The organism is Geodermatophilus ruber, from assembly GCF_900114385.1.
GTDB lineage: Bacteria > Actinomycetota > Actinomycetes > Mycobacteriales > Geodermatophilaceae > Geodermatophilus > Geodermatophilus ruber.
The window spans coordinates 1-55,981 of record NZ_FOSW01000008.1; the positions used below are offsets into that span (position 1 = coordinate 1).

General features: G+C 74.1%; 55 protein-coding genes, 1 tRNA gene, 1 pseudogene and 1 riboswitch (1 of these 58 cut by a window edge). Of the genes and pseudogenes, 33 read left to right on the forward strand and 24 right to left on the reverse strand.

What is annotated here, in order from left to right; genetic code table 11:
- A pseudogene (locus tag BMZ50_RS13575) lies at positions 1-254 on the reverse strand (IS982 family transposase); the annotation flags it as partial.
- Between the two features lie 95 nt (positions 255-349).
- Between BMZ50_RS13575 and BMZ50_RS13580 the strand changes: the two are divergent.
- From BMZ50_RS13580 to BMZ50_RS13615, 8 genes are all read left to right on the forward strand, one after another.
- Positions 350-529, forward strand: a complete 180-nt coding sequence (locus BMZ50_RS13580; protein WP_143087173.1) for a LamG domain-containing protein — start codon at positions 350-352, stop codon at positions 527-529.
- A gap of 738 nt (positions 530-1,267) precedes the next feature.
- Positions 1,268-4,813: a transcription-repair coupling factor gene (gene mfd / locus BMZ50_RS13585; protein WP_091325481.1), complete on the forward strand. Its 3,546-nt coding sequence runs from the start codon at positions 1,268-1,270 to the stop codon at positions 4,811-4,813.
- 83 nt (positions 4,814-4,896) lie between these two features.
- On the forward strand, positions 4,897-5,880 hold the full coding sequence (locus BMZ50_RS13590) for a peptidyl-prolyl cis-trans isomerase (RefSeq protein ID WP_143087174.1): 984 nt from the start codon (positions 4,897-4,899) through the stop codon (positions 5,878-5,880).
- A gap of 4 nt (positions 5,881-5,884) precedes the next feature.
- Positions 5,885-6,799, forward strand: a complete 915-nt coding sequence (locus BMZ50_RS13595; protein ID WP_091325486.1) for a nucleoside triphosphate pyrophosphohydrolase — start codon at positions 5,885-5,887, stop codon at positions 6,797-6,799.
- Between the two features lie 32 nt (positions 6,800-6,831).
- Positions 6,832-8,124 (forward strand): phosphopyruvate hydratase, encoded by a 1,293-nt coding sequence (eno, locus tag BMZ50_RS13600; protein ID WP_091325488.1) that lies wholly within the window; start codon positions 6,832-6,834, stop codon positions 8,122-8,124.
- 13 nt (positions 8,125-8,137) lie between these two features.
- Positions 8,138-8,710, forward strand: a complete 573-nt coding sequence (locus tag BMZ50_RS13605) for a septum formation initiator family protein (protein ID WP_091325489.1) — start codon at positions 8,138-8,140, stop codon at positions 8,708-8,710.
- A complete protein-coding gene (locus tag BMZ50_RS13610; RefSeq protein WP_091325490.1) occupies positions 8,707-9,207 on the forward strand; it encodes a DUF501 domain-containing protein in 501 nt (166 codons plus the stop codon). The genes BMZ50_RS13605 and BMZ50_RS13610 overlap by 4 nt, the downstream gene beginning before the upstream one ends.
- Positions 9,204-10,154, forward strand: a complete 951-nt coding sequence (locus BMZ50_RS13615; protein WP_091325918.1) for a Ppx/GppA phosphatase family protein — start codon at positions 9,204-9,206, stop codon at positions 10,152-10,154. Before BMZ50_RS13610 ends, BMZ50_RS13615 begins: the two co-directional genes overlap by 4 nt.
- Before the next feature lie 18 nt (positions 10,155-10,172).
- On the opposite strand, the gene BMZ50_RS13620 is transcribed toward BMZ50_RS13615, so the two are convergent.
- Positions 10,173-10,481 carry a DUF4235 domain-containing protein gene (locus BMZ50_RS13620; RefSeq protein ID WP_091325921.1) on the reverse strand — a complete coding sequence of 103 codons (309 nt, stop codon included), beginning with the start codon at positions 10,479-10,481 and terminating at the stop codon, positions 10,173-10,175.
- Between the two features lie 63 nt (positions 10,482-10,544).
- On the opposite strand from BMZ50_RS13620, the gene BMZ50_RS13625 reads away from it, so the two are divergent.
- From BMZ50_RS13625 to BMZ50_RS13660, 7 genes are all read left to right on the forward strand, one after another.
- Positions 10,545-11,309 (forward strand): uracil-DNA glycosylase, encoded by a 765-nt coding sequence (locus tag BMZ50_RS13625; RefSeq protein WP_177212777.1) that lies wholly within the window; start codon positions 10,545-10,547, stop codon positions 11,307-11,309.
- A 27-nt stretch (positions 11,310-11,336) separates the two neighbouring features.
- Positions 11,337-12,686 carry an NAD(P)/FAD-dependent oxidoreductase gene (locus BMZ50_RS13630; RefSeq protein ID WP_091325493.1) on the forward strand — a complete coding sequence of 450 codons (1,350 nt, stop codon included), beginning with the start codon at positions 11,337-11,339 and terminating at the stop codon, positions 12,684-12,686.
- 45 nt (positions 12,687-12,731) lie between these two features.
- A tRNA-Leu gene (locus BMZ50_RS13635) sits at positions 12,732-12,805 on the forward strand.
- A gap of 231 nt (positions 12,806-13,036) precedes the next feature.
- Positions 13,037-13,345: a putative quinol monooxygenase gene (locus BMZ50_RS13640; protein WP_091325495.1), complete on the forward strand. Its 309-nt coding sequence runs from the start codon at positions 13,037-13,039 to the stop codon at positions 13,343-13,345.
- A 442-nt stretch (positions 13,346-13,787) separates the two neighbouring features.
- On the forward strand, positions 13,788-14,816 hold the full coding sequence (locus BMZ50_RS13650; RefSeq protein ID WP_091325496.1) for a helix-turn-helix transcriptional regulator: 1,029 nt from the start codon (positions 13,788-13,790) through the stop codon (positions 14,814-14,816).
- A 393-nt stretch (positions 14,817-15,209) separates the two neighbouring features.
- Positions 15,210-16,253: a helix-turn-helix transcriptional regulator gene (locus BMZ50_RS13655; protein WP_143087175.1), complete on the forward strand. Its 1,044-nt coding sequence runs from the start codon at positions 15,210-15,212 to the stop codon at positions 16,251-16,253.
- Between the two features lie 282 nt (positions 16,254-16,535).
- The gene (locus tag BMZ50_RS13660) at positions 16,536-17,378 is read left to right on the forward strand and encodes a Bax inhibitor-1/YccA family membrane protein (RefSeq protein ID WP_091325498.1); all 843 of its coding nucleotides are present in this window, start codon (positions 16,536-16,538) and stop codon (positions 17,376-17,378) included.
- Between the two features lie 134 nt (positions 17,379-17,512).
- Here BMZ50_RS13660 and BMZ50_RS13665 read toward each other — a convergent pair whose 3' ends face one another.
- Together BMZ50_RS13665 and BMZ50_RS13670 are read right to left on the reverse strand one after the other, a co-directional pair.
- The gene (locus BMZ50_RS13665; protein WP_091325500.1) at positions 17,513-18,733 is read right to left on the reverse strand and encodes an acetyl-CoA C-acetyltransferase; all 1,221 of its coding nucleotides are present in this window, start codon (positions 18,731-18,733) and stop codon (positions 17,513-17,515) included.
- Positions 18,734-18,894: 161 nt separating this feature from the next.
- Entirely contained in the window at positions 18,895-19,914 is a 1,020-nt protein-coding gene (locus tag BMZ50_RS13670; RefSeq protein WP_091325502.1) for an SGNH/GDSL hydrolase family protein, read from the reverse strand.
- Positions 19,915-19,978: 64 nt separating this feature from the next.
- Between BMZ50_RS13670 and BMZ50_RS13675 the strand changes: the two genes are divergently transcribed.
- Positions 19,979-21,343 carry a DUF2252 domain-containing protein gene (locus tag BMZ50_RS13675; protein WP_245753643.1) on the forward strand — a complete coding sequence of 455 codons (1,365 nt, stop codon included), beginning with the start codon at positions 19,979-19,981 and terminating at the stop codon, positions 21,341-21,343.
- Positions 21,344-21,358: 15 nt separating this feature from the next.
- Here BMZ50_RS13675 and BMZ50_RS13680 read toward each other — a convergent pair whose 3' ends face one another.
- Genes BMZ50_RS13680 through BMZ50_RS13690 form a run of 3 tightly spaced genes read right to left on the reverse strand, consistent with a single transcriptional unit; the run spans position 21,359 to position 25,276 of the window.
- Positions 21,359-21,811 carry a GNAT family N-acetyltransferase gene (locus BMZ50_RS13680; protein ID WP_245753644.1) on the reverse strand — a complete coding sequence of 151 codons (453 nt, stop codon included), beginning with the start codon at positions 21,809-21,811 and terminating at the stop codon, positions 21,359-21,361.
- A 14-nt stretch (positions 21,812-21,825) separates the two neighbouring features.
- Positions 21,826-23,811, reverse strand: coding sequence for a VWA domain-containing protein (locus BMZ50_RS13685; protein WP_091325504.1), 1,986 nt, complete (start codon positions 23,809-23,811; stop codon positions 21,826-21,828).
- Between the two features lies 1 nt (position 23,812).
- Positions 23,813-25,276, reverse strand: coding sequence for a sigma 54-interacting transcriptional regulator (locus BMZ50_RS13690; RefSeq protein ID WP_245753645.1), 1,464 nt, complete (start codon positions 25,274-25,276; stop codon positions 23,813-23,815).
- A gap of 96 nt (positions 25,277-25,372) precedes the next feature.
- Between BMZ50_RS13690 and ilvA the strand changes: the two genes are divergently transcribed.
- The 4 genes from ilvA (at position 25,373) to BMZ50_RS13710 (ending at position 30,684) form a co-directional block, all read left to right on the forward strand.
- On the forward strand, positions 25,373-26,596 hold the full coding sequence (gene ilvA / locus BMZ50_RS13695; RefSeq protein ID WP_245753646.1) for a threonine ammonia-lyase: 1,224 nt from the start codon (positions 25,373-25,375) through the stop codon (positions 26,594-26,596).
- Positions 26,597-26,720: 124 nt separating this feature from the next.
- Positions 26,721-27,719, forward strand: a complete 999-nt coding sequence (locus BMZ50_RS13700) for an ATP-binding cassette domain-containing protein (RefSeq protein ID WP_091325511.1) — start codon at positions 26,721-26,723, stop codon at positions 27,717-27,719.
- A complete protein-coding gene (locus tag BMZ50_RS13705) occupies positions 27,716-28,522 on the forward strand; it encodes an ABC transporter permease (protein WP_091325514.1) in 807 nt (268 codons plus the stop codon). The genes BMZ50_RS13700 and BMZ50_RS13705 overlap by 4 nt, the downstream gene beginning before the upstream one ends.
- Before the next feature lie 56 nt (positions 28,523-28,578).
- Positions 28,579-30,684 carry a M3 family metallopeptidase gene (locus BMZ50_RS13710; RefSeq protein ID WP_091325516.1) on the forward strand — a complete coding sequence of 702 codons (2,106 nt, stop codon included), beginning with the start codon at positions 28,579-28,581 and terminating at the stop codon, positions 30,682-30,684.
- Positions 30,685-30,697: 13 nt separating this feature from the next.
- Here BMZ50_RS13710 and BMZ50_RS13715 read toward each other — a convergent pair whose 3' ends face one another.
- Positions 30,698-31,030, reverse strand: a complete 333-nt coding sequence (locus BMZ50_RS13715; RefSeq protein WP_245753647.1) for an RNHCP domain-containing protein — start codon at positions 31,028-31,030, stop codon at positions 30,698-30,700.
- An 8-nt stretch (positions 31,031-31,038) separates the two neighbouring features.
- Positions 31,039-31,542 carry a transcription elongation factor GreA gene (greA, locus tag BMZ50_RS13720; RefSeq protein ID WP_091325519.1) on the reverse strand — a complete coding sequence of 168 codons (504 nt, stop codon included), beginning with the start codon at positions 31,540-31,542 and terminating at the stop codon, positions 31,039-31,041.
- A gap of 216 nt (positions 31,543-31,758) precedes the next feature.
- Between greA and mca the strand changes: the two genes are divergently transcribed.
- Positions 31,759-32,646, forward strand: a complete 888-nt coding sequence (mca, locus tag BMZ50_RS13725) for a mycothiol conjugate amidase Mca (RefSeq protein ID WP_091325520.1) — start codon at positions 31,759-31,761, stop codon at positions 32,644-32,646.
- Complete coding sequence (locus BMZ50_RS13730) at positions 32,643-32,990, forward strand: hypothetical protein (protein WP_091325521.1); 348 nt, start codon at positions 32,643-32,645, stop codon at positions 32,988-32,990. The genes mca and BMZ50_RS13730 overlap by 4 nt, the downstream gene beginning before the upstream one ends.
- A 24-nt stretch (positions 32,991-33,014) precedes the next feature.
- Here the strand turns inward: BMZ50_RS13730 and BMZ50_RS13735 are convergent, their stop codons facing one another.
- Positions 33,015-33,563, reverse strand: a complete 549-nt coding sequence (locus BMZ50_RS13735) for an AMIN-like domain-containing (lipo)protein (RefSeq protein ID WP_091325523.1) — start codon at positions 33,561-33,563, stop codon at positions 33,015-33,017.
- A gap of 276 nt (positions 33,564-33,839) precedes the next feature.
- Between BMZ50_RS13735 and BMZ50_RS13740 the strand changes: the two genes are divergently transcribed.
- The 3 genes from BMZ50_RS13740 (at position 33,840) to BMZ50_RS13750 (ending at position 35,693) form a co-directional block, all read left to right on the forward strand.
- Entirely contained in the window at positions 33,840-34,331 is a 492-nt protein-coding gene (locus BMZ50_RS13740) for a phosphate-starvation-inducible PsiE family protein (protein ID WP_091325525.1), read from the forward strand.
- A gap of 51 nt (positions 34,332-34,382) precedes the next feature.
- The gene (locus BMZ50_RS13745; protein ID WP_091325526.1) at positions 34,383-34,790 is read left to right on the forward strand and encodes a four-helix bundle copper-binding protein; all 408 of its coding nucleotides are present in this window, start codon (positions 34,383-34,385) and stop codon (positions 34,788-34,790) included.
- Positions 34,791-34,921: 131 nt separating this feature from the next.
- Positions 34,922-35,016: riboswitch (Fluoride riboswitch) on the forward strand.
- A gap of 221 nt (positions 35,017-35,237) precedes the next feature.
- Complete coding sequence (locus BMZ50_RS13750; RefSeq protein ID WP_091325932.1) at positions 35,238-35,693, forward strand: DUF190 domain-containing protein; 456 nt, start codon at positions 35,238-35,240, stop codon at positions 35,691-35,693.
- Between the two features lie 22 nt (positions 35,694-35,715).
- Here BMZ50_RS13750 and crcB read toward each other — a convergent pair whose 3' ends face one another.
- The 3 genes from crcB to BMZ50_RS13765 are packed head-to-tail and all read right to left on the reverse strand — an operon-like array spanning position 35,716 to position 36,928.
- A complete protein-coding gene (crcB, locus tag BMZ50_RS13755) occupies positions 35,716-36,081 on the reverse strand; it encodes a fluoride efflux transporter CrcB (protein WP_091325527.1) in 366 nt (121 codons plus the stop codon).
- The gene (locus tag BMZ50_RS13760) at positions 36,078-36,425 is read right to left on the reverse strand and encodes a DUF190 domain-containing protein (protein WP_091325528.1); all 348 of its coding nucleotides are present in this window, start codon (positions 36,423-36,425) and stop codon (positions 36,078-36,080) included. Before BMZ50_RS13760 ends, crcB begins: the two co-directional genes overlap by 4 nt.
- Positions 36,422-36,928, reverse strand: coding sequence for a fluoride efflux transporter FluC (locus tag BMZ50_RS13765; protein ID WP_091325530.1), 507 nt, complete (start codon positions 36,926-36,928; stop codon positions 36,422-36,424). Before BMZ50_RS13765 ends, BMZ50_RS13760 begins: the two co-directional genes overlap by 4 nt.
- Positions 36,929-37,117: 189 nt before the next feature.
- On the opposite strand from BMZ50_RS13765, the gene BMZ50_RS13770 reads away from it, so the two are divergent.
- From BMZ50_RS13770 to BMZ50_RS13785, 4 genes are all read left to right on the forward strand, one after another.
- Entirely contained in the window at positions 37,118-37,906 is a 789-nt protein-coding gene (locus BMZ50_RS13770; RefSeq protein WP_143087176.1) for a hypothetical protein, read from the forward strand.
- Positions 37,907-38,243: 337 nt separating this feature from the next.
- A complete protein-coding gene (locus BMZ50_RS13775) occupies positions 38,244-40,253 on the forward strand; it encodes a thioredoxin domain-containing protein (RefSeq protein ID WP_091325534.1) in 2,010 nt (669 codons plus the stop codon).
- A 101-nt stretch (positions 40,254-40,354) separates the two neighbouring features.
- On the forward strand, positions 40,355-40,912 hold the full coding sequence (locus tag BMZ50_RS13780) for a hypothetical protein (protein ID WP_091325537.1): 558 nt from the start codon (positions 40,355-40,357) through the stop codon (positions 40,910-40,912).
- Between the two features lie 123 nt (positions 40,913-41,035).
- Positions 41,036-42,307, forward strand: coding sequence for a geranylgeranyl reductase family protein (locus BMZ50_RS13785; protein ID WP_091325542.1), 1,272 nt, complete (start codon positions 41,036-41,038; stop codon positions 42,305-42,307).
- A gap of 45 nt (positions 42,308-42,352) precedes the next feature.
- On the opposite strand, the gene trhA is transcribed toward BMZ50_RS13785, so the two are convergent.
- A complete protein-coding gene (gene trhA, locus BMZ50_RS13790) occupies positions 42,353-43,165 on the reverse strand; it encodes a PAQR family membrane homeostasis protein TrhA (protein ID WP_177212778.1) in 813 nt (270 codons plus the stop codon).
- A 133-nt stretch (positions 43,166-43,298) separates the two neighbouring features.
- Here trhA and BMZ50_RS13795 point away from each other — a divergent pair, with 133 nt between their 5' ends.
- The 4 genes from BMZ50_RS13795 to phoH2 all read left to right on the forward strand — a co-directional run bounded on the left by BMZ50_RS13795 (position 43,299) and on the right by phoH2 (position 47,019).
- Positions 43,299-44,078, forward strand: a complete 780-nt coding sequence (locus BMZ50_RS13795) for an isoprenyl transferase (RefSeq protein WP_091325543.1) — start codon at positions 43,299-43,301, stop codon at positions 44,076-44,078.
- A gap of 13 nt (positions 44,079-44,091) precedes the next feature.
- On the forward strand, positions 44,092-45,309 hold the full coding sequence (locus tag BMZ50_RS13800; RefSeq protein WP_091325544.1) for a DUF885 domain-containing protein: 1,218 nt from the start codon (positions 44,092-44,094) through the stop codon (positions 45,307-45,309).
- A gap of 4 nt (positions 45,310-45,313) precedes the next feature.
- A complete protein-coding gene (locus BMZ50_RS24205) occupies positions 45,314-45,490 on the forward strand; it encodes a hypothetical protein (RefSeq protein WP_177212779.1) in 177 nt (58 codons plus the stop codon).
- 230 nt (positions 45,491-45,720) lie between these two features.
- Positions 45,721-47,019 carry an RNA 5'-3' helicase PhoH2 gene (gene phoH2 / locus BMZ50_RS13805; RefSeq protein ID WP_091325546.1) on the forward strand — a complete coding sequence of 433 codons (1,299 nt, stop codon included), beginning with the start codon at positions 45,721-45,723 and terminating at the stop codon, positions 47,017-47,019.
- Positions 47,020-47,029: 10 nt separating this feature from the next.
- Here phoH2 and BMZ50_RS24210 read toward each other — a convergent pair whose 3' ends face one another.
- From BMZ50_RS24210 to fliN, 10 genes are all read right to left on the reverse strand, one after another.
- Entirely contained in the window at positions 47,030-47,965 is a 936-nt protein-coding gene (locus BMZ50_RS24210) for a type IV toxin-antitoxin system AbiEi family antitoxin domain-containing protein (RefSeq protein ID WP_177212780.1), read from the reverse strand.
- 157 nt (positions 47,966-48,122) lie between these two features.
- Positions 48,123-48,341, reverse strand: coding sequence for a hypothetical protein (locus BMZ50_RS13815; protein ID WP_091325549.1), 219 nt, complete (start codon positions 48,339-48,341; stop codon positions 48,123-48,125).
- Positions 48,338-50,386 carry a hypothetical protein gene (locus BMZ50_RS13820; RefSeq protein ID WP_091325550.1) on the reverse strand — a complete coding sequence of 683 codons (2,049 nt, stop codon included), beginning with the start codon at positions 50,384-50,386 and terminating at the stop codon, positions 48,338-48,340. The genes BMZ50_RS13815 and BMZ50_RS13820 overlap by 4 nt, the downstream gene beginning before the upstream one ends.
- Positions 50,367-52,409, reverse strand: a complete 2,043-nt coding sequence (gene flhA, locus BMZ50_RS13825) for a flagellar biosynthesis protein FlhA (protein WP_091325551.1) — start codon at positions 52,407-52,409, stop codon at positions 50,367-50,369. Before flhA ends, BMZ50_RS13820 begins: the two co-directional genes overlap by 20 nt.
- A 93-nt stretch (positions 52,410-52,502) precedes the next feature.
- Complete coding sequence (locus BMZ50_RS13830) at positions 52,503-53,636, reverse strand: EscU/YscU/HrcU family type III secretion system export apparatus switch protein (protein ID WP_091325553.1); 1,134 nt, start codon at positions 53,634-53,636, stop codon at positions 52,503-52,505.
- 4 nt (positions 53,637-53,640) lie between these two features.
- Entirely contained in the window at positions 53,641-54,405 is a 765-nt protein-coding gene (fliR, locus tag BMZ50_RS13835) for a flagellar biosynthetic protein FliR (RefSeq protein WP_091325554.1), read from the reverse strand.
- 4 nt (positions 54,406-54,409) lie between these two features.
- On the reverse strand, positions 54,410-54,685 hold the full coding sequence (gene fliQ, locus BMZ50_RS13840) for a flagellar biosynthesis protein FliQ (protein ID WP_091325556.1): 276 nt from the start codon (positions 54,683-54,685) through the stop codon (positions 54,410-54,412).
- A 6-nt stretch (positions 54,686-54,691) separates the two neighbouring features.
- Positions 54,692-55,528, reverse strand: coding sequence for a flagellar type III secretion system pore protein FliP (fliP, locus tag BMZ50_RS13845; protein ID WP_091325559.1), 837 nt, complete (start codon positions 55,526-55,528; stop codon positions 54,692-54,694).
- On the reverse strand, positions 55,528-55,920 hold the full coding sequence (locus tag BMZ50_RS13850; RefSeq protein ID WP_091325561.1) for a FliO/MopB family protein: 393 nt from the start codon (positions 55,918-55,920) through the stop codon (positions 55,528-55,530). The genes fliP and BMZ50_RS13850 overlap by 1 nt, the downstream gene beginning before the upstream one ends.
- Positions 55,917-55,981, reverse strand: the final stretch of a protein-coding gene (fliN, locus tag BMZ50_RS13855) for a flagellar motor switch protein FliN (RefSeq protein WP_091325564.1). The gene runs 682 nt beyond the window's last position; the window shows 65 of its 747 coding nt (coding positions 683-747); the start codon falls outside the window, past its right edge; its stop codon occupies positions 55,917-55,919. Before fliN ends, BMZ50_RS13850 begins: the two co-directional genes overlap by 4 nt.

The following is a 55,981-nucleotide window of genomic DNA, read 5'->3' on the forward strand; positions in this document are numbered from 1 at the left end:
GGCAGCGCCGCGCGCAGCCGCTTGTTGTAGCCCGACTGCCCGGGCAGGTAGGGAAACGCGCCGGGCAGCGCCTCGGGCACCAGCCGCAGCCAGCGGGCCTCGGAGTGAACGCCGAGCAGCACTTGCCCAACTGCCAGGGTGAGCAGCTCGGAGTCGGTCAGCCGCGGGCGGCGTCCGACGCGCACGCGAGCGGCGAGACGATCGTCGATCCAGACATACAGTGCGGTCAGGAGGGTGTTTAGGTCGGTCCTCACAACCCGAGCCTGGACACCCTCCGCCCGCACTCACAGCACCCTTCGGCCCTGCCCGCCAATAGGACTTACTCGTCTAGTCCCCGGACAACGTGACGGTGGACGACGGTGAGGCAGTCCTCACCATCCGCCCGGAGCCGAAGGAGGTCGAGGGGCAGGAGTACTCGCACTCGTCGGGCATCATCAGCAGCCAGAACTCGTTCGCGCTCCAGGACGTCGACTACGTCGAGGCCCGCGTCCGGGTTCCCAGCGGGGACGGGCTCTGGCCGGCCTTTTGAACTCATCCGCTGGATCGCTGGCCGCTGGAGATCGACATCTTCGAGTTCTTCGACACGTCGAAGTCCGAGCCGCCGATCTTCATCTACCACTTCCGGGCCCCATCGGCCGGAACGGCGACCTGCACATCTCGTCCTACGGCGATCCCACGCAGGACTACCGCGACTCCTGGCACACCTACGGGATGCCCCGATCCGAGGGCCGGATCGTCGTCTATCTGGACGGGGTCGCCTATGCGGAGGCCGGTGTGCAGGCCGCGGTCGACGATCTGCCCAGTTCATCATCCTGAACATGGCCATGTACGCGAACCGGTCCCCGGCTCCCGGCACAGCCATGCGGATCGACTACGTCAGGGTCTGGCGCCAGAACTGACCTGGTGCGGGGATCACGGCGCCCCCGACGGTTGGCGCCACACGGGCGGCGGCGGTCCTGCGGTGGTCCCGTCGACGGGGGGACGTCGGCTCCGGTGATCGGTCCCGACGGGCCGCTGGGGATCAGGACGCAGGCCCTCGTCCTTCCAGGCCACGAGGCCGCGGTGGCGTTGGCGTTGGCGTTGGCGTTGGCGTTGGCGTTGGCAGAGGATTCCGACACCCGGGAGCGGGCGGAACCAGCGGGTGACCCCCGAGCCGGTGGCGTCGAGGATGACGGCGGCGGGGCCGGAACTCCGGGACTAACCTGGAGGTACGGCCCCCCGCGCACCCGGCGCGACGTGCGTGGCCCCAGCCTCAGGAGAAGCTTTCGTGACCCTGCGCGGCGTACTCGACGTCGTTCTCACCGATCCCGGCATGGCCCGTGTGGTGGCCGCCGCCGGTCAGGCCGAGCTGGCCGTCACCGCCCCGCCGCCCGTGCAGCCGCTGGTCGCCGCCGCGCTCGCCGCCCGGGAGGGCGGGGCGGGCGTGCCGGTTCTCGTCGTCACGGCGGGGGAGCGGGACGCCGACGCCGTCGCCGACCAGCTGCGCTGTTTCCTCCCGGACCGGCGCACCGAGGTCTTCCCCGCCTGGGAGACCCTGCCGCACGAGCGGCTGTCCCCGCGCGCGGACACCGTCGGCCGCCGGCTCGCCGTCCTGCGCGACCTCACCCACCCCGGCGCCAACGGGACCATCGACGTGCTGGTCGCGCCGGTGCGCAGCGTCCTGCAGCCGCTGGCACCCGGCCTGGGCGACCTGGTCCCGGTGGAGCTGAAGCCGGGGGACAGCGCCGATCTCGACGACGTCGCCCGCGCCCTGGTCGACGCCGCCTACACCCGAGTCGAGCTGGTCGAGAAGCGCGGCGAGTTCGCCGTCCGCGGCGGCCTTCTCGACGTCTTCCCACCCACCGAGCCGCACCCGGTCCGGGTGGAATTCTGGGGCGACGAGGTCGACGAGCTGCGCTACTTCTCCGCGGCCGACCAGCGCTCCCTCGACGAGCGTCCCGAGCGGCTGTGGGCGCCGCCGTGCCGCGAGCTGCTGCTCACCCCGGAGGTGCGCGAGCGGGCGGCCGCGCTCGCCGTCGAGCACCCCGGCCTGGGCGAGATCCTCGGCCGGCTGGCCGAGGGCATCGCCGTCGAGGGCATGGAGTCGCTGACCCCCGCGCTGCTCGGGGACGCGCAGATGCAGCTGCTCACCGACCTGCTGCCGAAGGGCACCCACGTGCTCGTCGCCGACCCGGAGCGGGTGCGCAGCCGGGCGGCGGACCTGGTCCGCACCGCCGAGGAGTTCCTCGCCGCGTCCTGGGCGACCGCCGCCGAGGCGGGGGAGGCGCCGCTGGACCTCGGTGCGTCGTCCTTCCGCGACCTCGCCGACGTCGAGACCGCCGCCCGCGGCCGCGGCCTGCCGTGGTGGACGACCGGCGCCTTCACGCTGGCCACCGAGGACGACGACACGCACGTCGCCCTCGACGCGACCACCGTCGAGCGCTTCTCCGGTGACGTCCAGCGCGCCGTCGAGCAGGTGCGCACCTGGTCCCGGGACGGCTGGCGGGTCGTCGTCACCTTCGCCGGCCCGGGCCCCGCGCAGCGCGCTGCCGACCAGTTCACCGAGGCCGACCTCGGCACCCGGCTGGTGCCCGACGTCGCCACCGCGCCGGACCCGGAGCTGACCCACGTCACCCAGGGCACCCTCGATGCCGGCTTCGCCTTCCCCGGCGTCGGGCTGGCGGTGCTCACCGAGCACGACCTCACCGGGCAGCGCGGCACCTCGATGCGCGACGCGGTGAAGATGCCCGCCCGCCGGCGCAACGCCGTCGACCTGGTCCAGCTGCAGCCCGGCGACCTCGTCGTCCACGAGCAGCACGGCATCGGCCGCTACATCGAGATGATCAGCCGCACGGTCAACGGCGGGCAGCGCGACTACCTGATCGTCGAGTACGCGCCGTCGCGGCGGAACCAGCCGCCGGACCGGCTGTTCGTCCCCACCGACGCCCTCGACCAGCTCACCCGCTACGTCGGCGGGGAGCAGCCGGCGCTGTCCAAGCTCGGCGGCGCCGACTGGCAGAAGACCAAGGGCCAGGCGCGCAAGGCGGTCAAGCAGATCGCCGCCGAGCTGATCCGCCTCTACTCGGCGCGGATGGCCACCAAGGGGCACACCTTCGGCCCGGACACCGTCTGGCAGCGCGAGCTCGAGGACGCCTTCCCGTTCCAGGAGACCCCCGACCAGCTGGCCGCGATCGACGAGGTCAAGGCGGACATGCAGCAGCCGGTGCCGATGGACCGGATCATCTGCGGCGACGTCGGCTACGGCAAGACCGAGATCGCCGTCCGCGCGGCGTTCAAGGCGGTGCAGGACGGCAAGCAGGTCGCCGTCCTGGTGCCGACGACGCTGCTGGCCAACCAGCACTACAAGACCTTCTCCGAGCGGATCGCCCAGTTCCCGGTGAAGGTGCGGGTGCTCTCCCGCTTCCAGTCCGACGCGGAGACGCGGCAGATCCTCGAGGAGCTCGCCGCAGGCGAGATCGACATCCTGGTCGGCACCCACCGGCTCCTGCAGCCCACGACCCGGTTCAAGGACCTCGGCCTGGTCATCGTCGACGAGGAGCAGCGCTTCGGCGTCGAGCACAAGGAGTACCTGAAGACGATGCGGACGGCGGTCGACGTGCTGTCGATGTCCGCGACGCCGATCCCGCGCACCCTGGAGATGAGCCTGACCGGCATCCGGGAGATGTCGACGATCCTCACCCCGCCCGAGGAGCGGCACCCGGTGCTGACCTACGTCGGCGCCTGGGACGACAAGCAGATGGCCGCGGCGATCCGGCGCGAGCTGCTGCGCGACGGGCAGGTCTTCGTCATCCACAACCGGGTGCAGTCGATCGACAAGGCGGCGGCGAAGATCCGCAACCTGGTACCCGAGGCCCGGGTGGCGGTCGGCCACGGGCAGATGAAGGAGCACGAGCTCGAGCGGATCATGGTCGGCTTCTGGGAGAAGGAGTACGACGTCCTGGTCGCGACGACGATCATCGAGTCGGGCCTGGACATCCCGAACGCCAACACCCTGATCGTCGACCGCGCCGACACCTTCGGCCTCTCCCAGCTCCACCAGATCCGCGGCCGGGTGGGCCGCGGCCGGGAGCGGGCCTACGCCTACTTCACCTACGACCCCTCGCGGCCGCTCACCGAGACCTCGGTCGACCGGCTGACCACCATCGCGCACAACACCGACCTCGGCGCCGGCATGGCGGTGGCGATGAAGGACCTGGAGATCCGCGGCTCGGGCAACCTGCTCGGCGGGGAGCAGTCCGGGCACATCGCCGGGGTCGGGTTCGACCTCTACGTCCGGCTGGTCGGCGAGGCGGTGGCCGACTACCGGGCGCAGGTCAGCGGCGAGGAGGCGCCGGCCGAGCCGCTCGAGGTCCGGGTCGACCTGCCGGTCGACGCGCACCTGCCGCACGACTACGTGCCGGGCGAGCGACTGCGGATGGAGGCCTACCGGAAGGTGGCCTCGGTGCAGGACGACGAGCAGGCGCAGGCGGTGCTCGACGAGCTGACCGACCGCTACGGCGCCCCGCCCGCGCCGGTGCTCAACCTGCTCGCCGTGGCCCGCTTCCGCGCCGCGATGCGCCGGTTCGGCATCACCGAGGTGTCGCTGCAGGGCCGGTCGATCCGGATCAGCCCGGTGCCGCTGCGCGAGTCCCAGCAGATGCGGCTGGCCCGCCTCGCCGACGGCGTCACCTACAAGGCGACCGCCGACACGATCTCGCTGAAGATGCCGGTCGGTCCGGACCGCCGGACGCCGCTGCGGGACGTGGCGCTGCTCGAGCACCTGCACTCGCTGCTGACCGCCGTCCTGGAGCAGCCGGTCGCCGCGGCGTCCTGAGCGGAGTGGATTCGTGCGCGTCACGCGCACGAATCCACTCCGCCTGCGTCGTGGGTCACACCGGGTGTGGCACGCTCCGAGCCGTGCAGACGCGTCGCCTGACCGCATCGCTGGCCGTCGGCCTGGTCGCGCTGGCCGGGGTGGCCGGCTGCCGGACGTCGCCCAACGTGGCCGCCTACGTCGGTGACGGCCGGGTGACCGTCGCCGAGCTGGAGGCGGCGGTCGACGCGCGGCTGGCCGACCCCGACCTCGCGGCGGCCACCGAGGGGCGCGAGGACGAGTTCACCCGGCTGGTGCTGACCCGCCTGGTCCAGGCCGAGATCTACGCCGTAGCGGCCGAGGAGTACGACGTCGCGGCCGCCGACGACGACGTCCGGGCGCTGCTCGACGAGCTGATCGGCGACCAGGACCCCGAGGCGCTGTACGCGCAGGCGGCCGCCCAGGGCGTCGCGCGGGCCGACATCTTCGAGACCGTTCGCCAGCAGCTGGTGCGCCAGCGCATCGCCGTCGCCGAGGGGCTTGCCGAGGGCCTGACCGAGGAGGCGCTGCGGGCCGAGTACGAGGCGGCCCGGTCCGGCCTGGAGCAGGTCCGGCTCGGCTACGTGACCGTGCCCGACCAGGCCACCGCCGACGCCGCGCTGGCCGCCCTCCAGGCCGATCCGGCCGGCTACCCGGCGCTGGCCGCGCAGTACCCCGGCGGCACCACCCTGCCCGAGCTGCAGCCGCGCGCGGCCGAGGAGGTGCCGGCCGTGCTCGCCGAGCAGGTCGACGCCGCAGCGCCCAACACCGGCTTCACCACGACCGTCCCCGAGATCCCGGGCGTCCTGGTCGTGTTCGTCGGCGAGCCGGCCATCCCCTCGTTCGAGGAGGTGCGGCCCCAGCTGGAGGACACCGCGGAGGCCGAGGCCGACGACGCCGCGCAGCAGCTCGTGGCCGACGTCCGCGCCGGGCTCGATGTGACGGTCAACCCGCGCTTCGGCGTGATCGAGGAGGGCGCGATCGTCCCGGCCGACGGCGGGGTCGTCGACATCCTCGAGGGCACGGCGGGAGCGGTTCGGCAAGACTGAACGGGTGCCCGTCGCGCTCGCCGTCACCGTCAGCCCCCGCCTGCCCGGACTCCTCGGACCCGCCGCCTGGCGCGCGCTGGCCGGCGAGCGCCCGGTGGTCGCGCTGCCCGGCGCGGCCGCGGCCGCCGAGGCGCTGCGGGCCGCCGGCTGGGCCGTCACCGACGTCCCGGACGCCGCCACCGCGGCCGCCCGCCCCGACGAGGTCGTCGCCCTGGTCGCCGGCGAGGAGGTCGACGCCGCCGAGACCGTGGACGGCACCCCGGAGCCGCCCGGCGCCCGGCTGCTGGACGTCGTCGCGGTGATGGACCGGCTGCGCTCGCCCGGCGGCTGCCCGTGGGACGCCGAGCAGACCCACTCCTCGCTGCGCGGCTACCTCCTCGAGGAGGCGCACGAGGCCTACGACGCGATCGTCGACGACGACCCGGTCGCGATGCGCGAGGAGCTCGGCGACGTGCTCCTCCAGGTGGTGTTCCACGCCCGGGTGGCCGCCGAGGCCGCCCCGGAGCGTCGCTTCGACGTCGACGAGGTGGCCGGCGAGCTGGTGGACAAGCTGGTCCGCCGGCACCCGCACGTGTTCGGCGACGCCGGCCCGCGGGACGTGGCGCAGGTCGAGGCCGGGTGGGAGGAGATCAAGCAGGCCGAGAAGCAGCGCCGGTCGCCGACGGAGGGGGTCTCCCGGTCCCAGCCGGCGGCCTCCTGGGGCGCCGCGCTGGTGCGCCGGGCCGGCCGGGCGGGGCTGCCCGTCCCGGAGCCGGCGGAGCTGTCGGCCCGCAGCCCCGAGGAGCTGGGGGAGCGGCTGCTGGCCGTGGTGAGCGGCGCCGCCCAGCGCGGCTGGGACGTCGAGGACGCCCTGCGCGAGGCGGTCCGCCGGTACGCCGGCGAGCTCGACGCCGCAGCGCACCAGGCGGGCGGCCGGTGAGCACATCGGTGCGGGCTGGCTAGGCTGGCTGCGTGGCCAGCATCGACGCCGTAGGCGCGCGGGAGATCCTCGACTCGCGCGGAAACCCCACCGTGGAGGTCGAGGTCGCCCTCGACGACGGGACGATCAGCCGCGCCGCGGTCCCCAGCGGCGCCTCCACCGGTGCCTTCGAGGCGGTGGAGCTGCGCGACGGCGGCGAGCGGTACGGCGGCAAGGGCGTCACCAAGGCCGTCGACAACGTGCTCGACGTGATCGGCCCCGAGCTGGTCGGCTACGAGGCCAGCGAGCAGCGGCTGATCGACCAGCGGCTGATCGATCTCGACGGCACGCCGAACAAGGCCCGCCTGGGGGCCAACGCCATCCTGGGCGTGAGCCTGGCGGTGGCCCGGGCGGCCGCGGAGTCCACCGGGCTGCCGCTGTTCCGCTACGTGGGCGGCCCCTCGGCGCACCTGCTGCCGGTGCCGATGATGAACATCCTCAACGGCGGTGCCCACGCCGACAGCAACGTCGACGTGCAGGAGTTCATGATCGCCCCGATCGGGGCGGCGACCTTCGCCGAGGCGCTGCAGGTCGGTACCGAGACCTACCACGCGCTCAAGGCGGTGCTGAAGGGCCGCCGCCTGTCCACGGGCCTCGGCGACGAGGGCGGCTTCGCCCCCGACCTGCCCAGCAACCGCGACGCGCTCGACCTGATCGCCGAGGCGGTGGAGAAGGCGGGCTACGCCCTCGGCCGGGACGTCGCGCTCGCGCTCGACGTGGCGGCCACCGAGTTCTACGCCGAGGGCGGGTACGACTTCGAGGGCGAGACCCGGTCGGCGGAGTACCTCATCGACTACTACCGCGAGCTGGTCGACGCCTACCCGATCGTCTCGATCGAGGACCCGCTGGCGGAGGAGGACTGGGACGGCTGGGTGGCGCTCACCGCCGCGCTGGGCGACCGCGTGCAGCTGGTCGGCGACGACCTGTTCGTCACCAACCCGGAGCGGCTCGCCGACGGGATCGCCCGCGGTGCGGCCAACGCGCTGCTGGTCAAGGTCAACCAGATCGGCACCCTCACCGAGACCCTCGACGCGGTCAACCTCGCCCACCGCAGCGGCTACCGCAGCATGATGAGCCACCGCTCTGGCGAGACCGAGGACACCACGATCGCCGACCTCGCCGTCGCCACCGACTGCGGGCAGATCAAGACCGGTGCCCCGGCACGCGGTGAGCGGACGGCGAAGTACAACCAGCTGCTGCGCATCGAGGAGGAGCTGGACGACGCCGCCCGCTACGCCGGCGCGGCCGCCTTCCCGCGGCTGCGCGCAGCCGACACCGGCCGATGAGGTCCACCGACCGATGACGGGGGTCCGGGGCCGGGGCAGGGGGCCCCGGGCCGACGGCCGGCGGGCCACCGGGCGGCCGCTGTCGCACGCGGCCTCCCGGCCGATCCCGGCCGGCCGCACCGGAACCAGCCGCCCGGAGCGGCGCCGCCCGGGCCGGCGGACCCCGCGCGCCGGCGGGACGTCGACCGCGCCGCGCCGGCCGCTGTTCACCGGCCGCGCGGTGCTGCTGGGCGGCCTGGTCCTGCTGCTCGCGCTCACCCTCGCCGGACCGATCCGCCAGTTCCTCGCCGGCCGCGCCGAGCTCACCCGGCTGGCCGCCGAGGGGACGGCGCTCGACGAGCGCATCGAGGCCCTCGAGGAGCAGCTGGAGCGGCAGGGTGACCCGGCCTACACCGCCCGGGAGGCCCGGGAGCGGCTGGCCTACGTCCTTCCCGGTGACCGGCTGGTCGTCGTGGTCGACGGCGAGGCGGTCGAGGGCGACGCGGGCACGGTGCCCGAGGTCGAGGACGGCGACCCGCCCTGGTACGACGCGCTGCTGCAGTCGGTCGCGGTGGCCGACGGCGACGAGGAGGAACCGACCGAGTGAAGGAACCGGTCACGCCCGAGGAGCAGGAGATCATCGCCCGCCAGCTCGGCCGGCCGCCGCGTGCCCTGCGCGCCGTGGCGCACCGCTGTCCGTGCGGGCAGCCCGACGTCGTCCAGACCTCGCCGCGGCTGGAGGACGGCACCCCGTTCCCCACGCTGTACTACCTGACCTGCCCGCGGGCGAACGCCGCGGCCAGCCGGCTGGAGTCGACCGGCCGGATGCGCGAGTGGCAGGCCGAGCTGGCCGAGGACCCGGAGCTCGCCGCGCGGTACCGCGCCGCGCACGAGGCCTACCTCGCCGAGCGGGACGCCCTCGGCGAGCTGCCCACCCGCGCCACCGCCGGCGGCATGCCCGACCGGGTCAAGTGCCTGCACGCCCTGGCCGCGCACGCGCTGGCCGCCGGCCCCGGGGTCAACCCGATCGGCGACCGCGCCGTGGCGGAGATGGGGGAGTGGTGGGCCAGCGGCCCCTGCGCCCGGCCGGAGGGCGAGGCGTGACCCGCGTCGCCGCGATCGACTGCGGCACCAACTCCATCCGGCTGCTGGTCGCCGACGTGCCTCCCGAGGGCGCGCACACCGACCTGCTGCGCCGCATGGAGGTCGTCCGGCTCGGCCAGGGGGTCGACGCCACCGGTCGGCTCGCGCCGGAGGCGATCGAGCGCACCCGGGCGGTGCTGGCCGAGTACGCCGCCCAGGCCCGGGAGCTGGGCGCGACGAGGGTGCGGATGGTGGCCACCAGCGCCACCCGGGACGCCGCCAACCGCGCCGACTTCGAGGAGATGGTCCTGGCCACCCTCGGGCAGTTGCCCGACGTCGTCCCCGGCGACGAGGAGGCGCGGCTGTCCTTCCTCGGCGCCACCGCCTCGCTGGACGCCGCGGTCGCCGCGCACGGCCTGCCGGCCCCGTTCCCGCCGTACCTGGTCGTCGACATCGGCGGCGGCTCCACCGAGTTCGTCCTCGGCGACGCCGGCCGCGTGCGGGCCGCCCGCTCGGTCGACATCGGCTGCGTCCGGCTCACCGAGCGGCACCTGCACGACGACCCGCCGACCGCCGACCAGATCCAGCGCGCCGAGGCCGACATCCGGGCCGCGCTCGCCGAGGTCGCCGCCGCCGTGCCGGTGGGGGAGGCGGCCACGCTCGTGGGGCTCGCGGGTTCGGTGACCACGGTGGCCGCGCTGGCCCTGGCCCTGCCCGCCTACGACCCCGCGGCCATCCACGGCTCGCGCATCCCGGTCGGCGCGGTCCGCTCGGTCACCGCCGGGCTGCTGACCGCGACCCGCGCCCGCCGGGCCGTCGAGCCGGTCATGCACCCGGGCCGGGTCGACGTGATCGGCGCCGGCTCGTTGATCCTGCGGGTGATCATGGACGCCTTCGCCCTCGACGACGTCGTGGTCAGCGAGCACGACATCCTCGACGGCATCGCCCTGCAGCTGGCCCGCGGCTGACCCCGGCCCGCGGCCGGGTCAGATCCGGGGGCTCTCGGTGTTCACCCCGGGCGGCAGCTTGCCGGTCAGCTTCTCGTAGGTTGCCGCCGCGCCGCGGGCGGCCAGCAGGCGGCCCCCGGCGACGGCGACGCCGGACACCGCGGCCCAGGCCAGCGCCTCGGGCCAGGTCACGCCCGGCGCGGCGGGGTTCTTGGGCGGCGTGCTGCCGCGCGCCGCGTACCAGCCGGCATCGGCCAGCTTCCGGACGGCGATGCCCGCGCCCGTGGCGAACCCCGAGCCGAGCAGCTTCCAGACCAGTGGGGACTTCTGCTTCTTCTTCCGGGCCACGGCGGTGATCATGCCGTCCGGGCCGGCGTCCGCGCGCCCCGGGACGGATGATCCACTGGGTGGGTGGCCACCGACGCCGCCGGTTTCCCGGTGACCCGCACCCCGGCCGGCGTTCTCCGTTCGGCCCGGGGCGCCCGCGATCTCGCCGCCCTCGACGCCCGCGTCTCCGGCTGCCGGGCCTGCCCGCGCCTGGTCGGCTGGCGGGAGGACGTGGCGCGGGTCAAGCGGGCCTCCTTCCGCGACCAGGACTACTGGGGCCGGCCGGTGCCCGGGCTCGGCCCGGCCGACGCCCGGATCGCCGTCGTCGGGCTGGCACCCGCCGCGCACGGCGGCAACCGCACCGGCCGGGTGTTCACCGGCGACCGCAGCGGCGACTGGATCTTCGCCGCGCTGTGGCGGGCCGGGCTGGCCAACCAGCCGACCTCCACCCACATCGGGGACGGTCTGGAGCTCACCGGCGTCCGGGTCGCCGCCGCGGTGCGCTGCGCCCCGCCGGCCAACGCGCCCACCCCCGCGGAGCGGGACACCTGCTCGCCGTGGCTGGCCCGGGAGCTCGAGCTGCTGCCGCAGCTGCGGGTCGTCGTCGTCCTCGGCGGGTTCGGCTGGACCGCGCTGTGGCCGGTCCTGGCCGAGGCCGGGTACCGGCTGCCGCGGCCGCGACCGGCGTTCGGGCACGGCGTCGAGGTCACCCTCGAGGGCCCGCGCGGGCCGCTCACCCTGCTGGGCAGCTACCACGTCAGCCAGCAGAACACCTTCACCGGCAAGCTGACCGAGCCGATGCTCGACGCGGTGCTCGGTCGCGCGAGGGAGCTCGCCGAGCCGCGCTGACCGGCCGCTCGGCCCTACGCTCAGGCCATGCAGCAGCGTCCCGTGATCCTGATCGTGGGCGGCGGCTACGTCGGCCTCTACACCGCCCTGCGGCTGCAGAAGAAGCTGTCCCGCGGGCAGGCGGAGATCGTGGTCGTCGATCCGCAGCCGCACATGACCTACCAGCCGTTCCTTCCCGAGGCGGCCGCCGGCTCGGTGGAGCCCAGACACGTCGTGGTGCCGCTGCGTCCCGTGCTGCGGCACTGCCGGGTCATCACGGGCGCGGTCACCGCCGTCCGGCACGCCGAGCGGCGCGCGTTCATCGCCCCGATCGAGGGCAAGCCGTTCCAGATCTCCTACGACATCCTGGTCATGGCGGCCGGCTCGGTGGCGCGCACGCTGCCCATCCCCGGCCTGGCGGAGCACGGCATCGGCTTCAAGACCGTCGGCGAGGCCATCTACCTGCGCAACCACGTGCTGGGGCGGCTCGACGCGGCCAGCTCCACCGACGACCCCGCCGTCCGGCGCCGCGCGCTGACGTTCACCTTCGTGGGCGGTGGCTACGCCGGCGTCGAGGCCTTCGCCGAGCTGGAGGACATGGCCCACTACGCCGTCGAGCACTACTACCCGCGGCTGTCCCCGACCGACATGCGGTGGGTGCTGGTGGAGGCGACCGGCCGGATCCTGCCGGAGGTCGACCTCGACATGGCGGCCTGGACGGTCCGCCAGCTGATCGAGCGGGGCATGGACGTCCGGCTCAACACCCGGCTGGAGTCGGTGTCGGACCTCGGCATGGTGCGGCTGTCCGACGGTGAGGAGTTCCCCAGCGACACCCTGGTGTGGACCGCCGGGACCAAGCCCAACCCGCTGCTGCAGCAGACCGACCTGCCGGTGGACGAGCGCGGCCGGGTCCTCTGCGAGCCGACCCTGCAGGTGCAGGGGCTGCCGGACGCGTGGTCGGCGGGCGACCTGGCCGCCGTCCCGGACGTCACCAAGCCCGGGGCCACCACCGCGCCCAACGCGCAGCACGCCGTCCGCCAGGCCCGGCGGCTGGCCGACAACATCCTGCTGACCCTCCGCGGCGAGCAGCCGGTGCCCTACCGGCACGAGTACGCCGGGTCGGTGGCCAGCCTCGGGCTGCACAAGGGCGTGGCCCAGGTCTACGGCGTGAAGCTCAAGGGTTGGCCGGCGTGGTTCATGCACCGGACCTACCACGTCAGCCGGGTTCCGACGTTCAACCGCAAGGCGAGGGTGATCGCCGACTGGACGATGGCCTCGGTGTTCCGCCGGGAGGTCATCGCGCTGGGGCAGCTGCAGGACCCGCGGCGGGAGTTCGTCGCCGCCGCCACCCCCCGGCAGCTGCCGCCGCAGGCCACCCCGGACAGCCGGGCGGGCTGAACCCGTGCCGATGGGGGCGGGCGGCGGGGCTAGCGTGCGCAGCGGGCCCCCGTAGCCCAACCGGCAGAGGCAGGCCCCTTAAAAGGGTCCGAGTGTGGGTTCGAATCCCACCGGGGGCACTCGGAATGCTGACCGTTGCTCCCGGTCGGTGGCGCTGCCATTCCGGCAGCCGATGCGCCGGCCGGCACGCCGGGCCGTTTCCGGGCATGCGAAAGGCCCGGACGGCCTCTTCCTCCCGCGCCGGCAGGCCGGCGCATGACGTCGGCCGCTCTGCCGATGCCGCGGCCGGGCCCGCGGCCTAGCGTGGAGGCCGGCTCAGCCCCGGCCGCAGCTGCGCGGAAGGACGCGGCATGAGCAGTCCCGTGACGAAGGCTCTGGTCGTGCGGATGACGGCGAGGCCGGAGACCCGTGACGAGGTGGCGCGGTTCCTGGCGGGGGCCGTCGACCTGGCCAACGCCGAGGCGGGGACCACGGCCTGGTTCGCCCTGCGGACGGACGACTCGACGTTCTGGATCGTCGACGCCTTCCCGGGTGAGGCCGAGCGGCAGGCCCACCTCGACGGCCAGATCGCCAAGGCGCTGCTGGAGAACGCCGAGCGTCTCCTGACCGGTGCTCCGGAGATCCTGCCCGCCGACGTGCTGGCCGCGAAGGTGCCCTGAGCCCACAGCTTGAGTGCCCCGACACGGGGGATGTCCCCACGCCTCCGGCCAGCGAGGTGCGGGAGGACGGGGACCGAGCGGGTGGACCGGTTCCAGCGTCGACATCCGGGTGTGGGCTTCCCACTCGCCGTCGTCTACAAGTTCGGTGACGACGGCCACTTCCTCGCGGCACTCATCGCCTACTCCGGCCTCCTCGCGTTGTCCCCCCTCCTGCTCCTCCTCACGATCGAGCAGGGCACGGCCGGCGACCCGCGCACGTCTGGGCTCGACCCCGGGACGATGACACCCGCTCGCGCCGCACGCTTCGCATTCAGCGTGAACCGCACTGCACGCTGCGCCGTCCGTCTAGCCAGGCCGGGCTGCGCGGCCTTTACTCGATGCCGAGCTCGCGGATGTCGGCTGGGACCTGGTGGGTTTCGGCGGTCTCGAGGAAGGCGCTGCCGTGGCCGAGGTGATCGCAGCCGCGTCGGAGACGGCCGCGGCGATCGCGAGGATTGCCGCGGAGCCCGCCTCGGTCGCCGAGCGGGCCGAGCAGATGCTGGAGCTGCTCCGGCGGGTGGTGCCCTGCGAAGCCGCGTCGATCTCGGTACGGGACCCGGAGCGGCAGGGCCGGTTCGCTCTCGCTGCCACCGGAGAGGTCGCAGCGCTGCACGCCTACTACGAGAGCCGGGAGGGCGACGCCGAGATGGACCGGCTCGGGTTGAACCGGCCCACCCCGCCGCTGCTGCTCGCAGACCTGGCGGTGCCGGCCGCGGAGACGCTCGCCTGGCAGGAGTACCTGTGGCCGGCCGGCTTCGGCGGCTCGGTGGGCGTCGGGCTGTTCACGCGCGACGGCCGGCACGTCGGCCATCTGACCGCGCTGACCGAGTCCGCCTCCCGGCCCACGGTCGTCGACCGGGACCTGCTCGGTGCGGTCACCGGGCTGATGGCGCACGCGATCGACCGGATGCGCACGATCCGCGCCGCCGCCGGGCTGGTGCGTGACGCCGCCGCGGGCGCCGTGCTCACCCGCGGCGGGAACGTGGGACCGCTGCCCGGGCTGCCGACTCACCGGGTGCTCGCCCCCGGCTCTCTCGCTCTGGCCGAGGCGGCCGAGCGCCTGGACGCCGGCGACGCCTACGCCGTCTTCTTGCATCCCGCACCGGGCAGCGACAGCGACGCCGGGGCGCTGCTGAAGGTCAGCGTGCTCGACTGCGACGAGGGCCCCGACCACCTGCGAGGCGTCGTCCTGGTCTCCCCGCCGCCGGATCTGCGCGGCATGTCCCACCGGGAACTGCAGGTCCTGGGCCTCGTCCTGGAGGACTGGCCGGACGAGCGCATCGCGCAGGCCCTGGGCACCACCACGAAGGAGGTCGCCGACTGCGTGCATCGCAGCATGGACCTGCTGGACGCCCCGTCGCGGACCGGGCTCGTCATCCGTGCGCTCCGCGAGGGGCTCTTCCTGCCGCGGCGGACTGTCACCGCGGCCTGACCCGACCGGGCACGGCGAGGGCCGCGGCTCGGTGCTCTGCTCCGCCGCTCCGGACCGTGCCCAGCCCGGAGCGAGGAGAGGAGCAGCTGGACTCGGCCCCTCCACCTGCCGGCTGTTCGACCATCCTGCGACGGGGCGAGCCCTCGCCTTCCCCACCCCGGTCCCTACCCGCGGGCGGTGCCACCAAGCCCCGTCCATAGGTACTTCTACCTATCCGCGCAACGTGTATGGGGGTGGCCGGGGGGTTGCCGGCCCGGTGAGCGGGGGCTGGTCGTGGCGCGGTCGCGGGGGGACGATGGCGGCCTCAGCCGATGCCGGATGGCGGCGGTCCACCCGCACGGGGCATGCCGGGGGGAGGATCCGGGTGGGCCGGCGGTGATGTCGGGAGTGTCGATGCCCTCAGACGTGGGTGCACGCGGGCTGCCGGTGAACGCCGCCGAGATCCTCACCGAGGTCACCGGCATCGGCGCAGCGCCGGGCACGCTGGCGGAGCGGGCCGGGGCCCTGCTCGCCCAGGTGCAGCGGGTGATCCCGTTCGAGGCCGGCTTCATCGCCCTGCTGCCCCCGGGCGGGAGCGCGCACGTGCCGCTGATCAGGCACGGCTATGACGACCGCACCGACGGATACCTCGACAGCCCGGAGTTTCTGCACGACCTCGAACTGGGCGGCCAGCGGCGGACCCGGCACCCGGTGCAGCACGTGGACACTCCCGTGCCCCAGGCGGAGATCCCCGTGTGGGCCGAGTACCTGCTCCCGGCCGGCTTCCGGGGAGCTGTGGGTGTGGCGCTGTTCACCCCGGACCACCGGTACCTGGGCCTGCTCGGGGTGACCACCGAGCGCGCCACCCCGACCGGCGCGGACGCCTGCAACCTGGCCGAGCTGCTGGCCGAGCAGGTGGCGGTGGCGGTGGACCCGTGGCGCTCGCTGGCAACCATCGCCGAGATGGTGCACGCGGCCACCGCGGGGGTCGTGCTCACCCTGTCGGGAATGGTGCAGCCCCTGCCCGGCCGACCCGATCACCGGCTGCTCGCACGCGGGTCCGGCGTGCTGGCGGCGGCCGTCGTACAGCTGGCCGAGGGCAGCACGTACGCCTCGTTCCTGGCCCCGTTGCCCGGCGGGGAGGACGGAGACGACGCGGGCACCCACGCCCGGATCACCGTGCTGGCCGCCCCGCCGGACCTGCAGCTGTTCGCCGCGGCGGTCGTCCTGGTCAGCCCGGCCGGGAACCTGCACGGGCTCAGCCGGCGCGAGCTGCAGGTGCTCGGGCTGCTGGTGACCGGGGCGACGAACGAGCAGATCGCCGAAGGCCTGGGCATCAGCGTCCGCACCGTCGCGGTGCATCTGGATCACGTGCGGGCGAAGCTCGGCGCACCGTCGCGCACCACGGCCGCCGCGCGGGCCCTGCGGCTGGGGTTGTTCGTCCCCTCGCCGCTCTGACCTCCTGCGCCGGGCCGCGCCGAGGCCGCCGTACGGCAGCGCCGGCCCCGGTGCCCCGCGGCTGTGTAGGAACTCCGCCGTTGGCGTGCAAGTACTCCCCCCCGAGGAGCGCTGCGCTGCTGGTCAGTGCAACGGTCAGCACCCCACCCCACCGGGCCATGCCCCCGTCCGGGTGCCCCGGGCGGGGTCAGGAACGTAACGAGCGCCCAGGGCGTTGACCAGTACGAGTGGGGTCTAGGACCGTAGCCCCCACGAACCGCCTGTCACCTCGAGGAGATGACGATGCCCAGCCACAACCCGGTCTTCGGCCGGGGATTCGCCAACGCGAACGCCGGCAACGGCCAGCAGTACACCCAGTGGGGTGGGCCGCAGCAGCAGTACGGCGCACCCCAGTACGGGGCCCCGCAGTACGGCGCTCCCGCGCCGGCGCCGTACGCGCAGCAGCCGTACGCGCCGCCGACGACGCGCTACATGACGATGGACGACGTCGTCCAGAAGACCGGGCTCTCGTTCCTGGTGACCGTCCTGGCGGCAGCCGCGGTCTGGGCGATGCCCGGACAGGCCGCCTGGGGTCTGGCGCTGCCCGCCGTCCTCGTGGCCTTCGTGCTGGGCCTGGTGATCGCGTTCAAGCAGATCGCCAACCCGGTGGCCACCCTGGCCTACGGCGCGCTCTACGGTGTCGCGCTCGGCGCCATCAGCGAGGCGTTCAACGATCTCTACCCCGGCATCGTCATCCAGGCGCTGATCGGCACGTTCGGTGTGTTCTTCGGCATGCTGGTGGTCTACAAGACCGGCGCCATCCGGGTCACCCCGAAGCTGACCCGCTGGATCGTCGGCGCGATGTTCGGCGTCCTGGCGCTGGTGCTGGTCAACCTGATCGCGAGCTTCTTCACCCCGGGTGGGCTGGGCCTGCGTGACGGTGGCCCGCTCGCCATCCTGTTCAGCGTCGTCGTCATCGGTGTCGCGGCCTTCACGCTGCTGCTGGACTTCGACATGGCCGACGAGGCGATCCGCCGCGGCGCCCCGGCGAAGTTCGCCTGGTACGTCGCCTTCGGCCTGCTCGTCACGGTCGTCTGGCTGTACCTGGAGATCCTGCGTCTGCTGTCCTACCTGCAGAACGACTGAGAGAGGGCCCCGCTGCCCCCCACGCCTCGCGCGCTCGGCGCGGGCCCCTGCAGCGGGGCCATCAGACGACAGTGGCCCGGTCCCCGCGAGGGGGCCGGGCCACTGTGGTTTCAAGGACCGGGGAGCCTCCAGACCTAGGAGAGGCGCTCCAGGATCATCGCCATGCCCATGCCGCCGCCGACGCACATGGTCTCCAGGCCGAAGGTCTTGTCCCTCGTCTGCAGGCCGTTGATCAGCGTGCCGGTGATGCGGGCGCCGGTCATGCCGAACGGGTGGCCGACGGCGATCGCGCCGCCGTGCACGTTCAGCTTGTCGATGTCGATGTCCAGGTCGCGGTAGCTCGGGATGACCTGCGCGGCGAAGGCCTCGTTGATCTCGACCAGGTCGATGTCGTCCATCGTCATCCCCGCCCGCTGCAGCGCCAGCCGCGAGGCGTCGACCGGGCCGTAGCCCATGATCTCCGGGGACAGGCCGGTGACGGCCGTGGACACGATCCGCGCCAGCGGGGTCAACCCCAGGTGGCGGGCCTTGGTGTCGCTCATCACGACCACGGCGGCCGCGCCGTCGTTGAGCGGGCAGGCGTTGCCGGCGGTGACCCGGCCGTCGGGGCGGAAGACCGGCTTGAGCCCGGAGATGCCCTCCAGCGTGGTCCCCGGCCGCGGGCCGTCGTCCGTGCTGACGACGGTGCCGTCCGGCGTGGTGACCGGGGTGATCTCCCGCGCCCAGAAACCGTCGGCGATGGCCTGCTCGGCGAGGTTCTGGCTGCGGACGGCGAACTCGTCCATCTCCTGCCGGGAGACGTCCTTGAGCAGCGCCAGGTTCTCCGCCGTCTGGCCCATCGCGACGTAGATGTCGGGGAGCTCGCCGCTCTCGCGCGGGTCGGTCCAGGAGTCCGCGCCGCTCTCCGCGGTCTTGGCCACCCGGGCCTGCGCGTCGGCGAACGCCGGGTTCTGGGTGTCGGGCAGGGAGTCGCTGCTGCCCTTGGCGAACCGGGACACCATCTCCACGCCGGCGGAGATGAAGACGTCACCCTCGCCGGCCTTGATCGCGTGCATCGCCATGCGGGTGGTCTGCAGCGAGGAGGAGCAGTAGCGGGTGATCGTGGTGCCCGGCAGGTGGTCCATGCCGAGCAGCACGCTGACCACACGGCCCATGTTGTGGCCCTGCTCGCCCCCGGGCAGGCCACAGCCGAGGATCAGGTCGTCGATGTCGGCCGGGTCGAGCGCGGGCACCTTGTCCAGCGCCGCCCGGACGATGGTGGCGGTCAGGTCGTCGGGGCGCAGGTCCTTGAGCGAGCCCTTGAACGCGCGGCCGATGGGCGAGCGGGCGGTCGCGACGATGACGGCTTCGGGCATGGGTCCTCCACGATGAGGTTCTCGGTCGACCCCGAACCTACTCTTCGGTAACGAACGCGGTGACCCGCTCGGGAACGGCCGGCAGCCGACGGTGACATGGGTCGGCCTGCGCGCCCCGGTCCGCTCCTCGCTCGTTCCTCGCTGCGATGCTCCCGGGGCTGTCAGCCGACGGTGGTCTGCTCGGCCCGCTCCGCCTGGTCCGGCGTGGGCAGGTCCGGCGGGCGGCGCCGGCGCAGCCGCGCCCAGGGGCCGCGCGGCCCGGTGTCGGAGCCGCGGACCTCGGTGGCCTGCACCTCGGTGCCGGTCCGGCCGGCGGCGCGGACAGCAGCCTGGGCGACCGGACGCACCGTGTCCCGGCGGAGGGTGCGCAGGCCACGGTCGGCGACGGCGGGCCACACGCCGAGGGCGTCGGCGACCGACGGCAGCAGCACGGCGGCCGCGGCGGCGTACCCGGCCGCGCTGGGGTGGAACTCGTCGATGCTGAACAGGCCGCGGTCCTGGGCGAACGTGGGCCCGAGGACCGAGCCGAGGGAGACGGTGCGCCCGCCGGCCTCGACGACGGCGATCGTCTGGGCGGCGGCCATCTGCCGGCTCCAGCGCCGGGCGAGCAGCCGCAGCGGCTGGCCGATCGGCCGGATCGTGCCCAGGTCGGGGCAGGTGCCGACGACGACCTGCGCGCCGGCCCCGGTGAGCCGGCCGACGGCCTCCCGGAGGTGGCGCACCGACGTCGAGGGTCGGGTGCGGGTGGTGACGTCGTTGGCGCCGATCATGATCACCGCGACGTCGGGGTGCTCGTCCAGGGCCCGATCGACCTGCTCGTCGAGCTCCCGGGACTCCGCGCCGGAGACCGCGAGCCGGACCAGTCGCACCGGGCGCTCGGCCAGCTCGGCCAGGGCGGCGGCGAGCAGCACGCCGGGGGTCTCCGCGGCCCGCTCCACCCCCAGGCCGACGGCGCTGGAGTCGCCGAGCACGGCGAGCACCAGCGGCTTGCCACGGCGGCGGCCGTAGAGGCCGTTGCCCGTGGGCGGGTCGGCCTTCGCCGTCCGGGCCTCGACCTTGCGCCGCGCCGCCCGCGCCTGCTCCCGCAACAGCGCCACCATGGCCACGCCGGCGAGGCCGACGCTCCCGCCGCCGTAGGCGGCCCCCGTGGCCAGCCGCCGTGCCCTGCTCGCTCGAGTCACCGCCGCCCTCGTCCCGTTCCGCTCGCCTCTGTCCCGCAGGTTAACCGCCCCCTACGGTGCCCCTGTGGGCGATTCCCCCGCACGGGTCACCGGCGGACCGGCGGACCGCGAACGGGCGCAGGTCATCATCGACGTACTGGTCGAGGCGTTCGCCGACCTCATGGCCGCAGACGCGGACGCGTTCCGCACCAAGTTCCGCAAGATGGCCGCCGACCCGTTCGCGTTCTACCGCGGGAGCGCCTGCCTGTTCTACGCCGACATGGCCCAGCTGGAGGACCGCTGGTGCGACGAGCGCACCAGCCGGGTGTGGATCCAGGGGGACCTGCACGCGGAGAACTTCGGCACCTACATGGACGGGGCCGGCCGCATCGTCTTCGACGTCAACGACTTCGACGAGGCCTACCTCGGGCACGTCAGCTGGGATCTGCGGCGCTTCGTAGCCAGTTTCGCCCTGCTCGCCTGGCGCAAGGCGTTCGGCGACGACGTCATCGCCGTCCTGCTCCGCCGCTACCTCGATGCCTACCTCGACCAGGTCACGGCGTTCACCCGGCTCGAGGACGACCGCTCGTTCGCGCTGGTCCGGGAGAACACCGAGGGCGCGGTGCGTGAGGTGATCCTGGAGACCAGCATGCGCACCCGCGGGATGCTGCTGGACCGGCTGACCGTCGTCGAGGACTACCGGCGGCGCTTCGCCGACCTCCCGCGCAACCGGCGGCTCCCCGAGGACGAGCGGGAGCGGGTGCTGGCCGCACTGGAGCGCTACCGCGAGACCGTCTTCCCCCCGCGCCGGCGCCGCGACGTGGCCTACGACGTCAAGGATGTCGTCGGCACCGGAGGCTTCGGGATCGGCAGTGCCGGGTTGCCCGCCTACAACGTGCTGCTCGAGGGCTACGACCAGGCGCTGGAGAACGACGTCATCCTCTCGCTCAAGCAGGGCAACGTCCCGGCGCCCAGCCGGATCGTGCGAGATCCGGCGATCCGGGGCTTCTTCGAGCACGAGGGGCACCGGACGGCGATGTCCCAGCGCGCCCTGCAGGCCAACGCCTCCCCGTTCCTCGGCTACACCGAGATCGACGGGGTGGGCTTCGTGGTGCAGGAACTCTCGCCCTACGAGCTGGACCTGGACTGGGAGGACCTGACCGAGCCCGAGGAGATCGGTCCGGTGCTGGTCCAGCTGGGCCGGGCGACGGCGAAGGTGCACTGCGTCGGGGACGCCGACAGCGACCACACCCTGGTGCCCTTCCAGACCGAGGAGGCGATCACGGCGATGATCGGCGGCCGGCGGGAGGAGTTCGTCGCCGATCTGGTCGACTTCGCGCACGGCTACGCCCGCCGCACGCAGGAGGACCACCGGCTCTTCGTCGACGCCTTCCGCGCCGGGGAGATCCCCGGGATCAGCTCGAGCGGCGCCCACCCGGCACGTCGCTGACCGCGACGGTCGCACTCAGCGCCCGCCCAGATCGGTGACCATCCCCCGGTGCCGGCCGATCCCCGGCTTGTCGTACGGGCCGGCGACCACGGTGAAGCCCATCCGCTCGTAGAAGCCGACGGCGGTCTCCCGGGCGTCGCACCACACCAGGTCCCCGCCGCGGGCGGCGACCCGCGCCAGCCCGTCGCGCACCAGCGCCCGGCCCGCACCGCTGCCGCGCACCGCCGGATCGGTGGCCATCCCGCGCAGCTGCCAGGGGGCGCGGGCCTCCGGCCGCCACGGGCAGGGCGCGGGTGAGAGCCGGGCGACGCAGGCGATCCGCCCGTCCGCGGTGCGGGCGGCCAGGTGCACCGTCGCCGGGTCGTCGTCCCCCGGCATGCCGGCCGGGCCGCCGTCGCGCAGCACGGCGCTGCGCAGCGGCAGGGTGAGCTCGACGGGGACCCGTTCGACGGTGACGGTGGAGGGCACGGGACCGGTCTGCGTCAGCGGGCGCGCCGTCCTCTCCGTGTGCGGAGGTAGTCGGCCACCACGTACTCACCGAGCCGCTCGCTGTCGGGGGTGAAGACCCGGCCGCCGGCCCGCTGGGTGATGTCGTGCACGAAGCGCACCAGCCCCGGCTCCGGGTCCAGGGCGAAGACGTTCATCGTCGCCCCCGACCGGGCCACCCGCTCCACCTCGGCGACCGTGCGGGCGATCGTCTCGGGCATCGGCGGCCAGCAGAAGAACGGCGTGCCGTCGTCCTCCAGGTGGGCGGTGGGCTCGCCGTCGGTGACCACCAGGACCACCGGTTCGGCGTCCCGGTGCCGGGCGAGGAACCGCCGGGCGAGGATCAGCCCGTGCTGCAGGTTGGTGCCCTGCAGGGTGTCCACCGACAGCTCGGCGAGGGTCTGCGGCCGCAGCACCTGGGCGACGGAGGAGAACCCGATGATCTGGATCGCGTCCTGCGGGAAGCGGGTGGTCACCAGCGAGTGCAGGGCCATCGCCGTCGACTTGGCCGCGCCCCAGGTGCCGCGCAGCGCCATCGAGTAGGAGAGGTCGACCAGCAGCGCGACCGCGGCGCCGCTGCGCCGCTCGGTCTCCACGACCTCGAAGTCGTCGACGGCGATCCGCACCCGCCGGTCGCCGTCCCCCCGGGGCTCGTGCGCGGTGCGCAGCACGGCGTTCTTCACCGTGCGGATGACGTCCAGCGGCTGCTCGTCGCCGAACCGCCACTCCCGCGACCCGCCGGTCAGCTCGCCCGCCGCGCCCGCGTCGGTCATGTCGTGGTCGCCCCGGCCGGTGGCGTCGAGCTGCGCGAACACCCGCCGCAGCGCGGTCGCCCCGAGCCGGCGGACCGCCTTGGGGGAGAGCTCCAGCCGGCCGTCGGAGCGGTTGAGGTAGCCCTGCCGCTCCAGCTCCCGCTCCAGCTGGCGCAGCGCGGCGAGGTCGTCGACGGCCGGCCGGCCCAGTGCCCGCTCGAGCAGCTCCTCGTCGACGTCGGCCAGCGACGCCCCGGCGTAGCCCTGGGAGAGCTGGTTGGACAGCGCCTCGAGCTCGGCGAGCTCGGCGACGGCGCTGGTCGCGTCGCCCAGGCCGAGGGCCCGCTCGCCGTCGGGCACCTGCCCGCGCTGCCCCCACGGCAGGTCGGGGCGGGCCTGGCGGAGTGCGTCCTGCAGGTGCGCCATCTCGCTGGCCAGGCCCATGTCGGCCATGGCCTGGGTCATGAGGTCGGCCAGCTCGGCTCGCTGCTCGGGGGAGAGGCCGGCCATCATCCGCTCCTGGGCGGCGGCCCGCCGGGCGAGGGAGTCGATCAGCTCGTCGATCGACTGCGGGTCGTCCGGGAAGAACTGGCCGTGCTTGTCCATGAACTCGGCGAACTGCTCGTCGGTGTCCTCGCCGCGGTTGTGCGCGTCGATGAGCTGCGAGAGGTCGGCCACCATGTCCTTGACCGCCTGCATGTCGGCCTCGGTGGCGTTCTCCAGCGCCTGCTTCATCGACGCGAAGGAGCTGTCGAGCACCTCGCGGCGCAGCAGGTCCTGGATCTGCTCGTAGGCCTGCCGGGCCTCGGCCGAGCGCCAGTCGTAGTCCTTGAGCGCCCGGACGGCGCCGGCGGTGTCCTCCGGCAGCGCGTCGAGCTCTGCCTCGGCCAGCCTCGCTGCGTCGTCCGGGTCGGGGAACAGCTCCCGGCGCTCGGCCTCCACGGCCTGCTCCAGCAGCTCGCGGACCTCCTGCAGCGTGCCGTCCATCCGCCCGGCGGTGCGCGCGTGCCGCAGCCGATCGCGCACCGATCGGCGCAGCTCGTCGAGGCCGCGCCGGCCGTCCATGCCCTGGCGCAGCAGCTCGCGCAGCGCCTCGCGCACGCCGCTGCCGCCGAGCACCGAATCGCCGATCTCGTCGACGGCGTCGCCCAGGTCGTAGGGCGGCGCCAGCGGGTCGGGTCCGCCCCGCCAGCGTCCGTACCGGTAGCCCTTCCCGGGCCGGCGGACCACGTCAGGCCCCGTACACCGTGCGGCCGCCGTCGGTGTCCTTGGCCAGCCGGCGGGTGAGGTAGAGCCCCTCGAGGGCGAACTCCACCGCGGCGGCGGCCTGCTCGGCCGACTGCTCGCCCTCCGGTACGCCGAGGCGGCCCAGCAGCTCGGCCAGCTTCGGGATCGTGCCCAGCTGACCCAGCAGCGCCGCGGCGGGCACCAGCTCGCCGGACTCGACGGTCTCCCCGCCGGTGAAGTGCTCCTGCAGCCCGGTGAGGTCCAGGCCGGCGCAGCGGGCGCGGAAGGTCTGCGCGGTCGCCTGGCGGAGCAGGTGCTCGAGGATCTCCAGCTCCCGCTCGTCGTCCGGGTCCGCGCCGGCGTCGGCGAACTCGACCTTGCCCCGGCTGGCCGGGACCACGCTGGGCAGGTCCACGACGCGGGCGACCGGCCGGGTCTCCCCGGCGACGGCGGCCCGGCGGACGGCGGAGGCGGCGATCGTCTCCAGCCCGGCGATGGCGAACCGGGCGCTGACGCCGGAGCGCTGGTCGACGTGGTTGGACTCGCGGACCAGCCGGGCGAAGCGGGCGACGATCTCGGCCAGGTGCTCGGGGATGATCGGGGCACCCAGGTGGCCGTCGCCCTGCGCGCCCAGCCAGCTGGTGTGCGCCTCCTGGTGCAGCAGCCGGATCTCGTCGGCCAGCTCGATCGGGTAGTGGGTGCGCACCTCGGCGCCGAAGCGGTCCTTGAGCGGGGTGATGATCCGGCCCCGGTTGGTGTAGTCCTCGGGGTTGGCGCTGGCCACCAGCAGCAGGTCCAGCGGCAGCCGCACCCGGTAGCCGCGGATCTGGATGTCGCGCTCCTCCAGCACGTTGAGCAGCGCCACCTGGATCCGCTCGGCCAGGTCGGGCAGCTCGTTGACGCTGAAGATGCCGCGGTTGGTGCGGGGCACCAGGCCGTAGTGCACCGTCTCCGGGTCGCCCAGGGTGCGCCCCGCGGCCACCTTGATCGGGTCGACGTCGCCGATCAGGTCGCCCACGGAGGTGTCGGGGGTGGCCAGCTTCTCCCCGAACCGGTCGCTGCGGTGCAGCCAGCCGACCGGGGTGGCGTCCCCGTGCTCGGCGATCTGCCGGTGCGCCCACACGCTGATCGGGTTGAGCGGGTGCTCGTTGAGCTCGCTGCCCGGGAGCACCGGGGTCCACTCGTCGAGCAGGCCGACGAGGGTGCGGATCAGCCGGGTCTTGCCCTGGCCGCGCTCGCCGAGAAGGACCAGGTCGTGGCCGGCGATCAGGGCCCGCTCGACCTCGGGCACGACGGTGTCCTCGAAGCCGACGATGCCGGGCAGGGTGGGCTCGCCGGCGCCGAGGCGGGCGAGCAGGTTGGCGCGGATCTCGGCCTTGACCGGCCGGAAGGTGGCCCCGCTGTCGCGGAGCTCGCCCAGGGTCGTGGGGGCGGGGGGAGCGGAGGCACTGCTGCCGGGGTCCGTCACCTCAGCCACGGTACGACGCCCGTGCCGCTGCGGGCACCCGTCGGCGCCTCATCCCACGCCCGGCGTCCGGTGCCCCGGGCTGGGATGATCGCCGGCATGACGGCGTCGGAGATTGCCCTGGTCTCCGGGGCGGACGTCGCCGCCGCGGCCGCGCTGCTGGACGGCGTGGTCCGGCGCACCCCGCTGGAGCACGCCCGCGCACTGGCCGAGCGGGTCGGCGGCCCGGTCTGGCTCAAGTGCGAGAATCTGCAGCGCACCGGCTCGTTCAAGATCCGCGGCGCGTACACCCGGCTGGCCCGGCTGACCCCCGAGGAGCGGGCGCGCGGCGTCGTCGCGGCCAGCGCCGGCAACCACGCGCAGGGGGTGGCGCTGGCCGCCCGGATGCTCGGCATCCGCGCGACGGTGTTCATGCCCGAGACGGCGCCCCTGCCCAAGGTCGAGGCCACCCGCGGCTACGGCGCCGACACCCGGCTGTGCGGGCACTCGCTGACCGAGGCGATGACCGCGGCCCTCGAGCACGCCGAGCGGACCGGTGCGGTGTTCATCCACCCCTTCGACCACCCGGACGTCATCGCCGGGCAGGGCACCGTCGGCCTGGAACTGCTCGAGCAGTGCCCCGACGTCGCCACGGTGGTGGTGGGCGCCGGCGGTGGAGGGCTGGTCTCCGGGATCGCCGCGGCGGTGCGGGGGCGGCGTCCGGACGTGCGGATCGTGGCCGTGCAGGCGGAGGGCGCCGCCGCGTTCCCCGGGTCGCTGGCCGCGGGGCGCCCGGTGGCCCTGGACGGGATGGCCACGATGGCCGACGGCATCGCCGTCGGCGCGCCGGGTGAGCTCACGCTCGCGCACGTCCGCTCGCTGGTCGACGAGGTGCGGACGGTCAGCGAGGAGGACCTCTCGCGCGCCCTGCTGCTCTGCCTCGAGCGGGTCAAGCTGGTCGTGGAGCCGGCCGGGGCCGCGGCCGTCGCCGCGGTGATGGCCGACCCCGACGCGTTCCCGCCGCCGGTGGTCGCAGTGGTCTCCGGCGGCAACATCGACCCGGTGCTGCTGCTCAAGGTCGTGCAGCACGGCATGGCCGCCGCGGGGCGCTACCTGCGCCTGCGGCTGCACGTCCCCGACCGGCCCGGCTCGCTGGCCGCGCTCCTGACCGCGCTCGCCGACGCCGGGGCCAACGTGCTCGAGGTCGGGCACGAGCGGACGGCGACGCGCCTGCATCTCGGCGAGGTCGAGGTCTTCGTCGTCCTGGAGACCCGGGGGCCCGAGCACGCCGAGGAAGTCCTCGCGGCGCTGCAGCGGGCGGGCTACGCGGTCACGCAGGAGTAGACCGATGAATTCCGCCGGGTCCCTCCGTCCTGTCTGACATGACTCTGCAGCTCCGTCCGAGACCGGTCCGCCCGTCGGGAAAACCAGTCGGAAACCGTCGGTGCTCCGGCCTAGCGTCCTGGGCATGAGCGACGCGATCGTTGTCGAGGGGTTGGTCAAGCGCTACGGCGGGACCACCGCGCTCGACGGGGTGGACCTGACGGCGGCCGAGGGGTCCGTGCTCGGGCTGCTCGGCCCCAACGGGGCGGGGAAGACCACCGTGGTCCGCATCCTCACCACGCTGCTGAAGGCCGACGCCGGCCGCGCGGAGGTGCTGGGGCTCGACGTCGTCCGCGACGGCGACGCGGTGCGCGCCTCGATCGGGCTGACCGGGCAGTACGCCGCGGTCGACGAGTACCTCACCGGGGTCGAGAACCTGGAGATGGTGGGCCGGCTGTACCGGCTGGGCCGCCGGCAAGCGCGGGCGAGGGCCGGCGAGCTGCTGGAGCGGTTCGACCTCGCCGGCGCCGCCGACCGCCCGGCCAAGACCTACTCCGGCGGCATGCGGCGGCGGCTGGACATCGCCGCCTCGCTGATCGCCCGGCCCCGGGTGCTGTTCCTCGACGAGCCGACCACCGGCCTCGACCCGCGCAGCCGGCTGGGCATGTGGGAGTTCATCGCCGATCTCGCCGACGGCGGGACGACGATCCTGCTCACCACCCAGTACCTGGAGGAGGCCGACCGGCTGGCCGACCGGATGGTGGTCATCGACCACGGGCAGGTCATCGCCCGCGGGACGGCCGACGAGCTGAAGGCCCAGGTCGGCGGCCAGCGGCTGGAGTTCACGGTGACGACGGCGGCGGTGCTGCCCGACATCGCGGCGCGGCTGCGCGGCCTGGCGGTCGACGAGCCGCAGGTCGACGAGCAGGCGCGCCGGCTCACCCTCCCGGTGAGCGGCGGTGCGGAGATCCTGGCCGAGGCACTGCAGCGGCTGGACGGGTACACCGCGGAGATCTTCGACGTGGGCCTGCGCCGCCCCGACCTCGACGACGTCTTCCTCGCGCTCACCGGGCACGCAGCGGAAGCAGCCGCCACCGACGACGACCCGCGGACCGAGCCGGCCGTGACAGGAGGTGTCCGATGAGCAGCCTCGCCGCGACGCTGTCCGACAGCGCCGTCATCACCAAGCGCAACCTGATCAAGGTCAAGCGCGTCCCCGACCTGATCGTGTTCGCGACGCTGTCGCCGATCATGTTCGTGCTGCTGTTCCGCTATGTGTTCGGCGGTTCCATCCAGGTCCCCGGTGACATCAGCTATGCCGAGTTCCTGCTGCCGGGCATCTTCGCGCAGACGGTGGTCTTCGGATCGACGGTCACCGGTGCGAGCATCGCCGAGGACCTGCAGAAGGGGCTGATCGACCGGTTCCGGTCGCTGCCCATGTCGCGGTCGGCGGTGCTCATCGGGCGCACGATCGCCGATGCCGGGCTGAACATCATCTCGATCGCGGTCATGGCGCTCACCGGGCTGGCCGTGGGATGGCGCATCCACACCTCGGTCGGCGAGGCGGTCGGCGGCTTCCTGATCCTGCTGCTGTTCGCGTTCGCGATCTCCTGGCTGATGGCGCTGGTCGGGTTGCTGGTGCGTACGCCGGAGGTGGTCAACAACGCCAGCTTCATCGTGATCTTCCCGCTGACGTTCGTCGCGAACACCTTCGTGCCGCTCGAGACGTTCCCGTCGGTGCTGCGGACCTTCGCCGAGTGGAACCCCGTGTCGTCGGTCGTGCAGTCGGCCCGCGAGCTGTTCGGCAACACCGTCCCGGGCGCTCCGACCTCGGACGCCTGGTCACTGCAGCACCCGGTGCTCTACACGCTGCTGTGGGTGGTGATCATCCTGGCCGTCTTCGTCCCGCTGTCGGTCCGTGCCTACCGGGGCACGGCCAGCCGCTGAGCAGCTGGTGGCCGGGCGGTCCGGCAGGACCGCCCGGCCAGGACCAGGATGGGCTGGTGAGCGCCGTCGAGACCACCCCCGTGTCCCCGGACAACCCGCTGCTGGAGCCGTCGGCCCTGCCGTACGGCCTGCCCCCGTTCGCGGCCATCACCCTGGAGCACTGCCGCGAGGCGATGCTGGCCGGCATGGCCGAGCAGCGGGCCGAGGTCGCCGCCGTCGTGGGCTCGGCGGAGCCGCCGACGTTCGAGAACACCGTGGTCGCCCTGGAACGGTCGGGGCGGCTGCTGCGGCGGGCCGGAGCGGTCTTCCACAACCTGGCCTCGTCGACGTCGTCGGCCCGGTTGCGGGAGATCGAGCGGGAGCTGGCGCCCCTGGAGGCGGCGCACTCGGATGCGCTGCGGCTGGACCCGGCGCTGTTCGCCCGCATCCAGGCCGTCCACGCCACCCGGCACGAGGCCGGGCTGGACGCCGAGGCGCTGCGGCTGGTGGAGCGCTACCACCTCGACTTCGTCCTCTCCGGCGCCGGGCTCGACGACGCCGGCCGGGCCCGCCTGTCCGAGCTCAACCAGGAGCTCTCCGAGCTCTCGACCACCTTCGGGCAGAACCTGCAGGTGGCGACCGAGGCCGCAGCGGTGCAGGTGACCGACGCCGCCGAGCTCGACGGGCTCAGCGACGAGGAGGTCGCCGCCGCGGCCCGCGCCGCCGCCGACCGGGGGGTGGAGGGCTACCTGCTCCCCCTGTCGCTGCCGACCGGGCAGCCGGCGCTGGCCAAGCTGCGCAACCGCGACCTGCGCCGCCGGGTGTTCGAGGCCTCGGTGGCCCGCGCGTCCGACGGCGCGTACGACAACCGGCCGGTGGCGCTGCGGATCGCCCGGCTGCGGGCCGAGCGGGCGCGGTTGCTCGGCTTCGCCACCCACGCCGACCTCGTGCTGGCCGATCAGACGGCGGGCAGCACCGAGGCGGTCGACGCGATGCTCGCCTCGATGGTCGGGCCGTCGCGGGACAACGCACGGGCCGAGGCCGCCGCGCTGAGCGAGGCCGCGGCCCGCGACGGCGTCGCCGAGCTCGCCGCCTGGGACTGGGCCTTCTACAGCGAGCGGGTGCGCGCCGAGCGCTACGCCATCGACACCGCCGCGCTGCGCCCCTGGTTCGAACTCGACCGGGTGCTGGTCGACGGCGTCTTCCGCGCCGCCGAGCTGCTCTACGGCTACCGGTTCACCCCGCGGCCGGAGCTGGCCGGCTACCACCCCGACGTCCGGGTCTGGGAGGTCACCGACGCCGACGGGCACGCCGTCGGCCTGTACCTCGGCGACTACTTCGCCCGTGAGGGCAAGCGCGGCGGGGCGTGGATGAGCTCGTTCGTGACGCAGTCGAGGCTGCTGGGCACCCGGCCGGTGGTCGTCAACAACCTCAACATCACGCGCGCCGCCGACGGGCAGCCGACGCTGCTGACCCTCGACGAGGTGAACACCCTCTTCCACGAGTTCGGCCACACGCTGCACGGGCTCAGCTCCGCCGTCACCTACCCGCGGTTCGCCGGCACCAGCGTGCCGCGGGACTTCGTGGAGTTCCCCAGCCAGGTCAACGAGATGTGGGCGCTGTGGCCCGAGGTGCTCGCCCACTACGCCCGGCACGTCGACACCGACGAGCCGCTGCCGGCGTCCGTCGTCGAGGCGATCGACGCGGCCCGGCTCTGGGGGGAGGGCTTCTCGACCCTGGAGTACCTGGCGGCCACGCTGCTCGACCAGGCCTGGCACCGGATCACGCCGGAGACCGAGATCGGTGACCCGGTCGAGTTCGAGCGGGCCGCGCTCGTGGCCGCCGGGGTCGCCGACGACCTCGTCCCGCCGCGCTACCGGACGACGTACTTCCAGCACGTCTTCGCGGGCGGCTACGCGGCCGGGTACTACTCCTACATCTGGTCGGAGGTGCTCGACGCCGACACCGTGGAGTGGTTCCGGGAGAACGGCGGCCTGCGCCGCGAGAACGGGGAGGTCTTCCGGTCGCGGCTGCTGGCGGTGGGCGGTTCGGTCGACCCGCTGGAGGCGTTCCGCGCCGTCCGCGGCCGCGATGCCGACCCGACCCCGCTGCTGCGCCGCCGCGGGCTCCTCGCTCCGCACCCCGCCGGCATGGACCGCGGCGAGGGCAAGGACCCGAGCTGAGCCGGCCCCGCTGTCAGAGCCAGGGCAGGCCGAGGACGACGTCCAGGTCGTCGGGGGCGTCGCCCTCGCGGACCAGCCGGTTGGGCTGGCGGTGGCCGCACGCCGTGCAGCGGTGGACCACCTGCCAGCCCTTGCCGGACTTCTCCACGAGGCCGATCGGCTCCATCGGCGCCCGGCACTCGCTGGCGCGGTCGCCGGGCAGCTCGTCGACGTGCAGCGACCACAGGCAGACGGGGCAGTGGTTGCGGTAGTGCCCGTCGGTGTTGGCCGGCACCGCCACCCGGCAGTGCACGCACTCGAAACCGGTGTTCTCCGCCCGCCGCGAGCGGACGCCGCCGCCGCGCACGTCCGCCGTCAGGGGACGAAGGGCTCGACCGCGACGACCTCGACGGTCATGTCGCGGCCGTTGGGCGCCTGGTAGGTGACCGTCGTGCCCGGCGCGGCGCCCATGATCGCCGACCCGAGGGCCGACTCGGGGGAGTAGACCTGCAGGCCGGTGGTGCCGGCGATCTCCCGGGAGCCGAGGAGGAACTTCTCGGTCTCCTCGTCCCCCTGGAACCGGATCGTGATCACGGTGCCGGTGGCCGCGTGCGTCGCCGTCGTCGGGGCGTCGCCGACCCGCGCCTTGCGCAGCAGGTCCTCCAGCTGCCGGATGCGGGCCTCCTGCTTGCCCTGCTCGTCCTTGGCCGCGTGGTAGCCGCCGTTCTCGCGGAGGTCGCCCTCCTCGCGGCGGGCGTTGATCTCGGCGGCCATGGCTGGGCGGCCCGCCACCAGCTGGTCGAGCTCGGCCTTCAGCCGGTCGTGGGCCTCCTGGGTCAGCCAGACGCCCTGTTCCTGCTCGTCAGTGGGGGTGGACACGGCATTGCTCCTGAAAAAGTAGGTGGCCGCCCCCCGTCCTGGGGAACGGCCGCTGTCTATCCGGTCAAGTTAACACCGCCGGAGGCCGTCGTGCCCGCACGTTTCCGGGCGCGGGATGCGGAACGCTAGCGGATCGGAGCGTGACGCGCGCCACCTTCACCCCTCCGGGTTCCCGCGGCGCGGCGAGCCGGGGCTCCGCCGAGGGACAATGGCCGGGTGACCGAAGCAGACCCGTTGCGCCTGCTCGCCGTGCACGCCCATCCCGACGACGAGTCGAGCAAGGGCGCCGCGACGATGGCCAGGTACGTCGCGGAAGGCGTCCGCGTGATGGTGGCGACCTGCACGGGAGGTGAGCGGGGCTCGGTGCTCAACCCGGCGCTGGACCGACCCGACGTCTGGGAACGCCTCCCGCAGATCCGGGTCGAGGAGATGGCCCGGGCGCGCGAGATCCTCGGGGTCGAGCAGGAGTTCCTCGGCTTCGTCGACTCCGGCCTGCCCGAGGGCGACCCGCTGCCGCCGCTGCCCGAGGGCTGCTTCGCGCTCGTGCCGACCGAGGAGGCCGCGGCCCCGCTGGTGGAGCTCATCCGCCGGTTCAAGCCGCACGTCATCACGACCTACGACGAGCGCGGGGGCTATCCGCACCCCGACCACATCAAGACCCACGAGATCTCGGTGCACGCGTTCGAGGCCGCCGGTGATCCCGACCGCTACCCGGAGCTGGGCGAGCCCTGGCAGCCGAGCAAGCTCTACTACCACATGAGCTTCACGCTGCCCCGGACGCGGGCGCTGCACGAGGCGATCCTGGCCTCCGGCGCGGAGTCCCCGTACACCGAGTGGCTGGAGAACTGGGACCCGGACCGGGACATGTCCCACCGGGTCACCACGAGAGTGCACTGCGCCGAGTACTTCGCCGTCCGCGATGCCGCGCTCATCGCCCACGCGACGCAGATCGACCCCGACGGGCGCTGGTTCGCCTGCCCGCTGGAGGTGCAGCAGCAGGTGTGGCCGACCGAGGACTACGAACTGGCCCGGTCGGTCGTCGACTCCCCGGTGCCGGAGGACGACCTGTTCGCCGGCGTGCGCAGTGAGGTGACCGTCCGATGACCACCGCTGTCGCCGGCGTGCTGGCAGCCACCAACGAGCAGCTCCCCGAGGACGTGGGCAAGGCCGGACCGCTCGGTCTGCTGCTCATCGTGCTGCTGCTGATCGCCACGGCCCTGCTGGTGAAGTCCATGTCGCGGCACCTCAAGCGGCTGCCGCGCAGCTTCGACCCGGAGGACGACGACCCCCGGGTCGTCGTCCCCGATTCCCCCGCGGACCTGGTCGAGCGGCGGCCGGAACCGGGCCAGGAGCTGCTCGACACGCTCCGCCGGGCCCCGCGGGCGATCGAGCCCCCACGGAACCGCGACGGTGACGGCAGGCCGGACGCCCCCGCTTCCGGGAGCTGACCGGCCGGCCGTCGCCGGCTGTGCCTACCAGCGGTGCGCGACGTCGAGCACGAGTCGCGCGCCCGGGCCCTCGCCGAGGACGAACGCCCGGAACGGCAGCCGCGCCCGGACGCCCACTCCGAGAACGGTCTCGCCCTCGAAGGAGCCACCCCAGGCCACCTGGCGCAGGGTCGGGAACCCGGACACGGTGACGATCTCGCGGGACGGCCGGGGGAACGTCTGCCCGTGCGCCCAGACGTCGACGGCGAGGTACGCGCCGCCGCGCAGCGGGATCGCCCGCTCGCCGGAGACGTCCCGGACCGACGAGGCGTAGCGCACCGACCAGGAGTCGAAGGCCGAGACGTTCCCGAGGTCGAGCACCAGGCGGTCGAAGCAGGCGTGCCGCCCGGCCCGCACGCCGGTCAGCGTGGCCGGGGTGAGCGGCTCCCCGCCGCCGGACCGGGCGACCGATCCCCAGGGGGTGCTGCACGAGGAGCTCGGAGCCGCCCATGCGGGGGCGCCCACCCCCAGGGCGGCCACCCCCAGGACGGCTGCGGTCATGAGGACGAGGAGTCGGGACAGGATCCGGTTCATGGCGGACCTCCTTGGTGAGCGGTGTCCGGCAGGATCCGCCGACACGCTGGGCCGGAACCAGGGGCGTCGACATACGGAACCGACGAAAGATCCACCCCCCGGCGGCAAGAGCTGACGACGCCCTCGGCGCGTCTCCATGAATTCAACGGCAGGCCGTGCTATGCGTGACCCCTTCGGGGGATGCTCCGCCGGAGTCGGCCCGTGACGGTGCAGGATCGCTGCGTGAGCTCGCAGCAACGAGTCAGTACTCAGCGACCCGGGGACCCCGAGGCGCGCGTGCCGCCGCCCGGATTCGGGCGGGTCGGCACGCGAGTGCTGGAGGTCGCCGAGAACGTCATCTACGCCGGCATCGCGCTGCTGCTGGTCGTCGCGGCGGTCGTCCTGCTGGTCGTCGCCGGGCGGACGCTGTGGTCGGCCCTCGGCGACCTCTCCCAGGCGCCGATGCTCGAGCTGCTCGACGTCCTGCTGCTCGTCTTCATCGTCGTCGAACTGCTCTTCGCGGTCCGGACGACGGTGGAGAAGCGGGAGCTGGTCGCCGAGCCGTTCCTGATCATCGGGATCATCGCGTCGATCAAGGAGATCGTCGTCCTCTCGGTCGAGGCCGCCGGCGTGGTCGGCGGCGGGGCGGAGTTCACCGACCGCATCGTGGAGATCGCCGTCCTCGGGGGTCTGGTCCTCCTGCTGGGGCTGACCTCCTGGCTGCTGCGACGCAAGGAGCGGGAGCCCGACGAGGGGGAGGGCGCCCCCGCCCGGACGCCCGCGCCGTGACGCCCCGGGGACGGGAGTGATCGCGCAGGGAGTCCTGGGTACGAGGAGGACATGACCCTCGTCGACCGGATGCTCGACACGTACCCGAAGGACCTCGGCGGGGTGGACCGGGAGCGGCTGCGCACCTGCATCGAGGCGTGCGTCGCCTGTGCCCAGGCCTGCACCGCGTGCGCCGACGCCTGCCTGGGCGAGGACGCCGTCGCCGACCTGCGGACGTGCATCCGCACCTGCGCGGACTGCGCCGACGTCTGCGACGCCACCGGGCGGGTGGTGTCCCGGCACACCGGCTACGACGCCAACCTCACCCGCGCGGTGCTCGCGGCCTGCGCCACCGCCTGCAGGGCCTGCGCCGACGAGTGCGAGCGCCACGCGTCGATGCACGAGCACTGCCGGGTGTGCGCCGAGGCCTGCCGCCGCTGCGAGCAGGCCTGCCGCGACCTCCTCGCCGGACCCGGGTGACGCGAGCCGAGGGGTGCAGCAGGCGTCGCGCCGCTGATGCTCCGTCCTGTGCCTGGGAAGCCGTCACGGCCGCCGGGGACGCGATCCGTCGACGTCAACCGCCTTGACCGCGCTCGCCGAGAGGCGTCCAATGAGGACACGGTGATGGATCTCGCCGGGATCTTCGCGGCCTACCGTGGCGCGGGGATCCGAACCGCCCCACCGGGCTGATGGACCCTACCGACTGGGTCCCCGGCGTCCGGGAGGTGGCGATGAGACTCCCCGAAGCAGAGGGTCGGCGGCGTCGCCCGCCGCGCGGGCAGCTGCACCCGACTTCTTCCGATCGGGCTCGGAGCGCGCTGCTGTCGGCATGTGGCGCCGCGCCAGCCGTGGTTCTCCGGCGGGCGGACTCGCCTGCGCCGGTAGCGGGCCGGGGGACCGGCTCCAGTGGGAAGGGCCGTGATCGGCATGTGGCTGGACGGAGCCGCGCGACGGCTGACCATCTTCGTCGACGAGGGCGGCAAGGCCCCGCACTCGATGAAGCCGCTCTACACCGAGGTCGTGCACCGAGCCCACGAGGCCGGGCTGGCCGGCGCGAGCGTCTTCCACGGGATCGAGGGCTACGGCGCGTCGAGACACGTCCACCTGAACAGGGTCCTGTCCTGGTCAGCGGACCTGCCGGTGGCGATCGTGATCGTCGACGTCCCCGAGAAGATCGACGGCTTCCTCCCAGTGGTGAAGAGCCTGGTCACCGACGGGCTGGTCACCATCGACGACCTGCGGGCCATCCACCGTGCCCATCCGCGGGGGGCGTCCTCGCCGGAGGAGGAGCCCGACGCCGAACGGCACCGCGGGGTGCTGCACCGGCTGACCCACCTGGGCGCTCTGACCCACGCCGGTGGGCCGGCGGACCATGCCCCGTAGGCCGGCGGCTCACCGGCGGTGCTCAGGTGAGCCCGGTGCCCAGGGTCCAGCCCAGGCCGACGGCGCCGAACCCACCGAGCAGGCTCGCGATCACGTAGGCGGCCGCGTAGAACCAGGCCCGGTCCTCCAGCAGCCGCAGGATCTCGTAGCTGAACGTCGAGTAGGTCGTGAGCGCCCCGCAGAAGCCGATGTCGACCGCCGCGGCGACCGCCGGCACCAGGTGGGCACCGAGCGCGGTGAACAGGCCGAGCACGAACGAGCCGACCAGGTTGACCGTCAGGGTGCCCCACGGGAAGACGCTGTCGTGCCAGCCCTGCACCGCCCGGTCGGTGAGGTAGCGGGCCGGGGCGCCGATCGCCGCGCCGAGCGCCACCCACAGCACCGTCATGCCCGTTTTTCCTGCCCGGCGTGGTGCACGACCTGCACGTCCTCGAGCAGCACCAGCCCCTCGCCGACCAGCTCCTCCAGTTGCGGCAGGAACGCGCCGATGCGCTGGGCGGTGTCGACGATGACGACGGTCACCGGGAGGTCCTCGGCCAGGTCCAGCAGCCGGGTCGTGTGCACCTGGCCGCTGGCGCCGAAGCCCTCGATGCCGCGGAAGACGCTGGCGCCGATCAGTCCGGCGGTGTGTGCGCGGTGCACGATCTCCGTGTAGAGCGGCCGGTGGCCGACGGTGTCGGACTCGCCGACGATGACCGTCAGCCGCTGCGCCGGCCCCTGCAGCGTGGTCATGCGCGCTCGCTCCGGCGGGCTCGCCGGCGTGGCCACACCACCGCGGCGGCCCTGGTCAGCGCCATCCCGACGAAGGTGGCGGCGACGGCGGCGGTCACGGTTCCGGCCAGGTAGCCCAGCGCCGCCCCCGGATGCCCGGTCACCGCCAGCTGCTGCACGTCGACCATCGCCGTGGAGAAGGTGGTGTAGCCGCCCAGCACTCCGACCCCGAGGAAGGGGCGGACGAGGCGGTGCGGGCTGGTCAGCTCGGTGATGACCACCATGAGGATGCCGATGAGGAAGCAGCCGCTGACGTTGATCAGCCACGTCGCCCACGGCCACTGTCCCGGCTCGTGGGGCAGCAGCACGCCCAGCCCGTAGCGGGCCTCGGCGCCGACCACCCCGCCGGCGGCGATCGCGGTCAGCACCGCCGGATCCCAGCCAGGTGGGCGGCGCCGCGCGGGGGCGGGCGCCGCGGCGTCGGGGCTGACCGGGTCGGCGGGGGCCCGGTGCTGGGCGGTCATCGGCTACCTCTCCGGGCACGAGGTAGAGGACGGCGGCGACCGCGTCACGGAGGACGACGGCCCGTCGCCTCAGCGCCCAGCCTACCGCCGGGCGCCACCACGGCCGCCGATCGACGCTCCCCGCGGCCACGAGGAGCGCACACTGGATCGTGCAGTCCTGCGTGGACGGACGCTGCACTGGAGGCGGTCATGCGCCGCGCTGAACGTGTGGTCCTCATGCCGATCCTGGCGCGTGGCGCTCACGTGCATCCCCGCGACGGGGGCTGCTTCGCCGAGGTCGCCGCCGCCCTGACCACCCACTGCTGGACCGACCACCCGGCGTGCATCCCGCCGGTGCTGGCCCAGCTGGCTCGCGGCGTCAACGACCGCACCAGCGCCGAAGCCCGCACCGCCCTTGCGCCGCTGATCCCGTGGGCGATCAACGGGCCGCGGCCGACGACCGACCTGACCGCCGATGCTGCGGTGATCTCGCTGTTGACGGGCCAGATCCCCGCTGAGGTGCTCCGGGCTCCTGTCCCGGAGCCGCTGCTGAGGCGGCTGGACCGCCGGCCCCGGCCACGGCACGTCCTGGATCGTGCGGGCTGGCGACGCGCTGCCCGCCGTCTCGTCCGCGCCCAGCTGCGCGCCGTCACCGCCACCCTCGACGGCCCGGACCGGGATGCACGCCTGCGCGCGCTGCTCGTCGGGGCGATCGACGCCACGCGCGCCGCGGTCGGACTCGGCCCACTGCCTGAGCCGGGTGCTCCTCCGGAGGCGGGAGAGCAGCTGGTCCCCGTCATCGCCGACCTGGCCTCCGTCGACGAGGTCCTCGAACTGCGCGTCGACCCGGTGCTGGAGGACTGGCCCGACTGGCTGCGCGATCCCTGGAGCCGCCGTCTCTCGGAGATGGAGGCCCGCACTGCTCCGGACGGCGAGGAACGGCCGGATGGCCCCGCCGCCGTGGCCGCGGTAGCGGGCGTCGGGCACGGAGGCGGGTGATCCGCCACGGTCGCTGGCCGCCGGGGCGCAGCCGGGCCGGCCGGGACCCGGTAGCCCTTCGTGCGGCCCGCCCCGGAGCGGGCGATGACCTCCGTCGCCGGCAGGAAGGTGTACGCAGGATCCGTGGGGTAGCGGCTGTGCGTCATGGCGCGGACGGTGGGGAGCCGAACCGGCACGGCAACCGACTTTCCCCGGAAGGGGTGGCACGGAGCGGCACGGACCGGCCCGCCCGCCAACTCGTGGGTCGAACTCATGGGTAGAGCGGGCGCCTCGTCGGACGCTGGACCTGTTCTGGGCCCGGCGCCCATGGCCGGCCGAAGCCTGTGAGGAGGACGTGGTGGCCAACCGCCTGACGAGCGCAACCAGCCCCTATCTGCTGCAGCACGCGGACAACCCGGTCGATTGGCGGGAGTGGGGGGAGGAGGCCTTCGCCGAGGCACGCGAGCGCGATCTCCCGGTGCTGGTCTCCGTCGGCTACGCCGCCTGCCACTGGTGCCACGTGATGGCCCACGAGTCCTTCGAGGACGCGGCGACGGCGGCCCAGATGAACGAGAACTTCGTCTGCGTGAAGGTCGACCGCGAGGAGCGGCCGGACGTCGACAGCGTCTACATGACCGCCACCCAGGCACTCACCGGCCAGGGCGGCTGGCCGATGACGGTGTTCACCACGCCCGACGGGAAGCCGTTCTACTGCGGCACGTACTTCCCGCCGCGCCCCGCGCAGGGCCTGCCCGCCTTCCGCCAGGTGCTCGCCGCCGTCACCGACGCCTGGCGCACGCGGCGGGAGGAGCTGGAGTCGGCGAGCAGCCGCATCGTCGAGGGCATCTCCGCGCGGCTGGACCTCGGTGCTCCCACGCCGCTCTCGGCCGAGGTGCTCGACGCCGCGGTCGCGGCGCTGGCCGGCAGCTACGACGAGCGGTCCGGCGGGTTCGGCGGGGCGCCCAAGTTCCCGCCGTCGATGCTGCTGGAGTTCCTCCTCCGCGCGCACGCCCGCAACGGCGACGCCGAGGCGCTGCGGATGGCCCGCGGCACGCTCGAGGCGATGGCGCGGGGCGGCATCTACGACCAGCTCGCCGGCGGCTTCGCCCGCTACGCCGTCGACGCGCACTGGGTGGTGCCGCACTTCGAGAAGATGCTCTACGACAACGCCCTGCTGCTGCGTGTCGTCCTGCACCTGTGGCGGACCACCGGCGAGGAGTGGGCCGGCCGGATCGCCGACGAGACGGCGGAATTCCTGGTCCGCGACCTGGGCACGCCTGAGGGCGGCTTTGCCTCTGCGCTCGACGCCGACACCGAGGGCGTCGAGGGACTCACCTACGTGTGGACGCCGGCCCAGCTGGTCGAGGTGCTGGGGGAGGACGACGGCGCCTGGGCCGCCGCGGTGTTCGCCGTGACCGAGCACGGCACGTTCGAGCACGGGACCTCCACGCTGCAGCTGCTGCGCGACCCGGACGACGCCGAGCGGTTCGCATCGGTGCGGGAGCGGCTGGCCGCCGCGCGCGCCCGCCGCCCGCAGCCGGCCCGTGACGACAAGGTGGTGACCGCCTGGAACGGGCTGGCGATCGCCGCGCTCGCCGAGCACGGGGTCCTGACCGGCACCGAGGCGTCGGTGGCCGCCGCCCGCCGGGCCGCGGAGCTGATCGCCTCGGTGCACTGGGTGGACGGCCGGCTGCGCCGGGCGTCGCGGGACGGCGTCGCCGGTGCCCCGGCCGGGGTGCTGGAGGACTACGGCGACCTGGCCGAGGGGCTGCTGGCCCTGCACCAGGCGACCGGCGAGGGGCGGTGGCTGCAGCTCTCCGGGGCGCTGCTGGACGTCGTCGCCGAACAGTTCGTCGACTCCGCCGATGACCCGCCCACCTGGCACGACACCGCTGCGGACGCCGAGGCGCTCGTGCACCGGCCCTTCGACCCCACCGACGGGCCGACGCCGGCGGGTATCGCGGCCGCCGCCGGGGCCGCCGTCACCTACGCCGCCCTGGCCGGTTCCCCGCGGCACCGCGAGCAGGCAGCGGCGGCGGTCGGCTCGCTGGCGAAGCTGGTCGCGCAGGCGCCGCGCGCGGCTGGCTGGGCAGCGGCCGTCGGTGAGGCGCTGCTGGCCGGCCCGCTGGAGATCGCCGTCAGCGGACCGGCCGGCCCGGAGCGCGACGCGCTCGCCACCACCGCCCGCGCCGCGACCAGCCCGGGCGCGGTGGTCGTGGCCGGCGAGCCGGACGCGCCGGGTTTGCCGCTGCTGGCCGGCCGGCCGCTGGTCGACGGCCGGCCGGCGGCCTACGTCTGCCGGGGGTTCGTCTGCTCGGCCCCGGTCACCGAGGAAACCGCGCTCCGGGCGGCCCTCGGCCCTTCCTGACCGCGCCGCGCAGGCTTACCGTGTAAGCGTGTAATCACACGCGCGAGGAGGCCGTCGTGCACGGACACCACCATCGTTTCTCCGACTCACCCTTCCCCGGCATGCGCGGGTTCCGCGGTCGCGGTGGCCGCGGGCGGGGCCCCGAGGCGCCGCCACCGGTCGAGCGGGCCGAGGTCGCCGGCTGGTTCGCCGGCCGGCTGCCCGACGACTGGTTCACCGGCCCCCCGGAGCTGCTCATCGACCGCGACGAGATCACCGTCGTCGGCACGCTGCCCGAGCCCGCGGCCGGGGAGGGCGACCCGGCCGCCGCCTGCGCCGGGCGGATCGCCCGCTTCCGCGAGGAGACCCGCGAGCAGCGCATGGCGATCGCCGATGCCGCGCAGGCCCGCTACGGCCGCTCGGTCGCCTGGGGTGCGGCCTGCGGTGGCCAGCGGGAGGTGTTCACCAACCTCTCGGTGCCGGTGATGACCCGGCTGCGCCAGCCCGAGCGGCTGGTCCTGGACACCTTGGTCGACGCCGGGGTGGCCCGCTCCCGCTCCGAGGCGCTGGTCTGGGCCGTCCGGCTGGTGGGGGAGCACGCCGAGGGCTGGCTCGGTGAGCTGCGCGAGGCCATGGCCGCGGTCGAGGAGGTGCGCGGGCGGGGGCCCCAGGTGAGCTGAGCACGTCGCGTCCTCCGGATCGCACCCCGGTCAGGAGCCGTCCCCGGGTCGCGGGGAGCCGCCTCGTCGCTCCTGCGCGGAACCCTCCGGGTCCCACTCGGCACGACAGGACAGACTGAGGGCGTGACTGCCGGTGCCGCCCTCCCGACCGCGACCGACGTCCTCGTCATCGGCTCCGGGCCGGCCGGGGCGGCCGCAGCCGCCTGGGCGGCCCGGAGCGGGCACGACGTGGTGCTCGCCGACGCCGCGGTGTTCCCCCGCGACAAGGCCTGCGGTGACGGGCTGACCCCGCGCGCCGTCGCCGAGCTCGACCTGCTCGGCCTCGGCGACTGGGTGCGCGGCCACGCCCGTAACCGCGGGCTGCGCGCCGCCGGGTTCGGTCAGGTCTGGGAGCTGCCCTGGCCCGGCGGGCAGTTCCCCGACCACGGCAGCGCGGTGGCCCGCACCGAGCTGGACGCCCGGATCCGCGAGCTGGCGCTCGCCGACGGCGCGACCCCGCTCGAGGGCGCCCGCGCGGTCGACGTCGAGCGGGACGGCGACCGGGTGACCGGCGTGGTGTTCGAGGTCGGCGACCGGACGCTCACCGTCGGCTGCCGCCGGCTGATCGTCGCCGACGGGGTGCGCTCCCCGCTGGGCCGGGTGCTCGGCCGCGAGTGGCACCGGGACACCGTCTACGGAGTGGCCGTCCGCGGCTACGTGCGCTCGGGCCGGGCCGACGACGAGTGGATCTCCTCGCACCTGGAGCTGCGCGGCACGGAGGGGCGGCTGCTCTCCGGCTACGGCTGGGTCTTCCCGCTCGGCGCGGCGGCCGGGCGGGTGAACATCGGCGTCGGAACCCTGGCGACCGCGCGCCGTCCGGCCGGGGTGCAGCTCAAGGCGCTCCTGGAGTTCTATGCCGACGCCCGCCGGGCCGAGGGGCAGCTGGACGGCCCGGTGGAGGCGCCGTCGTCGGCGCTGCTGCCGATGGGCGGTGCGGTGTCCAACGTCGCCGGGCGCAACTGGGCGCTGATCGGGGACGCCGCGGGCTGCGTGAACCCGCTCAACGGGGAGGGCATCGACTACGGCCTGCAGACCGGGCGCTCCGTCGTCGACCTGCTGGGGGAGGACGACTGGTCGACGGCGTGGCCCGCGACCCTGCGCCGGCACCACGGGACGGCGTTCTCCATCGCCCGCCGGCTGGCCGGGCTGCTCACCGTGCCCCGCTTCCTCCCCGCCGCCGGGCCGGTCGGCATGCGGTCGCGGGCGCTCATGACCGTGGCGCTTCGGGTGATGGGCAACCTGGTCACCGAGGAGGACCGGGACGTCGTCGCGCGCGCCTGGCGGGCGGCCGGTCGGCTCTCGATGCGGCTCGACGACCGCCCGCCCTTCCCGGCGGCCGACCTGCGCACGGCGTGACCCCTGGCCCTGAGGAGCCGCGGTGTCGGCCGGTAGGCCGACCGGTCACACGAAGGGCGAGTTGTACATCGCGAAGTAGACGGCGATGTAGTGGCAGATCGCGGCCACGACCGTCATCCCGTGGAAGACCTCGTGGTACCCGAACGTGCCCGGCCAGGGGTTGGGCCGCTTGAGCCCGTACGCCACCCCGCCGGCCGTGTAGAGCACGCCGCCGACGGCGAGCAGGACCAGCGAGGCCACGCCGGCGATGTGCAGGATGTCGGTGAGGACGAAGACTGCGACCCAGCCCAGCCCGATGTAGAGCGGCACCCCTACCCAGCGTGGCGCGGTCGGCCAGGTGAGCTTGAGTGAGACCCCGGCCAGGGCGCCGGCCCACACGGCGGCGAGGACGACGTAGCCGGTCGGCTGGTCGACGGCCAGCAGCGCGAACGGCGTGTAGGTCCCGGCGATGAACAGGAAGATCATCGAGTGGTCGAGCCGCTTCATGATCTTCCAACCGCGGGGTGACCAGCGGCGCCGGTGGTAGAGCGCGCTGATGCCGAAGAGCCCGCAGATGGTCAGGCAGTACACGGTGACGGAGTAGCCGGCCCGGGCACCGAGCGCCGAGCCGAGCGGGATGAGCACGGCCCCGGCGACGATCGCGCCGAAGAAGGAGAACAGGTGCAGCCAGCCGCGCAGCCGCGGCCGGGTGTCGGGGTGTTCCCAGTCGGAATCGGCGAAGTCCGCGGCGGTCCAGGTCTGCTCGACCCGCTCGCCCTCCTCGACGACGGCGGACATCGCCTCTGCCCGGCCGGCCTCGATCTCGGCGCTGTCCGCCTCGATCCGCACGGGTTCACGGCCATCGGGGAGGGCGCTCATGGGCAGAGGTTACGCAGCCGTAGGTTGCGGTGCAGCGCGGTCCCGCACTGAGGTCGCCGGCAGCGGCCGGCGTCTTCGCGCAGCTCGCCGCGGGGTGCGCGGCGCCGTGGCAGTGGGGCCTAGGGTGGCCCTCGTGGGGGTACGCCAGTGGGTCCGTGACGCCCTCACCGTCGTCTACGAACGGCGGCTGGCCCGGGCCCTGGTGGGTGCCGAGACCCCCTGCCACGTCGGGGTGATCGTCGACGGCAACCGCCGGTGGGCCCGCGCCACCGGGCTGGAGGACCCGAACGCCGGCCACCGCCGCGGCGCGGACAAGATCGCCACCTTCCTCGGCTGGTGCGACGAGGCCGGGGTGGAGGTGGTCACGCTCTTCCTGCTGTCCACCGACAACCTGTCGCGGCCCGAGCCCGAGCTGACCCCGCTGCTGCGGATCATCGAGGGCGTGGCCCAGGACCTCGCCGCGCCCGACCGCCGCTGGCAGCTGCGTCCCGTGGGCGCGCTCGAGCTGCTGCCCGCCGAGACCGCCGCCGTCCTCAAACAGGCCGAGGAGGCCACCCGCGACCGGCCCGGCGCCACCGTCAACCTCGCCGTCGGCTACGGCGGGCGGCGGGAGATCGCCGACGCCGTCCGGTCGCTGCTGGCCGAGCACGCCGAGCGTGGGACGACGATGGACGAGCTGGTCGATGTGCTCGACGTCGAGCTCATCGCCGAGCACCTCTACACCCGCGGCCAGCCCGATCCCGACCTGGTCATCCGCACCAGCGGCGAGCAGCGGCTCTCGGGCTTCCTCACCTGGCAGACCGCCCACTCGGAGTTCTACTTCACCGACGTGTACTGGCCCGACTTCCGCCGGGTCGACTTCCTGCGGGCGCTGCGCAACTACGCCGCCCGGCAGCGGCGCTTCGGCAGCTGAGAGACTCGCCGCCATGGCAGCCGGCGCGGTCGACGTCCCCCTGGAGTACGTGCGCCTGGGGCTGCGGTTCGACCGGCTGGAGTCCGGCATCGTCGACGCCTACACCGGGGACAAGCGGATCCGGGCCGAGGTGGAGAACGAGCCGGTGCCGGCTCCGCAGACCCTGCGCGACCAGGCCCGGGCGCTGCTGCGCGAGCTGGATGCAGCCGACCTGCCCGCCGACCGCGCCGCCTTCCTCCGCGGCCAGCTCACCGCGCTGGAGTGCAGCGGGCGGAAGATGAGCGGCGAGCCGGTGGGGTTCCTCGACGAGGTGTCCAGCTACTTCCAGGTCGAGCTCACGCTGGGGGACCCGGCCGACTACGCCGCCGCCCACGCCGAGCTGGACGCGCTGCTGCCCGGTGGCGGTCCGCTGGCCGAGCGGTACGCCGCATACCGGCGTCGCGAGGAGTGCCCGCCGCAGCGGCTGGCCGAGGCGGTGCACGCCCTCTCCAGCGCGCTGCGCGACCGGGTGCGCGCCGAGTACGGGCTGCCCGAGGCGGAGACCGTCCACTACGAGGTGGTCACCGACCAGCCGTGGTCGGGCTTCAACTACTACGAGGGCGATTACCGCTCGCGGGTCGCCATCAACGCCGACCTGCCGCACCGGCTGGGCCAGCTGCCGCACCTGGTCGCGCACGAGGCCTATCCCGGGCACCACACCGAGCACTGCCGCAAGGAGCAGGGGCTGGTCGAGCGCGCCTCCCGCCTGGAGCACACCGTGTTCCTGGTGAACACCCCCGAGTGCCTGATGGCCGAGGGGCTGGCCGACCTGGGCATCCCGGCCTCGGTCGGCGCGGGCTGGGGTCCGTGGGCCGCCGAGGTGCTGGGCGACCTCGGCCTTCGCCTCGACGGCCACCTGGCCGAGCGGATCGCGGTGGCGACCGCCCCGCTCAACCGGGTCCGGCAGGATGCCGCGGTCCTGCTGCACGACCGCCGGGCCGACGCCGATGAGGTGGTCGCCTACCTGCAGCGGTGGTCGCTGGTCCGCGCCGATCGAGCGCGGCAGCAGCTGCGGTTCCTCACCCACCCGCTGTGGCGGGCCTACATCACCACCTACGTGGAGGGCTTCGACCTGCTCTCCCGGTGGCTCGACGCGCGGCCGGCGACGCAGCCGGTCGCCGACCGGTTCGTGCGGCTGCTCGACGAGCCGCTCACGCCGGCCGCCGTGGCCACCGAGCTGCGGGCCGCCTGACCGGATGGCACGGCGCGATCCGGAGGAGGCCCGCGACCTCGGTCTGTGGACCGCGGGCTGGCTGGCCGTGCTCCTGGTCGGCGGGCTGTGGTGGGTGGGCGACCTCGCGCTGCAGTGGCCGGTGCTGCTCGTACCGCTGATCTGGACGCTGGTCGCCCTGCGCCCGCGGCGGCGCCTCTGAGGTGGCTGGTGCGGATGGTGCCCCGATAGGGGGACACGCCGTCGGTCGGTCACCTACCTGTCACCGGACGGGCCTACCGTCCGCGGTGGACGACGAGCTCTCCTCGCCGTCCACGGGAGGCCCGGTGGGTACGACTGCGTTCGTCGACCAGGGGGCCGGTGCCCGGCCGCCGCGCCGGGGCCCGGCCACCTTCGAGCCGGGGCGCGTCCCGCGCCCCACGGGAGTCGACCGTGACCACACGCCGCCGCACGTACGTCCTCGACACCTCCGTCCTGCTCTCCGACCCGGCCGCGCTGGTGCGCCTCGGTGACCACGACGTGGTGCTCCCGCTCGTCGTGATCGGGGAGCTGGAGGACAAGCGCAACCACCCGGAGCTCGGCTGGTTCGCCCGCCAGACCCTGCGGCTGCTCGACGACCTGCGGGTGGTGCACGGACGGCTCGACGCGCCCGTGCCGGTGGGTGAGGACGGCGGCACCCTGCACGTGGAGCTCAACCACAGCGATCCGGCCACGCTGCCGGCCGGGTTCCGCAACGACAGCAACGACAGCCGGATCATGGTGGTCGCGCTCAACCTGCGGGCCGAGGGGCGCGACGTCTGCCTGCTGACCAAGGACGTGCCGCTGCGGGTCAAGGCGGCCGCGGTCGGCCTGGACACCGACGACTACCGGACGCTGGACGCCGTCGACGCCGGCTGGTCGGGCATGGCCGAGCTGCCCCTGGCGGACGCCGAGCTGAACGCGCTGTACGACAGCGGCGAGGTGTTCGTGCCGGCGGCCGCCGAGCTGCCCCCGCACACCGGGCTGGTGCTGCTGTCCTCCCGCGGGTCGGCGCTGGGGCGGGTCACGCCGGACAAGCAGGTGCGGCTGGTGCGCGGCGACCGGGAGGCGTTCGGGCTGCACGGGCGCTCGGCGGAGCAGCGGGTGGCGCTGGAGCTGCTGCTGGACCCGGAGATCGGCATCGTGTCGCTGGGTGGGCGGGCCGGCACCGGCAAGTCGGCGCTGGCGCTGTGCGCCGGGCTGGAGTCGGTGCTGGAGCGGCGGGCGCACCGGAAGGTGGTCATCTTCCGCCCGCTGTACGCCGTCGGCGGTCAGGAGCTCGGCTATCTGCCGGGCAGCGAGGGCGAGAAGATGTCGCCCTGGGCGCAGGCGGTCTACGACACCCTCGGTGCGCTGGTCTCCTCCGAGGTGCTCGAGGAGATCGCCTCGCGGGAGCTCATCGAGGTGCTGCCGCTGACCCACATCCGCGGCCGCTCGCTGCACGACTCGTTCGTGATCGTCGACGAGGCGCAGTCCCTCGAGCGCGGCGTGCTGCTCACCGTGCTGTCGCGGCTGGGCTCCGGGTCGCGCGTGGTGCTCACCCATGACGTCGCCCAGCGGGACAACCTGCGGGTGGGCCGGCACGACGGGATCGCCGCGGTGGTCGAGCAGCTGAAGGGCCACCCGCTGTTCGCCCACGTGACCCTGACCCGCTCGGAGCGCTCGCCGATCGCCGCCCTGGTGACCGAGATGCTGGAGGACCTCCCGCTCTGACGGTGGCCGGTCACCGCAGGCGGGAGCGGGCCCGCTCCCGCGCCCGGCGGACCTTCGCGGCAAGCCGATGGGGCCGCTGCAGCTCCGCCCACACCCAGCGGGTCACGGACCAGTCTTCGTCGCGGATGCCGTCCTCGCGCCGTTTCTCCGCGAAGACGGCGTCCCCCGGGTCCTGTCCGGGGCGGAGCAGGCGCCCGTACTTGATGCGTCCGTCGAACTCGCCGACCAGCCGCTCGTCCTCCCACGCGAAGTCGGTGCGGGCGATCAGGAGGCCGTCCCGGCGAACCTCGAACTGCAGCGCGGACGGCGCGAGCTTCCAGCGGTGCAGGATGACCCGGCTGCGCGACTCACCCACGCTCTCGCTGCGCGCGTCCGCATCGGCGACCGCGCGGGCCGCGCTCCTGCTGCCCGGCGTGCCCACGACGTCGAAGAGGCGCGCCCGCAGCTCGTCGTGCGAGAGCAGGGCGGCGTGCAGGGCGGCGTCGAGCGCGACGACGGCGGCCTCGTGCGGTAGCGACCGCGCGAGGTCGAGCGCCGTCCGTACCGGGCTGGTCACCGCCAGGCCGTCGACCTCGACGATCTCGTCGTCGCGGATCCGTGCCACGTGGCAGCGCACGACGCCGGAGGTGAAGTCCCAGGCCCGCGGCTGCCGGGTCACGTGGACGCGGTCGAGCGCGACGTCCCACAGCGGCAGCCCGAGCAGGACGGCTGCGGACTGGTGGCTGACGATCGCGGACCGGCGCAGCCCGGCCATCGTCGCCCGGACCAGCAGCCGGTGCTGCGCGGCCGGGCCGGCGGGCAGCACGCTGTCGACGTACGCCCCGCGGCGCAGCCGGACCAGGTCGCCGGCGCGCACCAGGCGGGCGAGTTCGTCGTCCGACCAGCCGGTGCCGACGGCGTCGCGGCGCAGCAGGAGCGCGGGGGTGGAGTCTGCGGGTTCGCTCATGCCGACGACAGTGGGGCGCCGGGGCGCTCACCGGGTATGCAGCCGGCGATCCGTGGACGGTCGGCGTGGTTGTGGACGGCGGCTCTGGGAGTGTTCCTCGCGCTCCTGGAGCGCCGCAGAACTCCGGGAGCGCGAGGAACACTCCGGAAGGGTGCCGTCAGGGGGTGGGGGCGGGCTTCTTCTCGGCCGCAGCTTCCGGGGGCCGCGGGGTGGCGGCCCACCGCAGCAGCGCCACCGCCGCCCAGCCCGCGCCCAGGCACCAGAGCACCCGGACCACGACCTCCTCGCCCGAGAGGTCGCCCCGCAGGCCGAGCGCCAGCACCGGCAGGGCGAGCACGAACCCGGCCGCGAGCACGTCCCAGCGCAGCGGGCTCATGCCCCGGAGGTCTCCAGCCGCTCGCAGAGCAGGGAGGCCCAGCGGTGCGCGGTCGCGCGGGCGCCGTCGAGGAGGGCCACGGGCAGCGTGCTGCGGGTCAGGACGGCCGCCGGGTCGGCGGTGAGGTCGGTGTCCTGCACGACCAGCGCGTCCACCCGCGGCAGCCCGTCGAGCCACGGGCCGACGTCCTCCGGCTTGCGGGTGGCCTCGACGACCGCCCACACCCCGGCCGGCGCGAACACCGCGAGCATCTGCTCCAGCCAGGTGCCGCCGCCGGCGCGCAGCGGCGCGTCCACGGCGACGATCGTCAGCGTGCCGGCCCGGTCGGCCTCCTGCTTGCGCTCCAGCGCGACGTCGATGCTGGTGATCCGGTTGCCGCGGGGTGCCAGGTTGGCCAGGTCGCTGCGGGTGGCCCACTGCAGGCGCTCGGCGTCCAGCCGCAGGGAGGCGGCCATCGCGCGGGCGGTGGCGAGGGTCTCCACGCCCGGGCCGACGACGACGAGCACCTCACCGGGGCCCGCGGGCAGCGACGGCGGCTGGGGCAGGCGCGTGGCCAGCGCCCGGGTGAGCGCGGCGTAGGTGCCGTGGCGGGCCACCTCGTCCGCGAAGTCCGGGCCGAGCAGCGACTCCGGCACGCCCAGGGCCCGCAGCCGGGTGACCACCTCCGCCTCGGCGGCGGGCACAGCCGACTCGGTCCGCGGGCGCTCGCGCACCGAGGTCACGACGACGGGGGCGCCGGGCCGCCACGTCGCGGCGCGCTTGGCCACCGGGAGCCGGGTGACCGTCGCCAGCCCGGGACCGGAGCGGGTGCCCGACAGCCGGGCCACCTGGGACCCCGGGGTGGCGGTCGGACGGCGGACCGCCGGCGGCACCGGCGGGCGGGACAGCAGCGGCGGGACGGCGAGCGCGGTCCCCGGCGCGGGCGGCGGGAGCAGCGACAGCGGCGGCAGGACGGTGGTGGCGTCGGCGGATAGCGGCGCCGGGTCGCTCGCGGTGGGGGCGAGGACCTCGGCGACGACCTCCCAGCCGTCGGCCTCCGCGGCCGCGTCCACCCACACCGGCAGCTCCGCGGTGGCGGCATCCTCGAAGGCGTCCGCGCACGCGTCGTCCGCCGTCCCTGCCCCGGCCGGCTCCGGCGCGGCCGGGCCGGCGAGCACGCCACGGAGCAGGTCGGTCAGGGCGGCGTCGGAGGTGTCGTAGGCGAGCGCCGCGCGCAGCACCTCGGCGATCACCTCCTCGCGGGAGGTGACCGGCCCGGCGGCGAGCTCCGGCTCGGTGGCCCACTCCGGGACGCGAACCGGCTCGGCGGCGGCCGGGGCGACCGCGACCAGCGGCTCGGCCGCGGGCCGCGGGGCGGGCGGGGGCACCGGTGGCAGGCCGCCGGCCGGCCGGGGCGCCGGGACGGACACCTGCGGCGCCGGGACCGCCACGGGGGGAACGGGGGCGGCCGGGGGAACCGGGTCGGCGGCGACCGGGGGAGCGGCCGGGGGCCCGGCGTGCGCCGCGATCGCCTCGTCGACCGCCTCCCGGACGTCGATGTCGCTGGCGACCATCTGCGCGAGGGCGGCGGTGAACGGCGACGGCGCCAGCACGACGTCGTCCGCCGGCGGCTGCGCCGGTTCCGGCGCCGGCTCCGGGGCGGGAGCGGCAGCCGGGCGGGCGACGGACGGCGGCCGGGCAGCGGCGCGGGGCGCCGCCGGACGCGCGGTGGCCCGCGAGTACACGCCGACCGGCTCGGCGGTGCCACCGGCGAACAGATCGGCGACCTCGTCCACCGGGTCGGGGAGCACCGGGGTGCGCCGCAGCGCCGCCTCGATCCGGGCGGCCGACTCGGCCCGGGACGCCGGCCGCCGCTCGGCGACGGACGCCGGCCCGGGCGCGGCCTCCTCCACCTCGGCGACGAAGCGCTCGGTGGTGAAGAAGCCCATGACCCCGCCGGAGCGGATCTTGCGGACGCCGACGACCCGCACGGACGAGCCGTAGCGCTCCCGCGCGGCGGCGATGGCACCCTCGCGGGTGGCTGCCTCAACGGATGGCAACGGCACCGTTCACCACTCCCAGTGACTCGATCTGGGCCGTCCGGGAGACCTCCGTGTAGGAGATGACCGGCAGGCGGGGAAGGATCTGACGCATCAGGCGGGACAGCGCGGCCCGGACCTGCGGCGAGCACACCAGCACCGGTGAGAGGCCGAGCCGCTCGGCGTCCGACAGCAGGCCGGTGCACCCGTTGACCAGGGCGTCCACCGTGCCGGCGTCCAGCGCGAGGACCTGCCCGCCCTCGCTGGGCCGGACCGCCTCCAGCAGCCGCTGCTCGAACGCGGGGTCGAGGGTCAGCACGTGCAGCCGCTCGTCCGGGGTGACGTAGGGGTGGCTGATCGCCGCGCCGAGCGCCGCACGGGCGGCCTCCACCAGCCCGTCGACGTCGGTGGACACCTTGGCCCGCACGGAGAGCGCCTCGAAGATGCGCACCAGGTCGCGGATCGACACGTTCTCCTCGAGCAGCGCGTGCAGCACCCGCTGGACCTCGCCCAGGGTGAGCAGCGTGGGGGTGAGTTCCTCGACGACGACCGGGTGGGTTCGGCGGACCATCTCCACCAGCAGGCGCACGTCCTCCCGGCCGAGCAGGTGCGCCGCGTTCTGCCGGACCACCTCGGCCAGATGGGTGGTGATCACCGAGGAGCGGTCGACGACGGTGGCGCCGGCCATCTCCGCCTGCCGCTGCAGCTCGATCGGCACCCACTTGGCCGGCAGCCCGAACACCGGCTCCCGGGTGGCCTTGCCCGGCAGCGCGTCCAGCGAGTCGCCGATGGCCAGCACCGTGCCGGCGGGGGAGGTGCCCTTGGCGGCGGGGACGCCGTTGAGCCAGATGACGTACTGCGAGGCCGGCAGGTCCAGGTTGTCGCGGGTGCGCACCAGCGGGATGACCAGCCCGGTCTCCATCGCGACCTTCCGGCGCAGGGCCTTGACCCGGTCGAGCAGGTCCCCACCGCGGGCGGTGTCGACCAGGTCGACCAGGTCGAAGGCCACCTCGAGCTCCAGCGGGTCGACCCGCATCTTCTCGGCGATCGCCTCGGGCGAGTCGGGCTTGGGCTCGTCGTCGACGGCGGCCAGCGCGCCGGCGTTCTCCTCGTCGGTCGGGGTCTCCTGCATGCGCGACGCCATGAGCAGGAACAGCCCACCGATGATCAGGAACGGCAGCTTCGGCAGGCCGGGGATGAGGCACAGGGCGAGCGCCGCCCCGCCGGCGATGCGGACCGGCTGCTTGAACCGGCCGAGCTGGGACAGCAGGTCGCTGCCCATGTCGCCCTCGCTCGCCGAGCGGGTGACGATGATGCCGGTCGCGGTGGACAGCAGCAGGGCCGGGATCTGGGAGACCAGGCCGTCGCCGACGGTCAGCAGCGAGTACGTCGCGACGGCGTCGCCCGGGGCCATGCCCAGCTGCATGATGCCGATCGCGAACCCGCCGATCAGGTTGATCAGCGTGATGATGATCGCCGCGATCGCGTCGCCCTTGACGAACTTGCTGGCGCCGTCCATCGAGCCGTAGAAGTCCGCCTCGGCGGTGACCTCCCGGCGCCGCCTGCGGGCCTGCTCCTCGTTGATCAGCCCGGCGTTGAGGTCGGCGTCGATCGCCATCTGCTTGCCGGGCATCGCGTCGAGGGTGAACCGGGCGCCGACCTCGGCGACCCGGCCGGCACCGTTGGTGATGACGACGAACTGGATGATCGTGAGGATCACGAAGATCACCAGGCCGACGACCAGCGATCCGCCGATGACGAAGTGCCCGAACGCCTCGATGACCTTGCCGGCGTAGCCGTCGGTGAGCACCAGGCGGGTCGAGGAGACGTTGAGCGCGAGCCGGAAGAGTGTCGCGATGAGGATCAGCGACGGGAAGACGGCGAAGTCCAGCGGCCGCCTGATCTGCATCGCGACCAGCAGGATCAGCAGCGAGGCGGTGATGTTCAGCCCCAGCAGCAGGTCCAGGAACCCGGCCGGCAGCGGCACCACCAGCATGAGGACGATGGCCACCACGCCGATGGGAACGGCGGCCTTCGTCAGCCCCTTCACGGGGAACTCATCGGCAGTCCGCGGGGGGCGGGGCACGGCCACGCCCCACCCGTCACTGCCGTCCCACCCGCTCCGGAGGAGGGGGGCAGGGAGTCAGCGGCGGCGCCCCGCCCTGGGCAGCCCCTCCACCTCGGGCGCGGCGAAGCCGGGCCGGTGGAACCCGCCGCGGACGCCGCGGGCGGACAGCTGCATGACGAAGGCGAGCACCCGGGCGACGGCGGTGAACAGCTGGGCGGGCACCTCCTGGCCGATGTCGCAGGAGGCGTGCAGGGCGCGGGCGAGCGGGATGTCCTGCACCATCGGCACCCGCGCCTCGGCGGCGCGCTCGCGCAGCGTGGCGGCGACCTCGTCGGCGCCCTTGGCGACCACGCGGGGAGCGCCGCGGTCGGCCTCGTACTTGAGCGCGACCGCGACGTGGGTCGGGTTGACCAGCAGGACGTCGGCGGTGGCGACCTCGCTCATCATCCGGTTCCGCGACATCGACATCTGCACCGAGCGCCGGTGGGCCTTCATGTGCGGGTCGCCCTCGGCCTGCTTGTGCTCCTGCTGGATCTCGTACTTGCTCATCTTGAGCTGCTTCATCAGCTTCGCGCGCACGACGAGGTAGTCGGCGATCGCGATGACCAGGCCGGTGACGGCCACGACGCGGAACATGAGGACGGCGGAGTCGGCGAACGTCGCGGTGATCGCCGAGAGCGGCAGCGCCCCCGCCGACGAGACCAGCTCCTGCGCCCTGCCGCTGGTGAGGACGACGACGGTTGCCAGGGCCCCGGTCTTGATCAGCGCCTTCGTCGCCTCCCACAACCCCTGGGTGCCGAACATCCGCTTCATCCCGGGGAAGGGATTGAGCTTCTTGAGCGTCGGCTTCATCGGCTTGCCCGACACCGCGACCCCGCCCTGAGCGGCCGCTGCGGCGGTGCCGACGACCATGAGCGCCAGCGCCATGGGCAGCAGCACGGTGAGGAAGGTGGTCAGCGCCTGGCCGAACAGGGCCGAGAGCTGGCTGGTCTCCGGGTGCGTGGCGACCGCGCCCACCTGCACGAACAGGCGGCCGACGCCGTCGAAGGCGTTGCCCACGAGCATCGGCAGCAGGAAGCTGGCCACCGCCGCGCCCGCCCAGGTGCCCAGCTCCTGGGTGCGCGGGATCTGCCCCTCCTTGCGCGCCTTCTTCAGGCGCTGGGGAGTGGGCTTCTCGGTCTTCTCGCCGCCGGGTCCGTCCTTCGCCATCGCCTCAGCCGCTCCGCAGGGAGACCATCGCCCGGGCGGCGTGCTCGAGCAGCCCGTCGAGGGCCGCGGGCAGCAGCGGGAAGGTGAGGCCCAGCAGGGCCAGGGTGAGCATGATCTTCACCGGGAAGCCGAACGCGAAGATGTTCAGTGCGGGGGCGGCCCGGCTGAGCAGCGCCAGGGCCACGTCGGCGAGCAGCAGCACCGCGACCATCGGCCCGGCGATCTGCAGCGCGGCCAGGAACATCATGGAGAACGCGGTGATGAGGACCTGACCGAGCTGGTCGGTGGGGACGTCGCCGCCGACGGGCAGCCCCTCGTAGGAGGTGGCGAAGCCCCGGACGATGAGCAGGTGCCCGCCGCTGGTGAACAGCAGCGTGATGGCCAGGAGGTAGTGCAGCCGGCCGACCGAGGAGCTCATCGTCATCGACATCGGGTCGTAGGCCGGTTGCAGCGAGAAGCCGCCGGTGAGGTCGATGATGTCGCCGGCGTACTGCACGGCGGCGAACAGCAGTTGGACGACGAAGCCGAGGGCGGCGCCGATGACGACCTCGGTGATCGCGCCGACCACGAGGAAGCCCGTCGTCGGCTCGGGGATCGACGGCGCGATCGTCGTCATCAGCGCGACCGACAGGGCGAGCGCGAGCGCCCCCTTCACCGGCGCGGGGATGCTCCGGGAGTTGAACGGCGGGGCCAGCAGGACGAAGCCGGCCGCCCGGGCGGTGCCGAGCAGCAGCGCCGCCAGGGTGCTCGCCGGGACCTCGAGGTCCATGGCCTCAGGTCCGGTCGAGCAGCCGGGGCAGCGAGTCGAACAGGCCCTCGGTGAAGCTGACCAGCTCGGAGAGCACCCAGTTGCCCGTGACGACCAGGGCGATCGCGACCGCGATCATCTTCGGCACGAAGGAGAGGGTCGGTTCCTGGATCTGGGTCGCCGCCTGGAACAGGGAGATGAGGAAGCCGACCAGCAGGGCGGTCAGCAGGACGGGTGCGGCGACCTTCGCGGCGACCAGCATGGTCTGCACCGCGATCTCGGTGACATCGGCGTCTGACACGGCCGGTTACCCGTACGACCCGACGAGCGCCGTGGTGATCAGCGCCCAGCCGTCGACGACGACGAACAGCAGCAGCTTGAACGGCAGCGACACGATGACCGGCGGCACCATCATCATGCCCATCGCCATCAGCGCGGCGCTGACCAGCATGTCCAGCACCAGGAACGGGATGAACACGACCAGCCCGATGATGAAGGCGCTCTTGAGCTCGGAGAGCACGAACGCCGGCACGAGGGTGGTCATGCTGACGTCCTCGCGGTCGGCCGGCGCCTCCTCCCCGGACAGGCCCACCATCAGCTTCAGCTCGTCCTCGCGGGTGTGGTCGAGCAGGAACTCCTTCAGCGGCACGACGCCGGTGTCGTAGGCCTGCGTCACCGTCATCTGCCCGTCGAGGTAGGGCTGCACCGCCACCTCGTTGATGTCGGCGAACACCGGGCCCATGACGAACAGCGTCAGGAACAGGGCCAGCCCGGTGAGCACCGAGTTCGGCGGCGACTGCGCCATGCCCAGCGCGTTGCGGGTCAGCGACAGCACCACGATGATCTTGGTGAACGAGGTGGTCAGGAGCAGCACCGCGGGCGCCACGGACAGCACGGTGATCGCCAGGATCAGCGTGATCGAGGTGCTCGGGCTGCCGCCGCCGATGGAGATGTCCACGCCGCCGTCGACGCCCGGCACCACCGGAGCGGTGGGAACCGTCGGCGGGGTCGGCGCGGTGGGCGCGGCCGACGCCGGGTCGGCCAGCAGCGTGAGCACCGCCCCGAGGAGCGCTGCGAGCAGCAGGACCAGACCCACGCGCCGGGCGACCGGGACGCCCCGGGCGGGTGCGGGGGAGGAGGTCATCAGCGGCGGACCGTCCGCTCCCGCAGCTGGGCCACGATCGCCGACCAGCCGCGGCGGTCGAACACCGATCCGGCGAGCGCGCCCGTGGAGGACGCTGCGGGGACCGGCCGCGCGACGGCCGTCCGGCGCTCCTCCAGGGCCTCCTCGACGGCCTCGCCGTCCACCTCGGCCAGCAGGGTGACCTGCTCCTCGGTCGCGCCCACGACCAGGACGCGCCCGGCGATGCGGACGACGTTCACCGAGCTGGCCCGCCCCATGCGCTGCCGGGCGACGACCTCGATGAGGCCGTTTCCCTGCCCGAGCCCGCGCTTCTTCGCCACCCGGGCGGCGAACCACAGGACCGCCGCGATGAAGGCCAGCGAGAGGACCAGCCGGATGATCATCCAGGTCATGGCCGGGGCTGCCCGATCTCGTTGGCCGGGTCGCTGACGATCTCGCTGATCCGCAGCCCGA

What these genes read in the sequence shown, in the direction of transcription:
- BMZ50_RS13605 (WP_091325489.1), top strand. Translation starts at nt 8,138, where the DNA reads ATGACGGGGGTCCGGGGCCGGGGCAGGGGGCCCCGGGCCGACGGCCGG.
- BMZ50_RS13745 (WP_091325526.1), top strand. Translation starts at nt 34,383, where the DNA reads ATGACCCTCGTCGACCGGATGCTCGACACGTACCCGAAGGACCTCGGC.
- BMZ50_RS13770 (WP_143087176.1), top strand. Translation starts at nt 37,118, where the DNA reads ATGCGCCGCGCTGAACGTGTGGTCCTCATGCCGATCCTGGCGCGTGGC.
- BMZ50_RS13705 (WP_091325514.1), top strand. Translation starts at nt 27,716, where the DNA reads ATGAGCAGCCTCGCCGCGACGCTGTCCGACAGCGCCGTCATCACCAAG.
- BMZ50_RS13660 (WP_091325498.1), top strand. Translation starts at nt 16,536, where the DNA reads ATGCCCAGCCACAACCCGGTCTTCGGCCGGGGATTCGCCAACGCGAAC.
- BMZ50_RS13780 (WP_091325537.1), top strand. Translation starts at nt 40,355, where the DNA reads ATGCGCGGGTTCCGCGGTCGCGGTGGCCGCGGGCGGGGCCCCGAGGCG.
- fliR (WP_091325554.1), bottom strand. Translation starts at nt 54,405, where the DNA reads ATGGACCTCGAGGTCCCGGCGAGCACCCTGGCGGCGCTGCTGCTCGGC.
- BMZ50_RS13815 (WP_091325549.1), bottom strand. Translation starts at nt 48,341, where the DNA reads ATGAGCCCGCTGCGCTGGGACGTGCTCGCGGCCGGGTTCGTGCTCGCC.
- fliP (WP_091325559.1), bottom strand. Translation starts at nt 55,528, where the DNA reads ATGACCTCCTCCCCCGCACCCGCCCGGGGCGTCCCGGTCGCCCGGCGC.
- BMZ50_RS13830 (WP_091325553.1), bottom strand. Translation starts at nt 53,636, where the DNA reads ATGGCGAAGGACGGACCCGGCGGCGAGAAGACCGAGAAGCCCACTCCC.
- BMZ50_RS13640 (WP_091325495.1), top strand. Translation starts at nt 13,037, where the DNA reads ATGAGCAGTCCCGTGACGAAGGCTCTGGTCGTGCGGATGACGGCGAGG.
- BMZ50_RS13655 (WP_143087175.1), top strand. Translation starts at nt 15,210, where the DNA reads ATGCCCTCAGACGTGGGTGCACGCGGGCTGCCGGTGAACGCCGCCGAG.
- BMZ50_RS13750 (WP_091325932.1), top strand. Translation starts at nt 35,238, where the DNA reads ATGTGGCTGGACGGAGCCGCGCGACGGCTGACCATCTTCGTCGACGAG.
- trhA (WP_177212778.1), bottom strand. Translation starts at nt 43,165, where the DNA reads ATGAGCGCCCTCCCCGATGGCCGTGAACCCGTGCGGATCGAGGCGGAC.
- BMZ50_RS13765 (WP_091325530.1), bottom strand. Translation starts at nt 36,928, where the DNA reads ATGACCGCCCAGCACCGGGCCCCCGCCGACCCGGTCAGCCCCGACGCC.
- crcB (WP_091325527.1), bottom strand. Translation starts at nt 36,081, where the DNA reads ATGACGGTGCTGTGGGTGGCGCTCGGCGCGGCGATCGGCGCCCCGGCC.
- BMZ50_RS13800 (WP_091325544.1), top strand. Translation starts at nt 44,092, where the DNA reads ATGGCAGCCGGCGCGGTCGACGTCCCCCTGGAGTACGTGCGCCTGGGG.
- BMZ50_RS13735 (WP_091325523.1), bottom strand. Translation starts at nt 33,563, where the DNA reads ATGAACCGGATCCTGTCCCGACTCCTCGTCCTCATGACCGCAGCCGTC.
- BMZ50_RS13760 (WP_091325528.1), bottom strand. Translation starts at nt 36,425, where the DNA reads ATGACCACGCTGCAGGGGCCGGCGCAGCGGCTGACGGTCATCGTCGGC.
- BMZ50_RS24205 (WP_177212779.1), top strand. Translation starts at nt 45,314, where the DNA reads ATGGCACGGCGCGATCCGGAGGAGGCCCGCGACCTCGGTCTGTGGACC.
- BMZ50_RS24210 (WP_177212780.1), bottom strand. Translation starts at nt 47,965, where the DNA reads ATGAGCGAACCCGCAGACTCCACCCCCGCGCTCCTGCTGCGCCGCGAC.
- BMZ50_RS13665 (WP_091325500.1), bottom strand. Translation starts at nt 18,733, where the DNA reads ATGCCCGAAGCCGTCATCGTCGCGACCGCCCGCTCGCCCATCGGCCGC.
- BMZ50_RS13850 (WP_091325561.1), bottom strand. Translation starts at nt 55,920, where the DNA reads ATGACCTGGATGATCATCCGGCTGGTCCTCTCGCTGGCCTTCATCGCG.
- ilvA (WP_245753646.1), top strand. Translation starts at nt 25,373, where the DNA reads ATGACGGCGTCGGAGATTGCCCTGGTCTCCGGGGCGGACGTCGCCGCC.
- BMZ50_RS13700 (WP_091325511.1), top strand. Translation starts at nt 26,721, where the DNA reads ATGAGCGACGCGATCGTTGTCGAGGGGTTGGTCAAGCGCTACGGCGGG.
- BMZ50_RS13630 (WP_091325493.1), top strand. Translation starts at nt 11,337, where the DNA reads ATGCAGCAGCGTCCCGTGATCCTGATCGTGGGCGGCGGCTACGTCGGC.
- BMZ50_RS13730 (WP_091325521.1), top strand. Translation starts at nt 32,643, where the DNA reads ATGACCACCGCTGTCGCCGGCGTGCTGGCAGCCACCAACGAGCAGCTC.